The sequence below is a fragment of the Nonomuraea sp. SYSU D8015 genome, from assembly GCF_008065375.1.
GTDB lineage: Bacteria > Actinomycetota > Actinomycetes > Streptosporangiales > Streptosporangiaceae > Nonomuraea.
This window is the reverse complement of sequence record NZ_VJYI01000014.1, coordinates 114,632-170,439: the sequence shown is the minus strand read 5'-3', so window position 1 is coordinate 170,439 and position 55,808 is coordinate 114,632. Positions and strand designations below refer to the sequence as shown.

At 70.7% G+C, this 55,808-nt stretch carries 57 protein-coding genes and 1 pseudogene (2 of these 58 running past the window's edge); 28 read left to right on the top strand and 30 right to left on the bottom strand.

All coding sequences use genetic code 11. The features are described from left to right. The 6 genes from ID574_RS41455 to ID574_RS41430 form a co-directional block, all read left to right on the top strand. A protein-coding gene (locus ID574_RS41455) for a hypothetical protein (protein WP_188194499.1) crosses the window boundary here: on the top strand, positions 1-211 show its 3' end. 701 nt of this gene lie to the left of the window's left edge; 211 of the gene's 912 nt are visible here — the last part of the coding sequence; its start codon lies off the left edge, out of view; the stop codon is at positions 209-211. Positions 212-323: 112 nt separating this feature from the next. Beyond that, on the top strand, positions 324-1,112 hold the full coding sequence (locus ID574_RS41450; protein WP_188194498.1) for a S1C family serine protease: 789 nt from the start codon (positions 324-326) through the stop codon (positions 1,110-1,112). Positions 1,113-1,137: 25 nt separating this feature from the next. Continuing rightward, positions 1,138-2,127, top strand: coding sequence for an AAA family ATPase (locus ID574_RS41445; protein ID WP_188194497.1), 990 nt, complete (start codon positions 1,138-1,140; stop codon positions 2,125-2,127). A gap of 3 nt (positions 2,128-2,130) precedes the next feature. After that, on the top strand, positions 2,131-3,027 hold the full coding sequence (locus tag ID574_RS41440) for a DUF58 domain-containing protein (protein WP_188194496.1): 897 nt from the start codon (positions 2,131-2,133) through the stop codon (positions 3,025-3,027). Continuing rightward, complete coding sequence (locus ID574_RS41435) at positions 3,024-3,974, top strand: VWA domain-containing protein (protein WP_188194495.1); 951 nt, start codon at positions 3,024-3,026, stop codon at positions 3,972-3,974. The genes ID574_RS41440 and ID574_RS41435 overlap by 4 nt, the downstream gene beginning before the upstream one ends. Continuing rightward, positions 3,975-5,024, top strand: a complete 1,050-nt coding sequence (locus ID574_RS41430) for a VWA domain-containing protein (protein WP_188194494.1) — start codon at positions 3,975-3,977, stop codon at positions 5,022-5,024. It begins immediately after the preceding gene. 9 nt (positions 5,025-5,033) lie between these two features. Here ID574_RS41430 and ID574_RS41425 read toward each other — a convergent pair whose 3' ends face one another. The 6 genes from ID574_RS41425 to ID574_RS41400 form a co-directional block, all read right to left on the bottom strand. Beyond that, positions 5,034-6,506 (bottom strand): hypothetical protein, encoded by a 1,473-nt coding sequence (locus ID574_RS41425; protein ID WP_188194493.1) that lies wholly within the window; start codon positions 6,504-6,506, stop codon positions 5,034-5,036. 426 nt (positions 6,507-6,932) lie between these two features. Further along, positions 6,933-7,358 (bottom strand): hypothetical protein, encoded by a 426-nt coding sequence (locus tag ID574_RS41420; RefSeq protein WP_188194492.1) that lies wholly within the window; start codon positions 7,356-7,358, stop codon positions 6,933-6,935. Positions 7,359-7,417: 59 nt separating this feature from the next. Continuing rightward, entirely contained in the window at positions 7,418-8,647 is a 1,230-nt protein-coding gene (locus tag ID574_RS41415) for a DUF5994 family protein (RefSeq protein WP_188194491.1), read from the bottom strand. A 187-nt stretch (positions 8,648-8,834) separates the two neighbouring features. Then, positions 8,835-8,960 (bottom strand): hypothetical protein, encoded by a 126-nt coding sequence (locus tag ID574_RS61985; protein ID WP_262496109.1) that lies wholly within the window; start codon positions 8,958-8,960, stop codon positions 8,835-8,837. Positions 8,961-9,297: 337 nt separating this feature from the next. Next, the gene (locus ID574_RS41405) at positions 9,298-9,504 is read right to left on the bottom strand and encodes a cold-shock protein (RefSeq protein ID WP_188194489.1); all 207 of its coding nucleotides are present in this window, start codon (positions 9,502-9,504) and stop codon (positions 9,298-9,300) included. A gap of 528 nt (positions 9,505-10,032) precedes the next feature. Next, positions 10,033-11,112, bottom strand: coding sequence for an N-acetylglucosamine kinase (locus ID574_RS41400; protein WP_188194488.1), 1,080 nt, complete (start codon positions 11,110-11,112; stop codon positions 10,033-10,035). 79 nt (positions 11,113-11,191) lie between these two features. Between ID574_RS41400 and ID574_RS41395 the strand changes: the two genes are divergently transcribed. Genes ID574_RS41395 through ID574_RS41370 form a run of 6 tightly spaced genes read left to right on the top strand, consistent with a single transcriptional unit; the run spans position 11,192 to position 16,648 of the window. After that, complete coding sequence (locus ID574_RS41395) at positions 11,192-12,061, top strand: MurR/RpiR family transcriptional regulator (RefSeq protein ID WP_188194487.1); 870 nt, start codon at positions 11,192-11,194, stop codon at positions 12,059-12,061. Continuing rightward, positions 12,062-12,796: a sugar isomerase domain-containing protein gene (locus ID574_RS41390; protein ID WP_188194486.1), complete on the top strand. Its 735-nt coding sequence runs from the start codon at positions 12,062-12,064 to the stop codon at positions 12,794-12,796. Positions 12,797-12,815: 19 nt separating this feature from the next. After that, on the top strand, positions 12,816-14,228 hold the full coding sequence (gene ngcE / locus ID574_RS41385) for an N-acetylglucosamine/diacetylchitobiose ABC transporter substrate-binding protein (protein ID WP_188194485.1): 1,413 nt from the start codon (positions 12,816-12,818) through the stop codon (positions 14,226-14,228). Then, positions 14,228-15,139, top strand: a complete 912-nt coding sequence (locus ID574_RS41380; RefSeq protein ID WP_188194484.1) for a carbohydrate ABC transporter permease — start codon at positions 14,228-14,230, stop codon at positions 15,137-15,139. Before ngcE ends, ID574_RS41380 begins: the two co-directional genes overlap by 1 nt. After that, positions 15,139-16,056, top strand: coding sequence for a carbohydrate ABC transporter permease (locus ID574_RS41375; protein WP_188194483.1), 918 nt, complete (start codon positions 15,139-15,141; stop codon positions 16,054-16,056). Before ID574_RS41380 ends, ID574_RS41375 begins: the two co-directional genes overlap by 1 nt. Before the next feature lie 40 nt (positions 16,057-16,096). Further along, positions 16,097-16,648, top strand: coding sequence for a GNAT family N-acetyltransferase (locus ID574_RS41370; RefSeq protein WP_223167614.1), 552 nt, complete (start codon positions 16,097-16,099; stop codon positions 16,646-16,648). Here ID574_RS41370 and metE read toward each other — a convergent pair. Beyond that, complete coding sequence (metE, locus tag ID574_RS41365; protein ID WP_188194626.1) at positions 16,639-18,786, bottom strand: 5-methyltetrahydropteroyltriglutamate--homocysteine S-methyltransferase; 2,148 nt, start codon at positions 18,784-18,786, stop codon at positions 16,639-16,641. The two genes, ID574_RS41370 and metE, sit on opposite strands and share 10 nt — an antisense overlap. Positions 18,787-18,873: 87 nt before the next feature. Between metE and ID574_RS41360 the strand changes: the two genes are divergently transcribed. Next, positions 18,874-19,713 carry a LysR family transcriptional regulator gene (locus tag ID574_RS41360; protein ID WP_223167632.1) on the top strand — a complete coding sequence of 280 codons (840 nt, stop codon included), beginning with the start codon at positions 18,874-18,876 and terminating at the stop codon, positions 19,711-19,713. A 12-nt stretch (positions 19,714-19,725) separates the two neighbouring features. Here the strand turns inward: ID574_RS41360 and ID574_RS41355 are convergent, their stop codons facing one another. The 4 genes from ID574_RS41355 to ID574_RS41340 are packed head-to-tail and all read right to left on the bottom strand — an operon-like array spanning position 19,726 to position 23,602. After that, positions 19,726-20,412, bottom strand: coding sequence for a hypothetical protein (locus tag ID574_RS41355; protein WP_188194481.1), 687 nt, complete (start codon positions 20,410-20,412; stop codon positions 19,726-19,728). 10 nt (positions 20,413-20,422) lie between these two features. Further along, positions 20,423-21,319: a carbohydrate ABC transporter permease gene (locus ID574_RS41350; RefSeq protein ID WP_188194480.1), complete on the bottom strand. Its 897-nt coding sequence runs from the start codon at positions 21,317-21,319 to the stop codon at positions 20,423-20,425. Beyond that, a complete protein-coding gene (locus tag ID574_RS41345) occupies positions 21,316-22,239 on the bottom strand; it encodes a carbohydrate ABC transporter permease (RefSeq protein WP_188194479.1) in 924 nt (307 codons plus the stop codon). The genes ID574_RS41350 and ID574_RS41345 overlap by 4 nt, the downstream gene beginning before the upstream one ends. Positions 22,240-22,297: 58 nt before the next feature. After that, positions 22,298-23,602, bottom strand: a complete 1,305-nt coding sequence (locus tag ID574_RS41340) for an ABC transporter substrate-binding protein (protein WP_188194478.1) — start codon at positions 23,600-23,602, stop codon at positions 22,298-22,300. Positions 23,603-23,934: 332 nt separating this feature from the next. On the opposite strand from ID574_RS41340, the gene ID574_RS41335 reads away from it, so the two are divergent. The 4 genes from ID574_RS41335 to ID574_RS41320 all read left to right on the top strand — a co-directional run bounded on the left by ID574_RS41335 (position 23,935) and on the right by ID574_RS41320 (position 28,564). Further along, a complete protein-coding gene (locus ID574_RS41335; RefSeq protein ID WP_223167613.1) occupies positions 23,935-25,770 on the top strand; it encodes a DUF2264 domain-containing protein in 1,836 nt (611 codons plus the stop codon). Further along, positions 25,754-26,803, top strand: a complete 1,050-nt coding sequence (locus ID574_RS41330) for a LacI family DNA-binding transcriptional regulator (RefSeq protein ID WP_223167612.1) — start codon at positions 25,754-25,756, stop codon at positions 26,801-26,803. The genes ID574_RS41335 and ID574_RS41330 overlap by 17 nt, the downstream gene beginning before the upstream one ends. Continuing rightward, on the top strand, positions 26,800-27,792 hold the full coding sequence (locus ID574_RS41325) for a hydroxyacid dehydrogenase (RefSeq protein WP_223167611.1): 993 nt from the start codon (positions 26,800-26,802) through the stop codon (positions 27,790-27,792). Before ID574_RS41330 ends, ID574_RS41325 begins: the two co-directional genes overlap by 4 nt. Before the next feature lie 160 nt (positions 27,793-27,952). Then, positions 27,953-28,564: a hypothetical protein gene (locus ID574_RS41320; RefSeq protein ID WP_188194477.1), complete on the top strand. Its 612-nt coding sequence runs from the start codon at positions 27,953-27,955 to the stop codon at positions 28,562-28,564. A gap of 7 nt (positions 28,565-28,571) precedes the next feature. On the opposite strand, the gene ID574_RS41315 is transcribed toward ID574_RS41320, so the two are convergent. Together ID574_RS41315 and ID574_RS41310 are read right to left on the bottom strand one after the other, a co-directional pair. Next, the gene (locus ID574_RS41315; protein ID WP_188194476.1) at positions 28,572-29,252 is read right to left on the bottom strand and encodes a DNA alkylation repair protein; all 681 of its coding nucleotides are present in this window, start codon (positions 29,250-29,252) and stop codon (positions 28,572-28,574) included. Beyond that, complete coding sequence (locus ID574_RS41310; protein ID WP_188194475.1) at positions 29,249-29,920, bottom strand: TetR/AcrR family transcriptional regulator; 672 nt, start codon at positions 29,918-29,920, stop codon at positions 29,249-29,251. The genes ID574_RS41315 and ID574_RS41310 overlap by 4 nt, the downstream gene beginning before the upstream one ends. A gap of 174 nt (positions 29,921-30,094) precedes the next feature. Between ID574_RS41310 and ID574_RS41305 the strand changes: the two genes are divergently transcribed. The 4 genes from ID574_RS41305 to ID574_RS41290 are packed head-to-tail and all read left to right on the top strand — an operon-like array spanning position 30,095 to position 34,845. Next, positions 30,095-31,252 (top strand): acetyl-CoA C-acetyltransferase, encoded by a 1,158-nt coding sequence (locus tag ID574_RS41305; RefSeq protein WP_188194474.1) that lies wholly within the window; start codon positions 30,095-30,097, stop codon positions 31,250-31,252. Between the two features lie 4 nt (positions 31,253-31,256). Next, on the top strand, positions 31,257-32,621 hold the full coding sequence (locus ID574_RS41300; protein ID WP_188194473.1) for an alkaline phosphatase D family protein: 1,365 nt from the start codon (positions 31,257-31,259) through the stop codon (positions 32,619-32,621). 26 nt (positions 32,622-32,647) lie between these two features. Next, complete coding sequence (locus ID574_RS41295) at positions 32,648-34,129, top strand: glycoside hydrolase family 3 protein (protein WP_188194472.1); 1,482 nt, start codon at positions 32,648-32,650, stop codon at positions 34,127-34,129. Positions 34,130-34,173: 44 nt separating this feature from the next. After that, positions 34,174-34,845 carry a pentapeptide repeat-containing protein gene (locus tag ID574_RS41290; protein WP_188194471.1) on the top strand — a complete coding sequence of 224 codons (672 nt, stop codon included), beginning with the start codon at positions 34,174-34,176 and terminating at the stop codon, positions 34,843-34,845. A 179-nt stretch (positions 34,846-35,024) separates the two neighbouring features. On the opposite strand, the gene ID574_RS41285 is transcribed toward ID574_RS41290, so the two are convergent. From ID574_RS41285 to ID574_RS41270, 4 genes are read right to left on the bottom strand one after another with little or no spacing between them, the layout of a single operon-like run. After that, positions 35,025-36,056 (bottom strand): NAD(P)H-dependent flavin oxidoreductase, encoded by a 1,032-nt coding sequence (locus ID574_RS41285; RefSeq protein WP_188194470.1) that lies wholly within the window; start codon positions 36,054-36,056, stop codon positions 35,025-35,027. Continuing rightward, positions 36,053-36,775 (bottom strand): CoA-transferase subunit beta, encoded by a 723-nt coding sequence (locus ID574_RS41280; protein WP_188194469.1) that lies wholly within the window; start codon positions 36,773-36,775, stop codon positions 36,053-36,055. The genes ID574_RS41285 and ID574_RS41280 overlap by 4 nt, the downstream gene beginning before the upstream one ends. Beyond that, positions 36,759-37,526, bottom strand: a complete 768-nt coding sequence (locus ID574_RS41275; protein WP_188194622.1) for a CoA transferase subunit A — start codon at positions 37,524-37,526, stop codon at positions 36,759-36,761. The genes ID574_RS41280 and ID574_RS41275 overlap by 17 nt, the downstream gene beginning before the upstream one ends. An 8-nt stretch (positions 37,527-37,534) precedes the next feature. After that, positions 37,535-38,263, bottom strand: coding sequence for an enoyl-CoA hydratase family protein (locus ID574_RS41270; RefSeq protein WP_188194468.1), 729 nt, complete (start codon positions 38,261-38,263; stop codon positions 37,535-37,537). Positions 38,264-38,329: 66 nt separating this feature from the next. Here ID574_RS41270 and ID574_RS41265 point away from each other — a divergent pair, with 66 nt between their 5' ends. Then, complete coding sequence (locus ID574_RS41265; protein ID WP_188194467.1) at positions 38,330-39,079, top strand: SDR family oxidoreductase; 750 nt, start codon at positions 38,330-38,332, stop codon at positions 39,077-39,079. 26 nt (positions 39,080-39,105) lie between these two features. Here ID574_RS41265 and ID574_RS60635 read toward each other — a convergent pair whose 3' ends face one another. Both ID574_RS60635 and ID574_RS63070 read right to left on the bottom strand, forming a co-directional pair. Next, complete coding sequence (locus ID574_RS60635; protein ID WP_223167610.1) at positions 39,106-39,399, bottom strand: hypothetical protein; 294 nt, start codon at positions 39,397-39,399, stop codon at positions 39,106-39,108. Positions 39,400-39,547: 148 nt separating this feature from the next. Next, positions 39,548-39,727 (bottom strand): annotated as a pseudogene (locus tag ID574_RS63070) (NIPSNAP family protein); the annotation flags it as partial. Positions 39,728-39,969: 242 nt separating this feature from the next. Between ID574_RS63070 and ID574_RS41255 the strand changes: the two are divergent. Together ID574_RS41255 and ID574_RS41250 are read left to right on the top strand one after the other, a co-directional pair. Further along, positions 39,970-40,257, top strand: coding sequence for a hypothetical protein (locus ID574_RS41255; protein ID WP_188194466.1), 288 nt, complete (start codon positions 39,970-39,972; stop codon positions 40,255-40,257). 42 nt (positions 40,258-40,299) lie between these two features. After that, a complete protein-coding gene (locus ID574_RS41250; protein WP_188194465.1) occupies positions 40,300-40,560 on the top strand; it encodes a hypothetical protein in 261 nt (86 codons plus the stop codon). 234 nt (positions 40,561-40,794) lie between these two features. Here ID574_RS41250 and ID574_RS41245 read toward each other — a convergent pair whose 3' ends face one another. The 8 genes from ID574_RS41245 to ID574_RS41210 all read right to left on the bottom strand — a co-directional run bounded on the left by ID574_RS41245 (position 40,795) and on the right by ID574_RS41210 (position 48,201). Beyond that, positions 40,795-41,541 carry an SDR family oxidoreductase gene (locus ID574_RS41245; protein ID WP_188194464.1) on the bottom strand — a complete coding sequence of 249 codons (747 nt, stop codon included), beginning with the start codon at positions 41,539-41,541 and terminating at the stop codon, positions 40,795-40,797. Between the two features lie 40 nt (positions 41,542-41,581). Continuing rightward, the gene (locus ID574_RS41240; RefSeq protein WP_223167609.1) at positions 41,582-42,787 is read right to left on the bottom strand and encodes an ATP-grasp domain-containing protein; all 1,206 of its coding nucleotides are present in this window, start codon (positions 42,785-42,787) and stop codon (positions 41,582-41,584) included. A 30-nt stretch (positions 42,788-42,817) separates the two neighbouring features. Continuing rightward, positions 42,818-44,113, bottom strand: coding sequence for a DUF2252 domain-containing protein (locus ID574_RS41235; protein ID WP_188194463.1), 1,296 nt, complete (start codon positions 44,111-44,113; stop codon positions 42,818-42,820). A gap of 63 nt (positions 44,114-44,176) precedes the next feature. After that, positions 44,177-45,190, bottom strand: coding sequence for a hypothetical protein (locus ID574_RS41230; protein ID WP_188194462.1), 1,014 nt, complete (start codon positions 45,188-45,190; stop codon positions 44,177-44,179). Then, positions 45,187-45,606: a PadR family transcriptional regulator gene (locus ID574_RS41225; RefSeq protein ID WP_223167608.1), complete on the bottom strand. Its 420-nt coding sequence runs from the start codon at positions 45,604-45,606 to the stop codon at positions 45,187-45,189. Before ID574_RS41225 ends, ID574_RS41230 begins: the two co-directional genes overlap by 4 nt. A 36-nt stretch (positions 45,607-45,642) precedes the next feature. Next, the gene (locus tag ID574_RS41220; protein WP_188194461.1) at positions 45,643-46,416 is read right to left on the bottom strand and encodes an SDR family oxidoreductase; all 774 of its coding nucleotides are present in this window, start codon (positions 46,414-46,416) and stop codon (positions 45,643-45,645) included. 11 nt (positions 46,417-46,427) lie between these two features. Continuing rightward, the gene (locus ID574_RS41215) at positions 46,428-47,603 is read right to left on the bottom strand and encodes an acyl-CoA dehydrogenase family protein (protein ID WP_188194460.1); all 1,176 of its coding nucleotides are present in this window, start codon (positions 47,601-47,603) and stop codon (positions 46,428-46,430) included. Next, positions 47,590-48,201, bottom strand: a complete 612-nt coding sequence (locus ID574_RS41210; RefSeq protein WP_442939381.1) for a flavin reductase family protein — start codon at positions 48,199-48,201, stop codon at positions 47,590-47,592. Before ID574_RS41210 ends, ID574_RS41215 begins: the two co-directional genes overlap by 14 nt. Positions 48,202-48,352: 151 nt before the next feature. Here ID574_RS41210 and ID574_RS41205 point away from each other — a divergent pair, with 151 nt between their 5' ends. From ID574_RS41205 to ID574_RS41190, 4 genes are all read left to right on the top strand, one after another. Next, complete coding sequence (locus tag ID574_RS41205) at positions 48,353-49,516, top strand: thiolase C-terminal domain-containing protein (RefSeq protein WP_223167607.1); 1,164 nt, start codon at positions 48,353-48,355, stop codon at positions 49,514-49,516. Then, the gene (locus ID574_RS41200; protein WP_188194459.1) at positions 49,516-49,914 is read left to right on the top strand and encodes a Zn-ribbon domain-containing OB-fold protein; all 399 of its coding nucleotides are present in this window, start codon (positions 49,516-49,518) and stop codon (positions 49,912-49,914) included. Before ID574_RS41205 ends, ID574_RS41200 begins: the two co-directional genes overlap by 1 nt. Positions 49,915-50,844: 930 nt before the next feature. Next, positions 50,845-51,582 (top strand): GntR family transcriptional regulator, encoded by a 738-nt coding sequence (locus tag ID574_RS41195; RefSeq protein ID WP_223167606.1) that lies wholly within the window; start codon positions 50,845-50,847, stop codon positions 51,580-51,582. 200 nt (positions 51,583-51,782) lie between these two features. Then, entirely contained in the window at positions 51,783-52,385 is a 603-nt protein-coding gene (locus tag ID574_RS41190) for a GNAT family N-acetyltransferase (protein WP_188194457.1), read from the top strand. Between the two features lie 235 nt (positions 52,386-52,620). Here ID574_RS41190 and ID574_RS41185 read toward each other — a convergent pair whose 3' ends face one another. The 3 genes from ID574_RS41185 to ID574_RS41175 form a co-directional block, all read right to left on the bottom strand. Beyond that, the gene (locus ID574_RS41185) at positions 52,621-53,271 is read right to left on the bottom strand and encodes a response regulator (protein WP_188194456.1); all 651 of its coding nucleotides are present in this window, start codon (positions 53,269-53,271) and stop codon (positions 52,621-52,623) included. A gap of 4 nt (positions 53,272-53,275) precedes the next feature. Continuing rightward, positions 53,276-54,595: a sensor histidine kinase gene (locus ID574_RS41180; protein ID WP_188194455.1), complete on the bottom strand. Its 1,320-nt coding sequence runs from the start codon at positions 54,593-54,595 to the stop codon at positions 53,276-53,278. Between the two features lie 64 nt (positions 54,596-54,659). Continuing rightward, positions 54,660-55,808, bottom strand: the 3' portion of a protein-coding gene (locus ID574_RS41175) for an alpha/beta fold hydrolase (RefSeq protein ID WP_188194454.1). It continues 279 nt past the right edge of the window; the window shows 1,149 of its 1,428 coding nt (coding positions 280-1,428); the start codon falls outside the window, past its right edge — the gene reads right to left on this strand; its stop codon occupies positions 54,660-54,662.

The window sequence follows — 55,808 nt, the reverse complement described above, 5'->3', positions numbered from 1 at the left end:
CGGCCTGAAGGCCGTCTTCCAGATCGTCCTCCCGAGCCCCGGGGGCGAAGGCTACTCGCTGGAGCCGGAAGGGGCGCGGGCGGCCGAGGTCGGCGACGACTGGATCGTCTGGGACGCGCAGTCCTCACAGGCCGGCGTCGTCCGCCTGCTGGTCACCAAGGAGCGCCTGCCGAAGAACCCGATCCACTCAGGAAGGCCGCCGGTCGGGTGAACGGGCCCACGGCCGGACGACGCAGATGCGCTGAACGTATGGACCTCCGCTTCTCATGGAGTTCTTAGGTAGGCTTTATGGCACTTTTACCTGAACTTTATAAATTAGGGACATGGAGCGCGTGCCGCAGGAGGCTGGTGCGGCCGAGGCTCAGGGAGCAGTGGCCGGGAGGGCTCGGTGGTTTCTCGCCGGGGCCGGCGCGCTGGTCGTCGTTGCGGTGCTGGCGTACTGGCTGGGCAGCAGCGGTGGGAACGGCGAAGGGGCCGCGCCCAGGCCGAGCGCGACGCCGACGCCCAGCGCGACGCTCACGGTGTCCGAGGTCTTCAAGAGGGTCGGGCCGTCGGTGGCCGTCATCCAGGCCGGGAAGTCGCTCGGAACCGGGGTGATCGCGGCCGAGGACGGGACGATTCTGACGGCGCACCACGTCGTCAAAGGCACTGAGGACGTCACCGTGACGTTCGCCGACGGCACCAAGGCGAAGGCCGTCGTCTCGTCGTCGAATCCCAAGCTCGACGTCGCGACCCTCAAGCCCGCGGAGCTGCCGGAGATCGTCGTCCCGGCGACACTCGGCGGCGCCGCGGCCGTGGGCGCGCCCGTCGTGGCGATCGGCAATCCGCTGGGCCTGACCTACAGCGTCTCCACCGGCGTCGTGTCGGGCCTGAACCGGACCGCCGAAGACGGCGACCTGAGCGGGCTCATCCAGTTCGACGCCTCGGTCAACCCAGGCAGCTCCGGCGGTCCCCTCCTCGACGCTCGCGGCCTGGTCATCGGGATCGTCGTCTCGATCGCCGACCCAGGAGGCGACGAGGCGTTCGCCGGCATCGCGTTCGCGGTGCCGATCGGCGCGGCCCTCGGCGGTGACGAAGGCGACGGCCCGCCGGGCGGCGGGCCACAGATCTGACCGAAGCGTCAGGAGAAGGGACACCATGACCTCGACGAAGCCCCCCGAGTCGGCTCATCCACTCGAACATGTGCTGTTCGAGGTCAAACGCACGATCGTCGGGCAGGACGTCCTGCTGGAGCGCATGGCCGTCGCGCTGATCGCCGACGGCCACCTGCTCGTCGAGGGCGTGCCCGGCCTGGCCAAGACGCTCGCGGTGAGGTCGCTGGCCGCCGCGATCGCCGGGAGTTTCCAGCGTGTCCAGTTCACCCCCGACCTGGTGCCCGCCGACCTCGTGGGCACGCGGGTCTACCACCAGCACTCCGGGGAGTTCAAAACCGAGCTCGGCCCGGTGTTCGCGAACCTGCTGCTGGCCGACGAGATCAACCGCGCCCCCGCCAAGGTGCAGAGCGCCCTGCTGGAGGTGATGCAGGAGCATCAGGTGACGATCGGCCGTGAGACGTTCCGGGTGCCCGAGCCGTTCCTGGTCATGGCGACGGAGAACCCGATTGAGTCGGAGGGCACCTATCCGCTGCCGGAAGCGCAGGTCGACCGTTTCATGATGAAGGTGGTCGTCGACTATCCGACGCAGGCCGAAGAGCAGGCGATCGTCGGCCGGGCGCTGCTTCCGCCGGAGCCGCCGCAGCCGATGGTGACGGCCGAGGACCTGATCGCGATGCGGGCCCGCGCGCAGAAGGTGTACGTCGATCCGGCGATCGTCGACTACGCGGTACGGCTGGTCGCCGTGACGCGCTCCCCCGCGACGGCCGGGCTCGGCGAGCTGGAACGGTACGTCACGTACGGGGCGAGCCCGCGGGCGTCCATCGCGCTCGTCACGGGCGCCCGGGCGCTGGCGTTCCTGCGCGGCCGCGACTACGTCCTGCCGCACGACCTGTCCGAGCTCGCCCTCGACGTGATGCGCCACCGCCTCGTGCTGTCCTACGAGGCCCTCGCGGACGACGTCGACGCCGATACGATCATCACCAGGGTGCTCGGCGCCGTCCGGACGCCCGACGTCGTCCTGCAGAACCGCTGAGCCATGGCCACCGCCCCAGAAAGGCTCCTGCTCCGCCTGGAGTGGAAGGTCGTCCGCAGGCTCGACGGCCGGCTCCAGGGCGCCCACCGCACCACGCACCGCGGCTCCGGGATCGACTTCACCGGGCTGCGCGCCTACAGCGAGGGCGACGACGCCCGGCACATCGACTGGAACGTGACCGCACGGCTGGACGAGCCGCACCTGCGCGTGTTCACCGAGGACCGCGAGCTGACGGTGTGGCTCGTGCTCGACCGGTCGGCGTCGATGCTGGCGGGCCGGCCGGGGCGCGGCAAGCACGACGTGCTCGCCGAGCTCGCGCTCGTCCTCGCCCGGCTGTTCGGCCGGGGCGGCAACCGCGTCGGCGCCCTGCTGTTCGACACCGGGATGCTGCAAGTCGTGCCGCCCGGCACCTCCCGGCGGCACGCGCTGCGGATCGGCGCCGAGCTGGAACGCACCGCGGAACCCACCTCGGGGGCGCGTAGCGGCACCACCACCGACCTGGCAGAGATGCTCGACGCGGCCGGACGGCTCGCGCGCCGCCGCGCACTCATCGTCGTGCTGTCGGACTTCATCGGCGACGGCGACTGGGAGCGCTCGCTCCAGCGCCTGGCCCGGCGGCACGAGGTGGTCGCGCTGCGGATCGTGGACACGGCCGACGACGTACTGCCTGAGGCCGGGCTGATCGTGGTCGAGGACGCCGAGACCGGCGAGCAGCTCGTCGTCGACTCCGCCGACCCGCTGTTGCGGGTCCGCTTCCGCGAAGCCGTCGACGCCCGCGACGCCCGGCTCACGGCGGGCATGCGCCGGGCCGGGGTGCCCGTCCACCGCGTCGACACCGACCGCGATCTGGCCGAGGCGCTCGTCGAGGTGGTCGCCCGGACCCGGGACCGGTCGGCATGACACTGTCGTCTCCGCTGCTGCTGGCCGTCGGACTGCTCGTCACGGCGGCGCTCGCCTGGGCGGCCGTCGTCTCGGCGCGTCGCCGGACGGCCGCGCTCGCCGCGGCCGGCGTCGCCGTGCCGGGCGGCCGCCGGGCGTACCTCGGCACCGGCCTGACGATCGCCGGCGTCGGGGTGCTGGCGATCGCCACCGCCGGACCGGCGGCCATGGTGCCGGTCCCGCGGACCGCGGGCACCGTCATCCTCGCCATCGACGTCTCCAACAGCATGGGCGCCGACGACGTCGCGCCCACCCGGCTGGCGGCCGCGCAACGGGCGGCCCGCGCCTTCGTGGCGGCGCAGCCCGCCAGCGTCGACATCGGGGTCGTGGCGTTCGAGCGGGGCGGGCTCACCGCCGCACGGCCCGACGCCGATCACACCATCGCACTCGCGGCCATCGACAGGCTGAAGATCACTGGGGGCACCTCACTGGGGGCGGCCATCATGGCCTCGCTGACGGCGATCACCGGCAAGCCGGTGGCCGTCGGTCGCGACGGCGCCGCGCCCGACATCGGCTACTGGCCGTCGGCGACGATCGTGATCTTCTCCGACGGCCAGAACACGAGCGGGGACGTCGAACGGGCCGCCGCCGTGGCCCAGCGGGCGGGCGTCCACATCCACACCGTCGGGGTCGGCACCGCGGCCGGGGCGACGGTGAAGGTCGACGGCTACCACCTGCAGACCTCGCTCGAGGAGGACACCCTCACCTTGATCGCGGAGACCACCGGCGGCGCCTACCGCCCCGCCTCCGACGCCGCGGGCCTCGACGGGATCGCCGACACGATCGACCTGCGGCTCACCGTCTCCGACGAGCCGCTGCCCCTCGCCGGCGGGCTGATCGGGCTCGCCCTCGCGCTGCTCACCGCAGGAGCGGCGCTCACCGTGCTCCGGTCTGGACGGGTGATCTGAATGTCGTTCTCATGGCCGTGGGCGCTGCTGTCCGTCCTGATCATCCCGCTGATCTTCATCATCCGCGAGTGGGCGCGGCGCCGCCGCAGGCGGGCCGCCGTGCGCGTCACCTCGATCGCGCTCGTACGCAGCGCCCTGCCCGGCCGTACGCGCTGGACGCGGAGGATCCCCGCTGCACTGTTCGTCGCCGGGCTCGCGCTGCTCGCGGTCGGGGCCGCGCGGCCGCAGGCGTCGGTGCCGGTGCCGCAGACGTCGGCGACGATCCTGCTCGCGCTCGACACCTCCGGCTCCATGTGCTCCACGGACGTCGACCCCAACCGCATCACCGCCGCGAGGAAGGCCGCCGCGGAGTTCATCGAGTCGCAGCGGGGCGGGCCGCGCATCGGCCTGGTCACCTTCGCGGGCACGGCGGCTCTGCTCGTCCCTCCCACCGACGACACCGACTCGCTGCTCGATGCGCTGGACGGCCTCACCGTGGCCCGGGGCACCGCGATCGGGCAGGCCATGCTCACCTCGATCGACGCGATCGCGGAGGTCGACCCGTCGGTCGCCCCCACCGGCGCGAACCCCGGCAACGGCGGGGACGGCTACGCCGGCGCCGCGATCATCGTGCTCACCGACGGCGCCAACACCCAGGGCGTCGACCCCCAGACCGCCGCCCAGGAAGCAGCCCTGCGCCGCGTCCGCGTCTTCACCATCGGTTTCGGCACCACGAACCCGGCCCCGATGGTCTGCGACAACTCACAGTTCGACGGCCGCGGCTGGGGCGGCGGCTTCGGCGGCCGCGGCAGATTCGACAGCGGCCGCAACATCCGCATGATCGACGAGCCCGCACTCAAGCGCATAGCCCAGACCACCGGCGGCTCCTACCACCGTGCCGAGAACGCCGACCAGCTCCAAAGCGCCCTCGACGCCCTCCCGGGCAGCTTCACCGTCATCAACCGCCGGGTCGACACGGCCGCCGCCTTCGCCGCCGGCGGCGCCATCCTCATTGCCGCGGCCCTGTCCCTCTCCCTCTGGTGGAACCGCCCCCGGACCCCGACCCGCTGAGGGCACCGATCATCCCGCTGATGTCTCACGCCCGCCGAGAGTGATCAACCCATCCCTCTGAGGTCCGCGGGTCCGCCGTGGACCGCGCTGATGCGCAGCCCCGCCGCCGTCATCTGCCGACGACGTCTGCGGCGCTCCGGGCGGTAGCGGCCGGGTGGCCGCCAGGCCGAGGGCCAGGCAGGTCAGCGGGATGGCCGGTGCCACGTACCGGATGTCGTAGCTGTGCAGGAACGCCGGTGCCAGCACGAAGGCCGCGGCGGCCAGGCCGGGCAGGAGCGCGTCCACGCGCCGCCGCACCGCCGCGAGGACCAGGGCGGCGGCGAGCACCACCATGAGCAACGGGAACGGCAGGTAGCCGAAGCGCTGGTAGGCACGCAGCCAGCCCGCGTACGGCTCGATGATCCTGGTGGCGGCCGGGCCGCCCTCGTACGCCTCCGCGACGGCCCGGACCGACTTCTGCAGGGGCCGCTCCTCCAAGGGGAACCAGTAAGGGTTCCGCTTGGTCGCCACGTCCGGGCCCGTGGTACGTTCCCAGCGCAGCAGCCACCGCAGGTCATACCCGGCGGCGGTCACGTAGTCGACCGGCTGCGCCCGGATGGCGGCCCAGGCGAACTGGCCGGCGAGCGCGTTGCGTTCGCCGCCGCGCACCTCATTGATCGGTGACCACGGGGCCCACAGCCAGAACGGCGGCGCCGGCCTGGAGGCCACGGGCGTACGGGGGCACAGCCGGGCGAGCCGGGGCTCCGGGCGGATCACGGAGCAGTCGGCGAACGTCGCGGTCCGCGCCCACAGGAACAGGCCGTCGGCCCTGGTCAGCCCGAAGGTGCCGCTCGTGGCCGACATCCAGGTCGCGTACGCCAGCAGCGGCACCGCGCCCGCCACGGCGAAACCGCACCAAACCCGCCATCCGCAGCGGCGAAGGAGGAGGTAGCCGGCCGTGAGGCCGAGCGCCACCAGGCCGATCGTCCTGGTGAGGGTCGCCAGCGCCAGCAGGATCCCGCCGGTCGCCGCGACCGCCGGCGTGATCCGCCGTCGCAGCAGCGCCAGGATTCCGCCGGTGGCCAGCACGGCGAAGAGCGCGTCCGCCATGATCATGTGTTCGAGCAGGATCAGGAACTCGTCGAACAGCAGCGGAGCCGCCACGATTGTCGCGCTCCACCCGGGCAGGCCCCGTCGCCGCAGCAGCGCGTACACCGCGACGGCCAGCGCCAGGCCCAGCAGGTGCTGCACCGCGGTCACCAGCTCCAGGCCCGGACCGGGCGACAACACGGCGAGGAACAGCGAGTATCCCAGCGGCCGGAACTCCCCCGGCACGGGCCGGGCGGCCGACGTCAGGTAGGCGAAGGAGTCGGCCCAGAACCACAGCGCCGGCCGGTAGCCGAGCATCGCCAGTCCTCGCAGGGCCAGTGCGAGCAGCAGTGCGACGACGAACACCCGGTGCCGCTTTACGGGCAGCACGAAATCAACGGCCGGTGCCGTCATGAGCAGGCTCCTGTGGCGGGGTCAGCCGAGCCCTCTCACGCGAGGGCCCGCCGACGGGACGGGGTCATGGGGGGGTGGGATGTCCCTCACGCATGCGGGGAGGGGGCGGCGTCATACCTCTTATCGGGGGTGTCGCCCACGAAGGCCTGCTGGAGCGATCCAGGTCGGTGATGACGAGGTTCGAGCAGGTGTAATCGACCTGGTGTGTTCACGTTTCACCTCGATCTGTGCGACGAAAGGCGAGATGATCTTTCCATTTCGTTCGTCTCGAACACAAGATCGATTCCGGTAATGCCCAATTCCCGATCTCGCGGCGTGCAGGGGCTTCGCGTCGGCCTCCGGGAGCAGGTCGCGGGCCGCGAGGGTGCTCACCGGCGTCTGCGTGCCGCGCATGAACCCAGTCATGGAGCGGTGGGTGGGAGCGCGTCAGAAGTGGACGGCCCGGACCTCCGTCACGGTGAAGTCATCGACGGTGTGCCGGTTCTGCACAAGGAACCCCACCAGTCCCGCCACCGCCTCCACTCCGTAGGCGGCTCGGGCCTGGCCGGTCAGGAGAAAGACCAGGGGAGTCGACGGTTGGTCGAGCGCGAAGTTACGGCCGTGGCGATGCACGTCGTGCAGGACTTTGATCGGAATCGGCCGGGGTGAGGTGAACCATACCGCGACCTCCCACAGCGGCAGGGCCGGATCGGCTTCGCCCGCGGATTGGTAGCACGTCACGCAGCCCTCGGCGACATGCTGCCCATGGAGACATGTCCACCGGGCGATCTCGGCCTGGGGTTGACTGCGCGCACCGAGGACTGCTGTCTCGACAACGCGACGGCGCACCGGATGTGTTCTGGATCGGGTCATGGGCTCGCTGATGATGAATCCTCCAGGTCGTCGCAGAATTCGCCTGGCGATGAGGCTGGTCAGCCGGTGGGGACGGGGCGCCGGGCGTAGGAGACGAGGTGGTCGATCTCGATGAAGCCCGCCGCGTCGAAGAGGGCCCAGGCAGACTCCGGGCCGCCGGCGGCGTACAGGACGGCGTCCGACGCTCCGCGATCGTGCAGGATGGTGTCGGCCTCCCGCAGCAGCGCGCGTTCCAGCATCACGTCGGCGTGTCCGGTGTCCGCGCCGAACCACCACAGGACGCCATGCCCGTCCATGGGCTCCTCGACGACGAGCTCGGCGGAGCGGTCGTCGTCGTGGGCCTTGAGCCACCATCCCTGCGGTGCCGTGCTGCTGACCACCTCGACCAGCGGACTCGTGGCGGTATCGATCTCGTGTGGTCCCGCACGGCGCAGATATCGCCAGGAATCGCGGCCGGAGAATCCGGCGTGCTCGAGGACCTTGCTGGTGACGGGCCGGCGACCTGTCGGCAGGGCTCCCAGGCCGAGGCCCGGCGCGGCGGTGAAGGCATTGATGAGGTCCCTGTCGCCGAGAGCGTGCAGGGCATGGGAAACGAGCGCTTGGATCACGTCCAGGACCTCGCGCCCGTGCAGCCACAGGATCTGACCGGTGTCGTGGTGCCGATGCACGGCGTAAGACACCACTCCGACGACCTGGCCGTCCGGGTCCACCAGAACGTCAGTTTTCGGGCGTTCGAGCTCCGCCCAGGGAGCGGGGTCGCGATGAGATGTCCCGGCTACTGCACAGTCGAGCGTGTCTGGCGTACACACCGGTTGGCCGGGCAAGCGGTCGGCATCGGCCAGTGCGAGCACGGCCTCCCGATCGGAGCCGCGGTAGCGGCGCATCTTCGTGCCCTCGCCCGGTCCGCGTGCGGGTGACTGGCAGCGGGTGAGGATCTCGCTCGCCGTCAACGTGTTGCCCGTGCGTGCGGCGGTTGTCATCGCGGCCGCCGCGATGGGCGCGGAGGTGTCTGGCGGGATCACCAGAAGCATGAAGCCGTCCTGGTTACTGCGGATCACGCGGATCGTGTTGGGCGCTGCGGAGTAGCCGCTGACGCGCAGGAAACGGCCGCCGATGAGGAGGTGTGCCGGGACGTCGTCCCATGCGGTCAGGTCGAGCCGGACCCGCAGGACGGGGCCGAGCCGGTCCTGCAGAATGCTGACGAGGGCGGGCAACTCGCGGTTGAGGTCGGTGGAGTAGGGCCACCAAGCGCCGTCGAGCGTTCCGTCCCTGGTCAGCGTCGGCTCCAAGAACACCCGGGCCGGACGGAGACGGATGGGCGCTATGAGGTGATGATGGTTCGGCATCTGGCGTGCCGCCTGTCTCCGGTGCCAAGGACCGGTTACGCCCGAGGCGATGCCGACGCGGTTGCCGACATGCGAAAGTCTCAGGTGAATTCAGCATACGCCGCCTCTGCGCCTCACCCGGCTGCGGCCGTCACAGCTTCTCAAGCTTGGTGTACGGCGCGGCTATGCGGTACGTCTCCGCGCCGAAATCGACGAGAACGGCGACGTTCTGCTCAACTGCGATGACCCGGCCGAGGCCGTATTTGTCATGGCTCACCCGGTCTCCCGCCACAAATTGCTCGACGGGGGGTGGCGGGACTTCGGGAACGTTGAAGGGGCTTCCAGGCAGGCGTCGCCGGACCGCGGCTTGAGTAGGCCTCATTGGTACAAGTATGCGGCCAGCCAGCCTGATAAATCGACCTTTAGCGGGAAATGCCGGTGGATTTCCTTCTGTCGCGGTCTGGGCTGGGGTGCTGCTGAACGCTGCTCGACAGGACAATCCGCCTGTTCCGCCGACGGATGTCGTGAAGCTCCAGGGCCCAGTGACCCGGGGTGAAACGAGATCCGGGCCCGCCCCCTAGGGGAGCGGACCCGGACTCATGACGCGCGGCAGATCAGGCGGCGACGATGTTCTCCGCCTGCGGGCCCTTCTGGCCCTGGACGACGTCGAAGGACACCTTCTGCCCCTCGCTCAGCTCGCGGTAGCCACCGTTGGCGACGATGTTGGAGTAGTGCGCGAAGACGTCGGCGCCGCCGCCGTCCTGCGCGATGAAGCCGAAGCCCTTTTCAGAGTTGAACCACTTGACGGTTCCGGTAGCCATGTCGATCTCCTTCAGAGATGTGCAGGAAACTAGAGAATTCGCACCGCGCGAATCTCCTGTCGCCGCGATGAGCCCATCCGGAGATGACCGGTAAACGAAAAACGCGCCTGAAGAGTGAGCTCTGTCAGGCGCGCAAAAGTCTTTATGGGTGCCATAACTGCAACGCTCATCAGCGTATCACAGGTTTCTGGTGCTCTCCACGTATGCGGGGCTACGTGGTGCTGACCCTGCTCGGGCCGGTCCGGCCGTCCCATACCCGGCGGGCAGGAAGCGGCGTACGGGGGCGGGGCCACTCCGCCGCGCGACCTGGGTCGCATGAGGTCATTCCGCATGCCGAGCGACTCGGTCGGTTGGAAGCCGTCGCCCCGCCCACCGGACCAACGCCCAGCTCCAGCCACAGCGATGAGGCTGCCTGACGCGCCGATTCCAATGCGACGCCGGCCTGGTCGCGCTGCCGCTCTCCCTTGTTCCGCAGCGGCGCGTGGGCACGAGCATGACGGCCAGGGCGGTCAAGGGGTGATGCGCTGGTCAGGGGCCGGCTGTGAACGCGGCGTGCCGGGCCCTCGCGTCGGCCTCCGGGAGCAGGTCGCGGGCCGCCAGCCAGGCCGCCGCGCCCGCCGCGTCCCGCGCCGTCGTCACCGTCTTGCCGGCCAGCAACTCCGTCACTGCCCGGCGCACCGGCCCTTCGCTGGTGAGCACGCTCCCGGCGAGCACCACCGGCCCGGACACGTGCACCCGTCGCAATGTGGCGACCAGATGGTCGGCGGCCTCGTGCACGATCGTGACCGCCATCGGGTCACCTGCCTCGGCGGCCCGGCTGACGAGCGAGGACAGGGCGGCCAGGCGCATGTGGTGGGCCTGCGCCAGCCGGACGATGCGGTCGGCGACGTCACGCGGCGTGGCCGGCCGCTCGTCGCCGAGGAAGTCCTTCGCCACGAGCGAGACCAGCAGCCCGGAGCCGGAACTCGGCGCCACCTCGGACGGCCCAGCGGCACCGATCTCCGCCTCGGACGGCCCCCTGGCACCGATCTCCGCCTCCGGCCCAGGCGCGCCGATCTCCGCCTGCGGCCCACCCGCGTCGATGGTCTCGACCGGCAGGCCGCGGTCGAAGGCGTCGACCACCGCCATCGCGGCCGCCCGCCCGATCCAGAAACCGGACCCCGCGTCGCCCAGCAACCACCCCAGCCCGTCGGCGATCCGGTCGAGCCGGTGGTTCACGATCCTGGCCGCCGCCGCGCCCGTGCCGGACAACAGCAGCGCCCCATCGGGCTCAGGGGTGCCGGCCGCGTACGCGATGGGCAGGTCCCCGGAATAGCGCGGCCCCGGCGCGATCCCGTGATCGGCCCAGACCTTGGCGAGCTCCGGCGCCATCTCGGCCACGTGGCCGGCGACGCCGGCCAGCGACGCCACCACGCGCCCGCCGTCGTGCGGCCCGAGCGCCGCGCCCAGCGCCTCCCGGACGGCCGCCACCGCCTTGGCCAGCCCGTGGGCGCTGGGATTGCCCGCGCCGGCCCGCGCGTAGCCCACCCGGGTGCCGTCGAGCGCGTGGACGGCGACGCGCGTCGACGTGGCTCCGGCATCGACACCGACGACTAGCGATTCAGTCACGGAACGAGTCTGGGGGTTGACGCGACAGGGAAGCAAGAATAATTTTCGCCAGAAGACCGGGTATTCGGAAGGAATATTCGTGACTTCAGGAGCGCTCGGGCGCGTCGAAACAGAACTACCCGGTTTGCCGGAGGCGTTGCGCCGGGTCGGCGAGGTGATCCTCGGTGATCCGGCCGAGGCCGCGCGCTCGACCATCATCGCGCTGGCCGAGCGGGCCGGCAGCTCGCCCGCGACTGTGACCAGGTTCTGCCGGGCCTTCGGCTTCTCCGGCTACGCCGAGCTGCGCGTCGCGCTCGCCACCGAGACCGGCCGGGCCGCGCAGGCGGGCTGGGGCGCGGGCGTCGGTCACGAGATCGGCCCCGACGACCCGCTCGACACGGCCATCGAGGTGATGGCCGCCGCCGACACCAGGCTCATCCAGGACACCGCCGCACAGCTCGACCTGGACGTGGTCGCCAAGATCGCCGACGCCGTCGTGGCGGCCCCGCGGGTGCTCCTCGTCGGCGTCTCGACCAGCGGAAACGTCGCCACCATGTTCGAGGGCAGGCTGCGCCGCATCGGCATCCCCGGCTGGAGCGCGGGCGACGCCCACGTGGCCCTGTCGGAGGCGGCGCTGCTCAAGCAGGGCGACGTGGCCATCGGCATCAGCCACCGGGGCCGCACCCGCGAGGTCATGGAGGCGCTGGCCGAGGCGGGCAGCCACGGCGCCACGACGGTCGCGGTCACCTCCTTCGCCCGCTCCCCGCTGGCGGAGCTGGCCGACTTGGTGCTGACCACCGCCAGCAGGGAGACCACGTTCCGGCTCGGGGGGCTGGCCGCCGTCCACTCGCAGCTCTTCGTGCTGGACGCCGTCTACGTGGCGGTCGCCCAACGCACCTACGAACGCACGAACGAGGCGTTCGAGCGCACGATCAGCGCCGTGGAGAGCCACCGGGTGGAGAGAGGCTGAATGACGTACGCAACCAAGGTCCTCGACCTGGCACGACAGGTCGCCGAGAGCCAGGCGGAGCCGGTGAGGAAGGCGGCCGGGTTGGTGGTGGCCGCGATCCGGGCGGAGGGCGTGGTCAACGCCTTCGGCTCGGGGCATTCCGAGGCCATCGCCATGGAGATCGCCGGACGGGCCGGCGGCCTCGTCCCCAGCAACCGCCTCTCGCCCAGAGACCTCGTCCTGTACGGCGGGCAGCCGCCCAGCGTGCTGACCCCCGAGCTGGAGCGCGATCCGGCCATCGCGCACCAGATCTATGACCTGGCGCCGGTCGAGCCGCAGGACGTGTTCGTGCTGATCTCCAGCTCGGGCGTGAACGGCGCCGTCGTCGAGCTTGCCGGGATCGTCAAGGACCGCGGACATCCGCTGATCGCGATCACCTCGGTCCAGCACAGCACGCGGATGACCTCCCGCCACCCGTCCGGCGCCAAGCTGCTCGACCTGGCCGACGTCGTGCTGGACAACGGCTCGCCGTACGGGGACGCCATCCTCGACCTGCCCGGCGGCGGCAGCTACGGTGCGGTGTCCACGATCACCTCGGCGTTGCTCGCGCAGATGGTGGTCACGGAGGCGGTCGAAGAGCTCGTGGCGCTGGGTGAGACGCCGCCCGTCTACCTGTCGGTAAACGTTACCGGCGGCGACGAGCACAACAAGGCCCTGGAGAGCCGGTACGCAGGGCGCATCCGACGCGGAACATGAAATGTCAGGAGTACTAATAATGTCCGACACCCCCCAGATCAGCAGACGTGGATTCCTGCGCGCCGCGGCGCTCGTGCCGGCGGCAGGGGCGCTGGCCGCATGTGCCACACCCGCCGCCCCGCCCGCCGCCTCGAGCTCGTCCGCGCCGGTCGCCACCAGCGCGGCCAACCCGTTCGGCGTGGACGCCAAGAAGCCGCTGGAGGTGTGGATCTTCGACGGCGGCTTCGGCCAGGACTACGCCAAGAACATCCACCAGCCCCTGTTCAAGACCAAATACCCCGACGTCGAGATCAAGCACAACGCGACCAAGGAGATCACCAAGGTCCTCCAGCCGCGCTTCGCCGGCGGCAACCCGCCAGAGGTGATCGACAACTCCGGCGCCAACTTCATCGACTTCGGCGCCCTCTCCCAGGATGGCCAGCTCCAGGACCTGACCCCGCTGCTCGACGCGCCCTCGTGGGACGACCCGAACACCAAGGTGAGGGACACCATCGACCCGTCGGTCATCGAGATCGGCACCTACGACGGCAAGTTCAGCGTGCTGGGCTACGTCAACTACATCCACGGCATCTGGTACTCGCAGAAGGTGTTCAGGGACAACGGCTGGCAGATCCCGAAGACCTGGGACGAGTTCATCGCGCTCTGCGAGACGATCAAGAAGTCCGGCAAGATGGCGCCCTTCACCTACGCCGGCAAGTTCCCGCAATACCTGTACGAGCCACTGCTCACCATGGCCGCCAAGATCGGCGGCAACGAGGTGCTGGTCAACATCGACAACCTCGAGGACGGCGCCTGGACCACCGAGGCCATGAAGTCCGCGGCCACCGCCTGGGCCGAGGTCGGCGCCAAATACCTCATGGAGGGCACCACCGGCCTCGACCACGTCCAGACGCAGACCGCGCAGAACAAGTACAAGGTCGCCATGCTGCCCTCCGGCTCCTGGCTGGAGAACGAGCAGAAGACCACCACACCGCCCGACTTCGAGTACGGCATGTTCCCGATCCCCGACGTCACCGGGTCCGACAAGATGCCCTATGGCACCCTGCACACCCAGCCGGGCGAGAACTTCATCGTCTCCGCCAAGAGCCCCCACCCCCAGGCGGGCATGGAGTACCTGCGGGGCATGCTGTCGAAGAAGGCCGCCGGGGACTTCAGCGCGTTGGTGCGCACCCTGACCGTGGTCAAGGGCGCCACCGAGGGCAAGGACATCTCTCCGGGCGTGACCAGCGCCTCCAAGGCCGTCACCGACGCAGGCGCCAACACCGTTTACTACCGCTGGTTCAACTGGTACGGCCCGCTCAAGGACGAGGCCATCGCCGCCACCGGCCAGCTCATGTCCGGCGGCCTGACGCCCGACAAGTACCTGGAGCGCATCCAGAAGAAGGCCGACGAGATCAAGAACGACTCCTCGATCAAGAAGTACAAGCGCTAATGATCTTCAACAGGTATCGCCGCGGGCTGTTCATCACCTCGTTCCTGGCAGCCCCGGTGATTCTCTACCTGGTTTACGTCATCTCGCCGTACATCCAGGCGTTCTACATCGCGATGACGGACTGGCGCGGCGTGACGGCCACGCCGCGCTTCATCGGCCTGGACAACTTCGAGCGACTGCTCGGCGACGGGACGTTCTGGAAGGCCGTCAGCCACAACGGCGCCCTGCTCCTCCTGTTGCCGCTGATCACGATCGTCATCGCCCTGTTCTTCGCCTTCCTGCTCAACGTGGGCGGCCCGCAGGGCGTGACGGGGATCCGCGGGTCGAAGTTCTACCGTGTGGTGTTCTTCTTCCCGCAGGTCCTGGCGGTCGCGGTGGTGGCGGTGCTGTTCCAGCAGGTGTTCCGGCCGGACGGCAGCGGCATGCTGAACGGCCCGCTGATGGCGCTGGGCCTCCCGCCGATCGGCTTCCTGTCCGACCCCGACGTGGCGTTCTGGTCGGTGCTGGGGGTCATGGTGTGGCAGGCGGTCGGCTTCTACGTCGTGCTCTTCTCCGCCGGCCTGGCCTCCATCCCCAGAGACATGTTCGAGGCCGCGCAGATCGACGGAGCGGGTCGCCTCAGCCTCTTCTTCCGCATCACGCTTCCCCTGCTCTGGGACACTGTGCAAGTGGCCTGGGTCTACCTGGGCATCCTCGCCCTGGACGTGTTCGCGATCGTCTGGGTGATGACCGACCAGCACGGCGGCCCCGACTTCTCGACCACGGTCATGGCGGCCGAGATCTACCGCAACGCGTTCCAGTACTTCCGGTTCGGCTACGCCTCGGCGCTGGGCGTCGTGATGTTCTTCTTCACCGTCGGCTTCGCGATCCTCTCGCTGCGCCTGTCCCGACGCGAACGAATCGAGTACTGATGACAACGATGATCTCGTGGACAGCGGCGAACTCCCGCAAGCTCGCCCGCCAAGAGCGCAGGCGGCGCCTCGGGCCGCTGGGCGTGCTCACGCACCTGGCGTTGCTGCTGTGGACGCTGCTGACGGTGGTGCCGATCCTGTGGACGTTCCTGGCCTCGGTCAAGAGCGAGGACGAGATCTTCGGCGACGCCTGGTCGATGCCCGCCGCGCTGCGCTGGGACAACTTCGCCCGGGCGTGGGAGCAGGCGCACATCGGGCAGTACATGCTCAACAGCGTCATCGTGGTGTCGTTCAGTACGTTCGGCACGATGCTCATCGGCTCGATGGCCGCGTACGTCCTGGCCCGCTACCCCTTCCGCGGCAACCGCGCGATCTACCTGCTCTTCGTCTCGGGGCTGGCGTTCCCGGTCTATCTCGCACTGACGCCGCTGTTCTTCGTCGTCCAGAACATGGGCAACGTGCCGGTCGTCGGCCCGTTCATCGGCCTGAACACGCACGCCGGGCTCGTCCTGGTCTACATCGCGTACTCGATGCCGTTCACCGTCTTCTTCCTGTCGGCCTTCTTCCGCACGCTCCCGAGGGCGGTGGGAGAGGCCGCCATGGTGGACGGCGCCTCCCACACCCGCGTCTTCTTCCAGATCATGCTGCCGATGGCCCGGCCCGGCATCATCAGCATCACCATCTTCAACATCCTGGGGCAGTGGAACCAGTACCAGCTCCCGCTGGTGTTGCTGCAGGAACGGGACAAGTGGGTGCTGACCCAGGGCATCGCCGACATCTCCACCGCCGCCGGATACGACCAGGACTGGTCGGCCCTGTTCGCCGCCCTTACCCTGGCCATCCTCCCGATGCTGGTCGTCTACACGGTGTTCCAACGCCAGATCCAGTCCGGCCTGACGTCGGGAGCGCTGAAATAATCGGGTGACCGGGCAGGCACGATCTGGTTGGCTGCCTGCCATGAAGTCGGCATGGGTGGGGGAGCGCGTGCGCCTGCGCGCGATGGAGCCCGAGGACTGGGAGACGTTCCACGCTTTCGAGGAGGATTCCGAAGCCACCAGGAACAGCTGGCGCCTCCACCCGCCCACCTCGGCCGCGTCCGCCAGGAAGTGGGCCGTCGAACAGTCCGAGCAGAAGGCCGACCTCGACGAGTTCCGCCTCGTGATCGCCACCACGGACGACGACGCCCCCGTCGGGGGCCTCAACACCCACACGGTGGACCGCGTCAACGGCACCTTCGCGTACGGGATCGCCATCGGCGAGCCCCACCGGCGCAGGGGCTACGCCGCCGACGCCATCGTGATCCTGCTGCGCTACATGTTCTTCGACCGCCGCTTCCAGAAGGCCGAGGCCGGGGTCTTCTCCTCCAACGAGGCGTCGCTGGCCCTGCACCGGCGGCTCGGCTTCGTCGAGGAGGGCCGCCGGCGCAGGAGCCACTACGCGGGCGGCCGCTTCGAGGACGAGGTCCTCTTCGGGATGACGATCGAGGAGTTCACCGAGCGTTACGCCTGAAGCTCGGCCCGCAGCTTCCGCGTGGCGGCGGCCACGTTCGCCAGGGCCGCCTCCACCTGCTCGTACGTCCGCGTCTTCAGCCCGCAGTCCGGGTTCACCCAGACCCGCTCCACAGGTAGTGCCCGCAACGTCCTCCGCAGCAGCTCCTCGACCTCCTCTGCCGACGGCACGCGCGGCGAGTGGATGTCGTAGACCCCCGGCCCGAGCCCGCGCCCGAAGGAACCCACCGCCCCCAGGATCCGCGCCCCCGACCGGGCGGACTCGATCGTGGTCACGTCCGCGTCCAGCCCGTCGATGGCGGCCAGGATCTGGTCGGCGTCGGAGTAGCACAGGTGCGTGTGGATCTGCGTGCGATCACTCGCCCCCGAGGTGGCCCGCCGGTACGCCGCCACAGCCCACTCCAGGTACTCCTCCTGCGCCGCCCGCCGGAGCGGCAGCAGCTCGCGCAGCGCCGGCTCGTCCACCTGGATGATCGACACCCCGGCCGCTTCCAGGTCGCGCACCTCGTCCCCGATGGCCTCCGCCACCTGGAACACCACGTCCCGCAGCGGCAGGTCGTCACGGACGAACGACCAGGCCACGATCGTGACGGGCCCGGTGAGCATGCCTTTGACCGGCTTGTCCGTGAGCGACTGCGCGTACGTGGCCCACCGCACGGTGATCGGCTCAGGCCTGCGGACGTCGCCGTGCAGGATCGGGGGGCGGGTGCAGCGCGAGCCGTACGACTGGACCCAGCCGTTCCTGGTGACCGCGAAGCCGTGGAGGTGCTCGGCGAAGTACTGCACCATGTCGTTGCGCTCGGGCTCCCCGTGGACGAGGACGTCGAGGCCGAGCCGCTCCTGCACCCGGATGACGCGTTCGATCTCGGCCTCGACCCGCCGCTCGTACTCCTCTTGCGTCAGCGTCCCCGCCGCCACCGCGGCGCGCGCCGCGCGCAGCTCGCCGGTCTGCGGGAACGAGCCGATCGTGGTGATCGGCAGCGGCGGCAGCCGCAGGTGCCCGGCCTGCGCCGCCGCCCGCACCGCGTACGGGCCGCGCCCCTCCACGACCACCGGCCCCGCCAGCGGCGCCGACGGCTCGTCGAGCGGCGCCTCCAGGAAGCCGGCGGCCGCGAGCGCCACCACCTCGGCCACCTTCTGCTCCGCGAAGGCCAGCCGCGACCGCAGCGCCGGATCCAGGTCCGGCTCGGCCTCGACGTCGTAGGGCACGTGCAGCAGCGAGCACGACGTGCTCACGGTCACCCGGTCCGCCTCGATCGCCCCCAGCTTGGCCAGCGCCCGCTCGGGCGAGGTCCGCCACACGTCCCGCCCGGACACCACACCCGCGACCACCGTCTTCCCGGTCAGATCGGCAACGGGCACGCCGCCGCGCACCAGGTCGACCCCGATCGCCTCCACCGGCGTGGCCGCCAGCACCGGGAGGGCCTCCCCGAGCTCGCCGAAGTAGGACGCGACGAACAGCCCCGGCCGCGAGCCCACCGACCCCAGCCGCTCATAGGCGGTCCGCACGGCCGCCAACTCCTCCGCCGTCCTGTCCTGCACCAGCGCCGGCTCGTCCAGCTGCACCCACTCGACGCCCTCGGCGGCCAGCAGGGCGAGCAGCTCCTCGTAGCAGGGCAGCACGTCGTCCAGCCGGTCCAGCGCCGACGCCAGCAGCAGGAACGTCACGGGACCGACCACGACGGGCCGCGTCTCGTACCCCAGCGCCCGCGCCTGCCGCACCTCGCCCAGCGGCTTGCCCGCGTCCAGCTTGAACGCGCTGTCCAGGCCGATCTCCGGCACGATGTAGTGGTAGTTCGTGTCGAACCACTTCGTCATCCGCAGCGGCGCGAGCCCCTCGGTGCCCCTGGCCATCGCGAAGTAGGGGTCCTCGGCCGCGCGATACCGCTCCGGCACCGCGCCGAGCAGCACCGCCGTGTCGAGCACCTGGTCGTACAGCGAGAACGTGTTCGACGGCAGCCCCTCCAGCCCGAGCTCGGCCAGCCTGCGCCAGGTCCGCTCCCGGATCCCGGCGCCGACCCGGTCCAGCTCCGCCCGGCTCGACCGCCCGTCCCAGTACGACTCCAGCGCCCGCTTCAGCTCCCTCCGCGGCCCGATCCGCGGGTACCCCAGCACGGTCGACTTGGGGAACGGCGACATCTCCATCAACTCCTCGTCACTCCCGATTGATCGGGTGCGATCGTGCCGAGAATTCGCCGCATCGTGCACCATGTATTGGTGCTGCTTATGCTCAAGGAGCTCCACTGCTTCACCAGGGTCGCCGGCCGGCTCAGCTTCTCGGCTGCCGCCGCCGACCTGGGCATGTCGCAGCCGGCCATGAGCCAGGCCATCACCAGGCTCGAGCGCGCCGCGGGCCTCCGGCTCTTCGAGCGCACCGCCCGCGAGGTGCGGCTCACCGCCGAGGGCAAGGCGTTGCTGCCGTACGCGGAGCAGGTGCTCGAGTCGGCTCGGGCGTTCACCGCCGAGGCAGCCAGACTCGCACGCCCGACCATTCACCTTGCTTATCCACCGTTGGTCGGCACGCTGGCGGCCCGCATCGTCCGGCGCCTGGCGAGCCGCAGCCCGTCGATCGGCGTGGAGCTACGGGTGGCCGGCCGGGCGGCGGCGGCCCAGGCCCTGGCGGCCGGCGAGGTCTCGGCCGCGATCCTGTCCACCCCGGCCCCCGCCCAGTTCGTCACGGCGGCCCGATTCCACGTGACCGTCGACCACGTGGCCGTCCCCGCCGGCCACCGCCTGGCGTCGAGCCCGAGAGTGGCCGCGGACGAGCTGAACGGCCACGTCCTGCTCACCCCGGGCACCCGCGCGTGGCCCGGCCTGCCCGGCCGCTCCCGCCTGGTGCCCGACGACGACTTCGCCGCCGCCCTCGACCTGGTGGCCGCCGGCGCCGGCCTGCTGCCGATCCCGCAGCTGCTGGCGAGGACCATCAGGCGGGACGACGTCCGCTTCGTGCCCCTGGAGGCGGGCGACCTGCGCATCACGTACGCGCTGGCCTGGTCGAGGGAGCGCGTCACACCCGAGCTGATGGCCCTGGTCCAGGCGGTGCAGGACGCGCTGTGGACGAGGTGACGGCGCCCCGGCTCACTCCGCCGTGCGGGACGGCAGGACCGGCGCGAGGATGAACCGGGTCGTGGCCCACACGAGATAGAGCAGGGGCGAGCACACGATCAACACCCCGATCACCGGGTTGACCAGAATGACCCCCACGGCGAGCCCGAGGACGACGACGTTGGCCGCGGCCAGGTACCAGCGCCTCGCCACCAGGTAGAGGCACGGCCGGACGAGGTCCCGCAGCCGTACGGAACCGTCCCGCCGCTCCGCGAGCAGCGTCATGACCGCGACCACCACCGCCACGACCAGCACCGCCGCGGCCGCGAAGAACGGCGCGAGCGCGGGACCCCACCCGGTGCGCGAGACGGCGGCCAGGTCCACGGCCAGCACGCTCACGGCGGCGGCGCCGGCCGCCCAGACGACCATCGAGCGGCCCGCGGCCCCGCGGTAGCCGTCCCAGAACGGGCGGAGCACGGCCCCCGACCCCTCGCCCAGCTCGGCGAAGCATCTGAACGCCCCGGTCAGGGCGGGCGCGCAGAGGGTCGACAGCGCGGCGAAGAACGGCCACGACGCCAGGGGATTCCTGACGACGCCGAGCGCCGCGAGGAACGGCGCGCACGCGACGGCCAGCAGGACGTTCGTCACGAGCCCGGTGTGGACGATGCGGAAGACCTTCTCGTAGGTCTCCTGCCTGGCGGGCCTGAGCAGTGCCTTCATCCTTGGGCTCTCATCCCTTGAGCCCGCTCGTCGCGATGCCGCGGATGAAGTACCGCTGCCCGAACAGGAAGATGACCAGGATCGGCAGGACCGACACGACCGCGCCCGTCATCATCATGGCGTACTCGGCGTCGTACTGGCCGACGAACGAGCGCAGGCCGAGCTGCACGGTCCACAGCTCGTTGCTGGTCAGGTAGATGAACGGCCCCATGTAGTCGTTCCACGTGTTGACGAAGGTCAGCAGGGCCAGGCTGGCCAGCGCCGGCTTCGACAGGGGCAGCATGATCCGCCGGTAGATGCCGTACTCGCTCAGCCCGTCGATCCGCGCGGCCTCGCAGAGCTCGTCCGGGATCGACATGTAGTACTGGCGCATGAGGAACACGCCGAAGGCGCCGAACGCCTGCAGCAGGATGATCGACCAGTAGGTGTTCGTCAGCTCGGCCTGCTGCATCATGATGTACTGCGGCACCATGTAGGCCTGCCACGGCACGGCGATGGTGGCGATGTAGGCGAGGAAGAGCGCGTCCCGCCCGGGGAAGCGCACCTTGGAGAACCCGTAGGCCGCGAAGCTCCCGGTGAGCACCTGCAGCAGCGTGATGGTGACCGCCAGGAACGCCGAGTTGCCCAGGTAGGTCAGCATCGGGATGCGGTCCCAGATCTCGGCGAAGTTCGACCAGCGGAACTCGCGCGGGATCCACTCGATGGGGATGGTGAAGACCTGGTTGTTCTGCTTCAGCGAGGCGGAGACCATCCACGCGAACGGCACCAGCACCAGCGCCGCCACGACGACGAGCACGGCGTAGGCCAGCACCTTGCGGACCAGGCCGCGCCCCCGGCGGGCCGCGCCCGCCGGCGCCCGCCCGGGCGAGCCGGTGGTCGCGGGGGGAGCGTCGTGCAGCGCGGTCATCGGGCGTTCCTCCGTTCGTTGAGGCGGAACTGGGCGACGGTCACGGTGAGCACGATGACGAAGAGCACCAGGGCGATGGCCGAGGAGTAGCCGAAGTTGCCCTCGGTGATGCCCTCCCGGTAGACGAGCTGGGCCAGGACCAGCGTGCTGCGGCCGGGGCCGCCGTCGGTCATGACGACGATGAGGTCGAGGACCTTGAAGCTCTGGATCGTCAGCATGACGAGGACGAAGAACGTCGTCGGCCGCAGGCACGGCACGGTGACGCTCCAGAAGCGCTGCCAGGCGTTGGCCCCGTCCACCCGGGCGGCCTCGTAGTACTCGTTCGGGATCGTCTGCAGGCCGGCCAGGTAGAGCACCATGTAGTACCCCATGTCCCGCCACACGCTGGTGAGGATCACGGCGGGCATCGCCCAGTCCGTGCTGGCCACCCACCGGGGCGGATCGGCGATGCCGATCGCTTCGAGGGCCTGGTTGACCGGTCCCGCCGTCGGGTTGAACAGCATGTTCCACACAATGGCGACGGCGACCAGCGAGGTGATGTACGGGAAGAACGCCGCGGTGCGGAAGAACTGCACGCCGCGGATCTTCCTGTTGAGCGCCATCGCCAGGCCGAGCGCGGCGACCAGCGTCAGCGGGATGTGGCCGGCGGCGTAGTACAGGGTGTTGCCCAGCGCGACGTGGAAGTTCTCGTCGTCGAGCAGGCGCTGGAAGTTCTTCAGCCCCACCCACTCGGGCGTGCTGTAGGAGTCCCAGTCCAGGAACGCCAGCGCGAACGCCGCGAGCATCGGCAGGAGCGTGAACAGCGCGAAGCCGACGAAGTTCGGCAGGATGAAGCTCCAGCCCACGAGGATGGTGCGCCAGGCGCGTTTGGGGCGGGGCCCTGCTGATGATGGGGCCGGTTGCGTGATGACCTGAGTCATGTAGTTCCTCCAGGGAAACGGCGGGCGCCGGATGCGCTCCGGTGCCCGCCGCCGCTCCCTAGTTCAGGACTTCGCTCTTGACGCGCTCGTTCATCGACTTGATGCCGTCGGCGACCGACTTGTCACCGACCATGATCAGCTCGTGCTCCTCCTTGAGGATCGTGTCCACGTCGGAGGTACGCTCACTGACCGGCATCTCCAGCACGACCTTGTCCGGCTGGAACGCCTTCTTCGACAGCTCGTCGGTCGGCATGCCCTTGAGCCCGAAGTAGGCGGTGGTGATCTCCGGGGTCTGCAGCGCGGGGACCACGCCGATCTTGGCGATCGCCTCGGCGCCCGCCTTGCCGGCGGCGAACTGCACGAACTTCTTGGCCGCGTCGGCGTTCTTGGCGCGCTTGTTGACGGCGAAGGCGGTCGGCGAGCCGAACGTCGTCACGCCCGTGCCGCCGGGACGCTGCGGCATGGGGGCCAGCGCCCACTCGACGTCGGTGGCGCCCTTCTCCTTGGCCGCCAGGAGGGCGGAGATGTACCACGTGCCCATGGGCAGCATGGCCGTCGCCCCGGTCTCGAACTGCGTCTTGTAGTCCGACTTCTGCGACATCGCGGTGGCGAAGTCGAGGGTGGCGCCGGCCTTCTGCAGCCCGAGCGCCATGTCGTACTGCTCGGTGAAGAAGTTGTAGTCGCCGCCGAGCTGGTCGCCGCCGGTCTGGGCCGCCGAGATGGCCTGCACCACCGACCGCCACGTGTGGTGGTAGGTGCCGTAGACCTTCTTGCCGCCCTCCTCCTTCGTGAGCTGCTGCGCGAGCTTGGCGTACTGGTCCCAGGTGGCGCTCTCGGGGAACTTGACGCCGGCCTTGTCGAAGTACGTCTTGTTGTAGTAGACGAGCCAGAAGTCCTGCCGGTAGGGCAGCGCGAAGTACGTGTTGTTGACGTTGAAGGAGTCGAGCCCGGCCAGCTTCGAGGCGTCGCTCGACTTGGCCAGGTCGGTGATGTCGAGGAGCTGGCCGCGGCTGGAGTAGCGCGAGTAGTCCGTGACGTTCTTCATCGTGATCACGTCGGTCGTGTCACCGCCGGCGAGCATGGTGGTGACCTTCTCGGCGTAGTCGTCGGCGAGGATGTCCACCGGCTTGATCTTGATGCCCGGGTTCGCCTTCTCGAAGGCGTCGAACAGCGCCTGGAACTCGGGCGTCTTGGCCATGTTCCAGACCGAGACGGTCAGCGTGTTTCCCCCGTCACCGCCGCCGCTCGCCTGGCCGCCGGAGCCGCAGGCGGTCACCGCGAGCGCGAGCGCGGCCGCGGCCCCGATGCTCTTGATCAGATGGCGGCGCACTCGGGCCCGTGCTGATGGGTGCGAAAGGATCATTGATCCGGTCTCCTTTCCATCATTCGCTGAGTCTTCGATCCCAAAGCTCCGGCGACGTGGGGGGTGATCGTGACGTTGGGCAGGTCGAGGGCGGCAGGGAAGCGGGGCGGCTAGTAACCGGTTACCCGACGAGTACGCTGAACGTTAAGAGCGGGTTACGTGGCCGTCAACCCCCGTCGCGGGGCGCGCAGAGCCGGAATGCCGGTCTGACCTGGGGCTTTGCCACCCTCTCGTTATTGTTTTGTTGCGTGGGGATTTGTGCGCTCTTGACGGTCGGTGAAGGACTTCCCTATCTTCGGCGTGGCCCAAGTAACCGCTTTCTAGGAGGTGCCGTGCGCGCTGACCACTCTCACGAGCACTGGGTGAAGACGGCGGACGGGCTGCTGGACGCCGTGACGCCGTACGCCACCCCCGGCTTCGCGCAGTACCGCCTGCCGGGCCGCACCAGCTGGGCAGGGGTCGCGTCCGACGGGCTCGAAGGGTTCGCGCGCACCTTCCTGCTCGCCGCCTTCCGCCTCGCCGGAGACCCGGCCGGCGCACCCTCCGCCCTGCTCGAACGCTACGCGGAGGGGCTGGCGCACGGCACCGACCCCGGCCACGAACACGCCTGGCAGCCCATCGCCGACGGGCACCAGACGATCGTGGAGGCCGCCTCGATCGCGATCGCCCTCCACGAGACCCGGCCCCTGCTGTTCGACCGGCTCGACTCCGCCGTCCAGAAGCGGGTGGTGTCCTGGCTGGGCGGGATCGTGGGCAAGCGCGCCTGGCCGTGCAACTGGGTGCTGTTCAAGGTGATCGTCGAGCAGTTCCTCGCCGGCGTCGGCGGGCCGTACGACCAGGAGGAGATCGACCGGCACCTGGCGGACGTGGAGCGCTGGTACGTCGGCGACGGCTGGTACACCGACGGAGCCGGGCAGAACTACGACTACTACTGCGGCTGGGCGATCCACCTCTACACGCTGTGGTGGACCAGGATGTCGGGCGCCGACGCCACCGTCTACAAGGAGCGGCTCCGTACGTTCCTCGACGGCTACCGGCACTTTTTCGCCCCCGACGGCGCGCCCATGCACCAGGGGCGTTCGCTGACGTACCGGATGGCGAGCCTGGCCCCGCTCTGGCTCGGCGCGTTCTTCGACGCCACCCCGCTGGACCCGGGGACCACACGCCTGATGGCGGGCCGCACGCTGGACCACTTCGCCGCCCACGGCGTGCCCGACGAGCGCGGCCTGCTCACGCTGGGATGGCACCGGACCCATCTGCCGATGACCCAGCCGTACTCCGGGCCCGCGTCACCGTACTGGGCCAGCAAGGGATTCCTGGGGTTGTTGCTCGGCCCCGACCACCCGGTGTGGACCGCGCCCGCCGTGGAGCCCGACGACGGCGACCTCACCGTGACCCTGCCCGCGCCGGGCTGGCTGCTGCACCGCACCGGAGGGGTCACGCGGCTGGTCAACCACGGCAGCGACGGCAACGACCCGGACAGCGCCAAGGACGACCCGCACTACGTCAAGCTCGGCTACTCCACGCACACCGCGCCCGAGACCGGCCCCGGCGGCCGGGCCGACAACATCGACAACCACCTCACCGTGATCCTCCCGGACGGGCGGCCCACCCGGCGCCGCCGCATCGAGCGCATCGGCATCGCCCGCGACTTCGCGGCCTCCCGCTACGCCGACGGCGAGGCCGTCGTGGAGACCGCCTCCGTACTCGACGGCCTCTGGGAGGTGCGGGTGCACCGCGTCACCGCTCCCGCAGGGAGCGTGGTGCGCGACGGCGGGTACGCCCTGGCCTCCGCCGATCCCTGCGCCGTCACGCTGGACGGCTCCGCCGCCTCGGTGCGGACCGGGTCGAACGAGATCGTGAGCGAGATCGTGGGGTTGCACGGCTGGCGCACCGCCCAGGCCGCGCTCCGCCAGGACGAGAACGCGATCGGCGCCCACTCCGCCACGCCGTACCTCGTGGGCGTCCATCCGGGCGGCCACGCGGTCTTCGTCACGGCGGTGCGCCTCAGCCGGGACTCCGCGGCGCAGGCCCCGGATGTCCACGTGAACGAAGATCAAGTCTCGTGGAATGATGCCGCTGGATCGCGGGTCGAGGTCGCGCTCGGTCGCGAGCCCGCGTACGTCCGACACGAACCCGGGGGAGAGCGCGTTGTCTGGACCGGCTAGACGCGTCACCATCCGCGACGTCGCCAAACACGCCGGGGTCTCGGTGGCGACCGTCTCGCGCACGCTGGCCGGCGACTACCCGGTGCAGCCGGCCACCAGGCACAAGGTGCTCCGCGCCGTGCGCGAGCTGGACTACGTACGCAACGCCCAGGCCAGAGCCCTGTCCGTGGCTTCGCCCGGCGCCGTGGCCATCGTCATCGACAACGTGTCCTCGGCGTACTACGCCTACATCGCCCAGGGTGTCGAGGAGCAGGCCGCGGCGGAGGGACGCCTGTCCCTCATCTGCACCACCGGCGGCGACGCGGAGCGCGAGCTGACCATCGTCCAGATGATGCGCGAGCAGCGGGCCGAGGCGGTGATCCTGGTGGGCAGCGTGGTCCAGGACGAGGACTACCGGGAGCGCATGACCCGGTACGCGCACTGGCTGGCCGCCTCGGGCTCACGGCTGGTGCTGGCCGGCCGGCCGCCGCTCGGCGAGGGGGTGCCGGCGCTCACGGTGGGGTTCGACAACACCGGCGGAGCGCACGCGGTCACGTCCCATCTGCTGTCCGCCGGCCACCGGCGCATTCTCTACCTGGGACTTCGCCCCGGCCACAGCACGTCGGACAGCCGGGTGGCCGGCTATCGCGCGGCCCTCGCGGACTACCGGGTCGGCCACGACCCGGCGCTCGAGGTGCGGTGCCGTTTCGACCGGGCGGACGGCTACGCGGCGATGAAGCAGCGGCTCACCGACGGGCCCCGCGACTTCACCGCGGTCTTCGCCGCCACGGACGTGGTCGCGGCCGGGGCCGTCCAGGCGATCCACGATCACGGGCTGCGCGTTCCCGACGACATCTCCATCGTCGGCTACGACGACACGCCGCCGGCCGAGGACATCCGGCTGACCACCGTGCACCTCCCGGTCGCCGAGCTGGGCCGCACCGCGGTGCGCCTGGCCCTGTCCGGCAAGAATCCGCTGACCGAGCCGCCGCTCATGCTCGGCACCCACATCGTCGTCAGGAACTCGGTGAAACGCTTGGAGAATCCGCGGTGAGAGCCGCTTTCGCGATGTCCGGCGCGTTGTTCGGCGAGATCTTCCCCGATGACCTCCGGGTACGGCTGGCCAAGTTCGTCGATGCCCCCGACGCCGTGCTCGGCGGCCTCAGCGGGACGCTCGCCGACGTGGAGGTGCTCATCACCGGGTGGGGGTGCCGCCGGATCGACGCCGCCGTGCTGGACGGCGCGCCTGGGCTGCGGGCGATCGTGCATGCCGCGGGCAGCGTCAAGGGGCACGTGACCCCGGAGGTGTTCGAGCGCGGAATCGTCGTGTCGTCGGCCGCCGCGGCCAACGCGGTCCCCGTGGCGGACTACACGATGTCGATGCTGGTGCTGGCCGCCAAGTCGGTGCCGCACCGGATCCGCGCCTACGCCGCCGGCGGCTGGCCTGACGGCCCACATCCCGGGGTGCCTCCTGCCGGTGAACGCGCCGGGCTCGGCGGCGCCACCGTCGGCGTCATCGGCGCCTCGCGCATCGGCCGCCTGGTGATTGAGCGGCTCCGCGCGTACGACGCGACCCTGTTGCTCAACGACCCCCACCTGGACGCCCGCCAGGCCCGTGAGCTCGGCTGCGAGCTGGTCGAGCTCGACGAGCTGTGCCGGCGCGCGAGCCTGGTGACCGTCCACGCGCCCGCCCTTCCCGAGACGTACCGGCTGCTGGACAGACGCCGCCTCGGCCTGCTGCCCGACGGCGCCACACTGATCAACACCGCGCGCGGCACCCTCGTGGACACCGAGGCGCTCACCCACGAGTGCGTCTCCGGCAGGCTCAACGCGATCCTCGACGTCACCGACCCCGAGCCCCTGCCCGCGGGGCATCCCCTGCTGAGCGCGCCCGGCGTGTGGGTGACCCCGCACATCAGCGGCGCCCGCGGCGGGGAGCTCCGCACGCTCGGAGAGTACGCGGTCGGCGAGGTCGAGCGCTTCGTCACCGGCCGCCCGCTCCGCGGGCAGGTGCGTCTGGCCGATCTGATGCGGATCGCGTGACTTGTCACACCGGAGCTGATGGCTGGGCCAGGTTCAAGTGGCTGTCGTGGGCGGCCGGAGGCCACTCCGACCCGCTGACTCGGAGTGGCGAACAAATCAGCCAGAGCCGCATCTAACCTCACGTACGCACTCCATCCAGAAGCGAACAGAGGAGCCGGCGTTGCTCAGGAAGCTGATAGTGCTGGGGATTGCCGCCACGGTGCTGGCAACCGGCGCGGGCGAGGCCGCGGCGTCGTCCTCGACCGCCTCCCTGCCCAAGGGATTCCTGCTGTACGAGGCCAAGGCCGCTGGGCCGGCGAAGTCGTGGGAGAAGTGGACGGTGAGCAACCGGCTGAGCCGGCGCCTGGAGGTCAATCCGTGCGAGCGCAATCCCGGCGCCAAGAACCGGGTCGCCGCGCGCACCATCACGTACGTCGCCGAGACCGATCACCTGAGCGAACAGGTCGTGATCTATCGCAGCAAGAGCGCCGCCCGCCAGGCGTTCAACGACGTACGGGCCGACCTCGAGCGGTGCGCCACCGGCGGCACCAAGCCCTACACCTACACCCTCCGATGGAAGAAGACCGACATCGGCGACGAGGCGCTGCGCATCGGCGGCTTCTTCTTCGAGAGCAGGGCACGCTACGTCATCGTGCGGAAGGGCAAGGCTCTGGCCGTCTACATCGAGGACGGCCTTGTGACCAAGAGCCTGAAGTCCGCCCACTTCCGCACGGTGCTGAAGGACGCCCGCACGATGACCGGCAAGCTCTGCAGCCTCCCGGGCGTCTGCTAGCCAGGAGTCAGGCGACCGGCAGGTTTTTCAGCGCCTCGCGGCGGCTGAGGCCCGAGATGCCCTTGGCCTTCACGTACCGGATCACCTCGGCGGGATTGGTCTTGGCGTATTCGCGTAACGCCCAGCCGATCGCCTTGCGGGCGAAGAAGTCGTTGTCGGACAGGCTCGGCTCGATGCACGCGTACAGCAGGGCCGTGTCCGTGCGCTCCTTGAACCGGTTTTGGCACAGGATCGCCGTGCGCCGTTTCCACAGGTCCTCATCGTGCGCCCACTCCAGCATGAGCGACCGCATCGAGTCGGGGTAGGCGGTCAGCAGACCGCCGACGCGGTGGGTGGCCAGCTCGTCGACCAGGTCCCACCAGGCGCCCGTGACGATCATCTCCTCGTACATCGGCACCGTGTAGAGGGTCTGGAAGCGCCGGTAGAAATGGTGTCCGGACAGCTCGATGGCGGCGTAGCGCTCCTCGCGGTATTCGGCCTCGCGCCACAGCGACAGCACGGCACGGCGCCAATCCGGTGCCGTCTCGAGGCGGTGCTCGGCGAAGACCTTCCGGAGCGCGGCCCGCCGGGGCACCGCCTGGACGCCGAGGAACGGCATCGCGGACTTCATGTAGACCCGCATCGCCTCCGCCTTGTCCGGCTCGGCCGCCTCCTGCAGGGCCAGCCGGACCGCCTTGCCCAGGCTCATCCGTTGCGCTGGGTCGTCCGCTCGCCGGTGGCGAGACCGTCGAACAGCACGGTGATGTAGTGCTCGGCCAGGCCGCCGGTGTTGAGCCTGCCGCCCGGGCGGAACCAGCGGACCGCCACCCAGATCGTGTCGCGGATCATCCGGTAGGTCAGCTTGGGGTCGACGTCGGACCGGAACTGCCCGGCCGCCTGCCCCGCCTTGATCTGCGACACCCAGATCTGCTCGACCTCGTCCTCGGCCTTGACGAGGTAGTTGAACCGCTCGAACTGCCGCAGGTAGTTCCAGTCGTTCTGCATGACCGTGATCGCGGCCCGGTGGGGCTCCAGGGTGCTGAAGCCGATGCGGACCATCTCCGACAGCACGGTGCGCGGGTCGGCGCTGGTGTCGACGGCGGCGCGGTAGCGGGAGATGAGGTCGTCGAGGAAGGTGGACAGCACCTCGTCGACGATCGTCTCCTTGGAGTCGAAGTGGTGGTAAAGGCTTCCCGAGAGGATGCCCGCCTCGTTGGCGATTTCGCGTACTGTCGTGGCCTGGAAGCCCTTGCGCGCGAAGATCTCCGCGGCGAGCTTGACGAGGTGGTCACGACGCTCGGACGCCGACCCCGATGAGGTCGCGCGCTGGCGCTTCGCCGGTGGGGTGGTGGTGCCGGAGTTCTTTCGCGTGGTCACGTCACCATTATGGGCCTACGGACAATCGCTTGTTCACCTAACCAGCCCAGCTCATCGGGCATTCCGGCTGTGTTGAATGGTCGCGCTCACTCGGCCCTCGCTGGTCACGCAAGCTACCCTTCGCGGGCCTAAACGTTCGCCGCTCCGGGACCAAGCGCTTGCTACCATGCGGGAATGAGCGAGGCGTACATCGTCGGCGCCGTCCGCACCCCCGTGGGGCGCAGGAACGGCGGCCTGGCCCGCACCCATCCCGCCGACCTCGGCGCCCACGTGCTCAGGGAGCTGATGGATCGCGCGGACGCCGACCCGTCGGCCGTGGAGGACGTCATCTTCGGCTGCGTGGACACGATCGGACCGCAGGCCGGCGACATCGCCCGCACCTGCTGGCTCGCCGCCGGGCTGCCCGAGGAGGTGCCCGGCGTCACGATCGACCGCCAGTGCGGCTCCTCCCAGCAGGCGCTGCACTTCGCCGCCCAGGCCGTGCTGTCGGGCACGAGCGACCTGGTGGTGGCGGGCGGTGTGCAGAACATGAGCATGATCCCCATCTCGGCCGCGATGCTGGCCGGGCGTCCGTTCGGGCACGAGACCCCGTTCGCGGGCTCGAAGGGCTGGGTGGAGCGGTACGGCCGGCAGGAGGTCTCCCAGTTCACCGGGGCCGAGCGCATCGCCGCGCAGTGGGACGTCTCCCGGGAGGAGATGGAGCGGTACGCGTACGAGTCGCACCGGCGGGCCCTGCACGCCATCGACGCCGGATATTTCCGGCGGGAGATCGTCCCGTGCGAGGGCGTGGCCGACGACCAGGGCCCGCGCAGGGACACCACGCTCGCCAAGATGGCCGCGCTCAAGCCCCTGGTCGAGGGCGGCAGGCTGACCGCCGCGCTGGCCTCGCAGATCTCCGACGGCGCCGCCGCCCTGCTCATCGCCTCGCCCCGGGCCGTACGCGAGCACGGCCTGACCCCGCGCGCCCGCGTCCACCACCTCTCGGCCCGCGGCGCCGACCCGATCACGATGCTCGACGCCCCGATCCCGGCCACCGTCCACGCGCTCGGCATGACCGGCATGTCGATCGACGACTTCGACGTCGTCGAGATCAACGAGGCGTTCGCGTCGGTCGTGCTGGCCTGGCTCAAGGAGACCGGAGCCGACCCGGCCAGGGTCAACCCGAACGGGGGCGCCATCGCGCTGGGCCACCCGCTCGGCGCGACCGGGGCCGTGCTGGCCGTCAAGCTGCTGCACGAGCTGGAGCGGACCGGCGGCAGGTGGGGCCTGCAGACGATGTGCGAAGGCGGCGGGCAGGCGAACGTCACCATCGTCGAGCGCCTGTCACCATGAGACTATGGCCAACCCCTTCACACTGGGCGTCGCCTCAGGGGAGCCGATGCCCGACGGCGTGGTCCTCTGGACCCGCTTAGCGGTCAACCCCCTCAGCTCCGATCCCGCGCGGCCGGGCGGCATGCCCGACCGGGCGGTCGAGGTGCGCTGGCAGCTCGCCGAGGACGAACGGTTCACCCAGGGCCTGCGCCAGGGGACGGTCCAGGCGCAGCAGTCCTCGGCGCACAGCGTGCACGTCAGGGTGGCAGGGCTCAAGCCCGGCACCGACTACTTCTACCGGTTCCGGGCGAGCGGCGAGCTGAGCCCGGTGGGGCGTACGCGGACGGCGGACGACCCGGCCTCGGCGCGGCCCGTGCGGTTCGCGGTCGCCAACTGCCAGCGGTTCGAGCACGGCTTCTACACCGCCTACCGGCACCTGGCCGCCGAGCGGCCCGACGTCGTCTTCCACGTCGGCGACTACATCTACGAGTCGCGCCAGGCCGCCACCGTCGTGCGGCCGCTCGGGCCGGTGCCCGGCGAGATCACCAAGCTGCACGAATACCGCCTGCGCTACGCCCGCTACAAGACCGACGCCGACCTGCAGGCCGCGCACGCCGCCGCGCCGTGGGTGACGACCTGGGACGACCACGAGGTGGCCGACAACTACCGGGGCCGGGGCGACGGGTCGGCGGCGTTCCTGAGGCGGCGGGCGGTCGCGTACCAGGCCTATTACGAGCACCAGCCGCTCCGCGTGCGGCCGCAGGGCGGCAACCTGCAGATGTACCGGCGGCGGACGTACGGGCTGGTCGCCGACTTCATGGTGCTCGACGTGCGGCAGCACCGCGACGCCACCACCATGCTCGGGGCCGCGCAGGAGGAGTGGCTGCTGTCCCGGCTGCGCACCAGCCCGGTCAGGTGGCGGGTGCTGGTGCAGCCGCTGTTCTTCGCCCGCCGCTTCGTCCCCGGGCCGGCCCCCAACCTCCGCCCGGACTCCTGGGACGGCCACCAGGCCGAGCGCGCCCGCATCCTGGCCGCGAACGGGCCGGGTCTGGTCGTCTTCAGCGGTGACGTGCACAACTTCTGGGCGGGCGACCTCAAGGCCGACTTCCTCGACCCGGCCTCGGCCGCGGTGGGTGCGGAGTTCGTGGGCAGCTCGATCAGCAGCAGGCCGCCGCAGACCGACGGCCCGGCCGTGCTGGCCGCGAACCCGCACCTGAAGTTCTTCGACGGCCGCCGGGGCTACATGTCCTGCGTGGCGAGCCCCGAGGAACTGCGCGTCGCCTTCCGCGCGGTGGACTTCGTGGACAGGAGGGGAGCGCCGGTCCGGACGGTGGCGGAGTTCCTCACCAAAGGGAACGGGTTGACGTCAGAAAATGGCTCTAGCAAATAGGAAACTTTCCTATTAGATTTCGGGTCATGCCCCAGAGCGGTGACCTGCTTCGCCTTGCCGACGCCGTCCTCTTCCCCGGCTTCGCCGGACGGACGCCACCCGACTGGCTCCGCCGCAGGCTCGGCGACGGGCTGGCGGGCGTGGTGCTGTTCTCGCGCAACATCGCCGATCCCGTCCAGGTGGCCCGGCTGACCGCCGCGCTGCGGGCCGAGAACCCCTCGGTACTGGTCGGCACCGACGAGGAGTCCGGCGAGGTCACCAGGCTGGAGGTGGCCACCGGAAGCAGCCGCCCCGGCGCGTACGCACTCGGCGTCGTCGACGACGTGGCCCTGACGGAGGCCGTGGCCAGGGACCTCGGTGGCGACCTCGCCAGGGCGGGCATCACGATCGACTTCGCCCCGTCGGCCGACGTGAACTCCAACCCGGACAACCCGGTCATCGGCCTGCGGGCGTTCGGCGCCGACCCGGCGCTGGTGGGCCGGCACACCAGGGCGTTCGTCCGCGGCCTGCAGTCGGCCGGCGTGGCCGCCGCCGCCAAACACTTCCCGGGACACGGGGACACCTCGATCGACTCGCATCACGGTGTGCCCGTGGTGGCCGACGAGGGGGTCGAGGACGCGTTGTTCCCTTTCCGCGAGGCGATCAAGGAGGGGGTCAAGGCCGTCATGACCGGTCATCTCCTCGTTCCCTCGTACGACGCCGAGCTGCCCGCCACGCTCAGCCCGAAGGTCCTCACCGGGCTGCTCCGCGAGGAGCTGGGCTTCGACGGAATGATCGTCACGGACGGCATCGAGATGGCCGCGGTGTCGGGCGCGTACGGGATCGGGGGCGCCTCCGCCCGCGCCATCGCCGCCGGGGCCGACGCGATCTGCGTCGGCGGCGAGCGGGCCGACGAGGCGACCGCCGTGGAGATCCGCGACGCCATCGCCGCCGCGGTGACCGATGGACTGCTGCCCGAGGAGCGGCTGGCCGACGCCGCTCGCCGGGTCCGCGAGCTGGCCGCCTGGGCCACCTCCTCGGGCAGCCCGGTCGCCGGGGACGGCGGTCTCGGCCTCGCGGCGGCCCGCCGGGCGGTCCGCGTCACCCGCCGGTCCACGGCCCCGGTCCTGCCGCTGACCTCGGCCGCGTACGTGGTGGAGCTGGCCCCCGAGATGAACCTGGCCATCGACAGGAGCACCCCGTGGGGCGTCGGCGAGCCGCTCGCCCGCCTGCTGCCGGGCACCGCGGTCACCCGGCTCGCCGCCGGCCAGGCGACCGGGGCAGTGCTGGAACGCCTGCTCGTCGAGGCCGCGGGCCGGCCACTCGTCATCGTCGCCCGCGACGCGCACCGCCACGCCTGGCAGGGCGAGGCCCTGAGACACCTCCTCAGCGCCCGCCCGAACGCCGTGGTGGTGGAGATGGGCCTGCCCGCGCGGTCGGACCTGGGCGCCGTGCACATCGCCACGCACGGCTCCGCGCGGGTCTGCGGGCAGGCGGCGGCGGAGGTGCTGACGGGCCGCGGTCTTTGATCCCCGCCGGTTTCTGTCGGCGCGGACGTCTAGTCTCCGGCACCATGTACTTCGACGGCGAGGACCTCTCACACAAGGCGCTGACCGACCGGCTCCCGGCCGACGAGCCGCACGTCTTCCGCGGCTGCGACCTCACCGAGGCCGATCTGTGGGGCGCCTCGCTGGCCGGAGCCCGCTTCGAGTCGTGCGTCCTCGACCAGACCGACTTCCGCAAGGCCGACCTCGACGGGGCCGTGTTCGCGGGCGGGGGCGGGATGCGCACCAGGTTCAACGACGCCGACCTGATCGACGTGTCCTTCACGGACGTCGACCTGTCGTCGGCCCAGTTCGGCGGGGCGCTGCTGACCGACGTCTCATTCACCGGATGCCGCATGATCGGCGCCTCCCTCACCGCCTCCCGCGGCACCGGCTTCACGGTGACCCGGTCCAATCTGACGCTGGCCAATCTCGGCGGGTGCTCGCTGCGGGGCGAGCTGATCGAGGGCGTCCGCTTCGACGACGCCGACCTGTCGGGCTGCGACTTCACCGAGGCGACCTTCAGCGACTGCCGGCTCAGAGGCACGCGGCTGCTGAACACGAAGTTCGCGAAGGCCGACCTGCGCGGCGCCGACCTGGGCGAGCCGGACGACGCCAAGCTGCGGGCCTTCGCGGGCGCCGTCATCAACCAGGCTCAGGCCAACGCCATCCTCGCCGCCCGAGGCATCACCGTCCTCTGACGCCGGAAACTGTCTGCGGGGCGGAGGTGATGGGATGGGTGCCGGCCCTTCGCCTCGGGAAGGCGGGCACCGCAGGTGGAGCCCGAGCTACGTGGCTCTGGCGCCCACAGCACTGCTCGCCGACGTGGTGGCGCGGCTTCCCGGCGAGGACGCCTCGGCCGTCACCCACGATCGGGTGACTATTCGCGCTCGGCCAGGCGCGTCAACGTGGCGGTGGCCTCGGCCATGACGCGGTCGATCAGCTCCCGGCACGACGGCAGGTCGTCGATGACCCCCACCACCTGGCCCGACGCCATCACCCCGAGATCCACCCGCCCCTCCACCATGGCCGCCCGCAGCAGCACCGGCGTGTTCGCCGCCTGGAGCACCTGGGCCCAAGTCAGGTCGCGGGCTCGGCGCATGCGGCGGCCCTCGCGGATCATCGCCGCCCACGACAGCCCCGACAGCCGCTTGAACCTGGCCCCGTTCAGCACGGCCCTGGCCAGTCGCGAGCGTTCGAGCGAGGCCACGAACGGTGTGGTGAGCACCCGGTGCGGCACCCCGTCCACCTTGGTGGTCACCACGGTCTCCCGCGCCGCGAGGTAGAACTTCTTCACCTCGTCGGGCACCGGCGAGTCGCTGGTCAGCAGGAACCTGGTGCCCATGGCGATCCCGCTGGCCCCGTACGCCAGCGCCGCCACCAGCCCGCGCCCGTCGAAGAAGCCCCCGGCCGCGATCACCGGGATGTCGACCGCGTCCACGACCTGGGGGAGCAGCAGAGTCGTGGCGACCGGGCCGGTGTGCCCGCCGCCCTCGCCGCCCTGCACGATGACGGCGTCCACGCCCCACTCCGCCACCTTCTCGGCGTGCCGCCGCGCCCCCACCGACGGGATCGTCACCACCCCCGCGTCCTTGAGCCGGGCGATCAGGTCCCTCCTGGGTGCCTGGGCGAACGACGCCACCCGCACGCCCTCCCGCGCCATCACCTCGATCCGCTCGGCCGCGTCGTCGGCGTCGGAGCGGATGTTCACCCCGAACGGCGCGTCCGTGCGCTCCTTCACCCGGCGGATCGCCTCGGTCATCTCCGCCACCGACATGGTGGCGGCGCCGATCACGCCGAGCCCGCCCGCCTGTGAGGTCGCCGCCGCCAGCCGCGCGCCCGCGACGTAGCCCATCCCGGTCTGCACGATCGGATACCGGCAGCCGACGAGCGACGTCAGCGCGGTCTTCACGCCGCCACCTCGCGGTCGCGCGCCCGCTCCGGGTCGAGCCGGTCCAGCACGCGCAGCTCCTCGCCGGTCGGCTCGCGGGTCACCGCGACGTCACCGTCGATGTGGAGGTCGAAGCCCGTCACCGCCACCACCTCGTCCACCTTCACCCCCGGATGCACCGAGACCAGCCGCATCGACCCGTCGGGGGTGCGGAAGTCCAGCACGGCCAGGTTCGTCACCACGCGGCGCAGCTCGAACGCGCCCCGGTCGGTCCCGACCCCGCTGACCATGTCCACTTCGGGCACGAAGACGCGCGGGGTGTGCCGGGGGATCCAATAGCTGGTCGGGTCGCACCGGGTGTTCCCAGGGGCGCCGCGCACGCCCAGGAGCTGCGCCTTGGGCCGCGCCCAGTCGCCGATGCAGGAGATGTTCGTGTTGCCGTACCGGTCGATCTGGCTCGCTCCGAGCATGACGTGCCGCCGCCCGTTCAGCACCAGCCACAGGTGGTCCCGGAACGGCAGCCACCCCTCGACCACCTCGGGCGCCCGCCCCAGCGCGGGCACGTCCCCGGTGAGCAGGCAGACGCCGTCGTGCGTGAGCAGCTCCGGCTCGAACGTCAGCCGCGCCAGCCGCGCCGCCAGCACCGTGACGGCCCCGCCGATGCCGGCCGCCAGGATCTCCCCGTCGCCCCTGAACGCCTCCGCGCACGCCACCACGCAGACATCAGCCCTGCTGCTCATCGACACCCGTCTCCACGTAACGCCGCTGCCTGTCCTCGTCGCGCCCGTAGTCCGGCTCGCACGAGGTGAACCCGGCGCCGCCGGGCGCCTCCACCACGCCGGTCACCATCGACCGGCTGATCAGCAGCGACTGCACCGGCCCTTCCTTCAGCAGGTCGGCGGTGTCCACGATGCGCTCGCACGAGACGTAGCAGCGTGCCGCCGCCTTCGCGTACAGGTCGTCGAAGTAGGGGTCGGGCCCCAGGTACTGCGCGTTCCCGCGGGCGTCGGCCCGGTTCATGTGGACGAGCGCCACGTCCATGGTCAGTGCGGGCACGGCGACGAGTTCCTCCCCGTCCCCGTACGGCGACCGCACGGTCCTCAGCTCCGGATTGACCCGCATGACGTCCGACCCCAGCCCCGCCCGCGTCGGCAGGAACGGCAGCCGGTGCGCCGCCGCGAGCAGCCCGAACATGAACATGCCCTCGTCGTACTCGGCGAACTCGATCTCCCCGGCCTGCCTGGCCCGCCGGAAGCAGGGCTCCAGGGGGATGGAGTCGAGCGTGACGAACGGGGCCACGACCTTGCGCACCTTCCCGGCCGCGCACAGCATGCCCACGTCCGGGCCGCCGTACGAGACGACCGTCAGGTCGCTGACGGGGGAGCGGAGGATGGCCGACACCAGGGCCATGGGCTTGCGCCGCGAGCCCCAGCCGCCGATCCCGACCGTCATCCCGCTCTCGATCGCGCCCGCGACCTCCTCGGCGGACATCACCTTGCTCACGAGAATCGCTCCCTGTGCCGGTCGCCGGCGCCCATGAGGTTCAGCTCGAAGGTGAAGCCCTGCTCGAACCGGTAGCTGCGGTTGACGTCCACCGGGTCGATGCCGTTGAGCGACTCCTTGGCGCGGCGGATCACGTACGGGTCCTTGGCGGCGATCTCCCCGGCGACCTCCATGGCCGCGTCCCGCAGCTTGTCCCCGGGCACCACCTTCAGCACCGACCCGAACGCGTGCAGCTCGGCGGCCGTGACGTTCCTGCACGTGTAGACCATGGCCCGCATGAGGTGCTGCGGCACCAGCCGGGCCAGGTGCGTGGCCGCGCCCAGCGCGCCCCTGTCGACCTCGGGCAGCCCGAAGTAGGCGTCCTCGGCGGCCACGACGATGTCGGCGTTCCCTGCCAGCCCGACGCCGCCGCCCAGACAGTGCCCGTGCACCGCCGCCACGACGGGCACCGCGCACTCGTAGACCGCCGCGAACGCCGCATAGCAGGCCCGGTTGACCGCGACCAGCGTCTCGTAGCCTTCGGCGGCGTTCAGCTCCTTGATGTCGACGCCGGCGTTGAACCCGCGCCCCTCGGCCCGCAGCACGACCACCCGTGTCCCGGGGTCGTCCCCGGCCGCCCGCACGGCCCCGGCCAGCTCCTCCCAGGCCCGCACGGTCAGCGCGTTCACCGGCGGCACGTCGACGACGACCTCCGCGACCGGCCCGTCCCGCAGCGTGATCCCCATAGCCCCACCCACCTCCCCTACCCGCAGCCTGTTCGCACCTAACGCTTGCTTGGTACGGTAGCACCCGTGACCGTGACTTACGACTACACGGGCAAGTCCGTCCTGGTGACAGGCGGAACCAGGGGCATAGGCGCGGGCATCGCGCGTGCCTTCCACGAGGCGGGCGCCCATGTGGCCGTCTGCGCCCGCAACCCCGCCCCGGGCGGCGAGTTCCGCTTCGTCCAGGCCGACGTCCGCGTGCCGGAGGACGTCGAGCGGCTCGTCGCCGGGTTCGACCGGCTCGACGTGGTGGTCAACAACGCGGGCGGCTCGCCGTACGCGCCGCTGGAGGGCACCTCGCCGCGCCTGCACGCCCGCGTCATCGAACTCAACCTGACGGCCCCGCTGCTGGTCGCGCAGCACGCCTACCCGCTGCTCGCCGCCGCGCGCGGGGCGATCGTGATGATCGGCAGCGCCAGCGGCACCCGGCCCTCGCCCGGCACCTCCGCGTACGGCGCCGCCAAGGCCGGCCTGCACCACCTGGCCCGCTGCCTGGCCGCCGAGTGGGCGCCCGACGTGCGGGTCAACACGGTCGTGGTCGGCCTCGCCGCCACGGAGAGCGCCGCCGGGCACTACGGCGAGCACGGGGACGGGCGGCTGGGGGCGGCGATCCCCGCCGGGCGGCTGGCGACGCCGGCGGACGTGGCGCAGGCGTGCCTGTGGCTGGCGGCACCCGGTTACGTGACGGGCGCGGAGGTGCGGGTGGACGGCGGGGGCGAGATCCCGTACTGGCGTCACCTGGCCGCGGAGGTCGGCAGGGCGCCCGGGTCGTCGTGACCGGTGCGGCCGGTCCTCGGGTGCGGTCAGCGCATGGCGGAGCGGGCGGTGGGACGCAGCCGGAGGCGCTTCGGGGCGGCGGTCAGGCGGTCCTTCACCATGGGCAGGTTCACCTCCCGCTCGTCCTCCGGCGTGTCGAACCGGGTGAACCAGACGAACACGTTCTCCCCGGTCCGGACCGGGAGACGTGGATAGGTGTTCTCGGCGTGCTCGCTCTCGAACCGGGCGACCACCGGCACCCCCTCCTCGGCCAGCACCGGCGCGACCTCCTCGGCGAAGAACGCGGCGAAGCCGTCCTCGACGTGGCAGATGGTGGCCACGTACAGCGCCGGCGGGAGCGGCCGCCCCGACGGGCGGCCGCTCCCGCGTCGGCGGCTCCACGAGGGCGCGCAGGAGCAGCACGTCGTCGGAGTCGTCCATCGTGGCGTTGGCGGCGTCGCGGTTGGCCTGCCACACGGGCCCGCCGTAGAAGGCCTCCAATGCCGCCTTCCGGGAGGGCATGTCGGGAAAGGCCCGCAGCCAGGGGAAGGTGTCGGGCGCGTCCGGGTCGCGGAAGGAGCCGACGACCCGCATGCCCGTCGCCTCCTGTGTCTCGACGAACTCCCGCTCGAACAGCTCGATGAGCGTGTCGCGGCGCCCGGGCCGCATCGTGTACTGCCGCAGCTCGTAGATCATGCGGCAACGGTAGGGCGGAGTCACTGACACCCCGCGTCAGCGTATGCGTCGAACAATATTCTGATTACTTTGAGCTACCGAATGATAGCGGAGCGTTATAGGCTCGCATCGACCTTGATCCCTTGAGGTCAAGGAAGGTCAAGGGGCGGTGGTGTGCCTTGGGCCCGTGGTGCCCGCCGCTCCGGAGGGCTTCCCCTGACGGCGAAGGAGCAGAAGTGATCCGAAGAGTGTGCGCCGCCGCGGCCGTGGTGGCAGCGGTCGCCGGTGGCGCACTCCTTGCTGTCCCCGCGCACGCTGACGCCTGGTCCGACGGTTGGAGCAGCCAGGTCTGGTCCCACAACCGGAGCGGCAACAGCGGCTCGTCCCAGTCCGGAAACAACTTCGGCGACGTCATCGCGGCCAATCGCTGCGGCGAGGGCGCCTCGACGAACGTCAACAACGTCAACGGCATCGCCTCGACCGCCACGGACGGCGGCATCGCGGTGACGTACATCTTCCACTGACCGGCTTACGCCCACGAATCAGCAATCGGAAAGGACATCCCCATGGTGAAGAAGCTCTGCGTGACCGGTCTCATCGCCGCCGCCGCGGCCGGTGCGACACTCCTTGCGGCCCCCGCCCACGCCGACACGAACGCGGGCAACTCCAGCTCCAACAGGAGCTCCGTGCAGTCCGGCAACAATTTCGGCAACGTCGTCAACGTCAACCGCAGCGGCTATGACGTGACCAGCGTCAACAACGTCAACGGCAACGCCGTCACCGCCACCGACGGCGCCGGCGTGAGCATCGACGACATCCTCGACTGATCCCCACCCCACCCCGACGTGCGAGCCAGGCCGTCCCCCCGGCCTGGCTCGCCGCTTCTCCGTGACAGCCACCCCTCCCACGCGCGATCGTGCCGGCCGTTCGACTACCACCCCCGGGCGTGGGGGGCGCCGGCGGCAGGGCCCGCGCTCACGAGCGGGGCGCAGCGCCGCACCGGCGACGGGGGCCTCAGCCGCTCGGCGCCCACGGACGTCAGCTGCTGCACACCCGGGGCGTCAGCAGGAGATCCCGCCGTCCACCGGGATGACGGTCCCCGTCAGGTACGCCCCCGCCCGGGAGGACAGGTAGATCGCCGCGCCCGCCATGTCGTCGGGACGGCCGATGCGCCCCAGGGGCACGCTCGCGGCGATGGCCTCGCGCGTGTCGGGATCGTCCAGCGCGAAGGCCATCATCTTCGACTCGAACGGCCCGGGCGCGATGGCGTTGACCGTGATGTGCTCTTTCGCCAGCTCCTTGGCCAAGTGCCTGGTGAGCATGTGCACGGCGGACTTCGTCGAGGAGTACGCGTACGTCGGCAAGGCCGGCACCCTGATGCCGTCGATCGACCCCACGTTGATCACGCGGGCGGGGTCGTCCGCGGTGGCCGCCTCCCGCAGCCGCGGCAGGAGACGCTGGGTCAGGAAGAAGACGCCCTTGACGTTGATGTTCCAGAGCTTGTCGAAGGCGTGCCCGGGATAGTCCTCCAGCGGCGCCCCCCAGGTGGCCCCCGCGTTGTTGACCAGCACGTGCAGCGGCCCGTCCACCGCCGACACCAGCGTCTCCAGCCCTTCGGGGGTGGACAGGTCGGCGGGCACGGCCGTGCAGCCCAGCTCGGCGGCCGTCTTCTCGACCTCGGCCGTCTTGCGGGCCGAGATGTAGACGGACGCCCCGGCGTCTGCGAAGCCGGCCGCGATCATGCGCCCGATGCCCCGCGACCCGCCCGTGACCACGACCGTCTTGCCTTCAACGGAGAACAGAGTCATGTTCTGGGAGCATGCCATACCGACTGGTCGGTCGCCACGGTTACCCGCCCTGATCCTTCACCCACAGCCGCAGCAACCCCCTGAAGTGCTCGACGAACGCCTCGCGCTCGTGCGGCGGGTACGTGGCGGTCACCGTGTCCACGAGCAGCCGATCGAACTCCGCCCCCGCCACCCACTCCAGCACGACCTCGTCGATGTGCCCGAGCCGGGTCTCGCAGAACTCCTGATAGCGCTCGGTCTCGAAATAGCGGTCCGCCAGCCGCCGGTACTCCGCCAGCCGCTCCCCGTAGGTCCCCGTGACGGCGAAGTAGTCATGCGTCTCCAGGTCGATGCGCGGCCTGCGCCGGGTGGCCACGCAGAACACGCACCACTTCACCAGCGTCTTGATCGCCCAGGGGAAGTAGTAGTGCAGGCTCGTCAGCGCCACGTCGGGGCAGGCGTTGGCGTAGTCGATGGGGTGCACGTCCGAGCCCTTGACCAGGGTCTCGCAGGAGTTGAACTCCCATCGGAAGAACGCGTTCACCAGCCGCCCGATCGTCACCACCTCCTCGCCCGCGGCCGGCGACAGGAACTCGTGGTCGACGGCGTACCTGGCGTGCATGGGCTCGTCGGGCCGGAAGCGCATCACCATCGTCTCGGCGCCGATCGACAGTGACCTGGCGAACGCGTCGTACCCCTGGATGGCCTGCTGGAGGTGCATGAGCATCTCGCCGCTGGCGTCGTAGGCCCGGTGCAGCTCCTCCCGGTCGCGCACCAGGGACACCCCGCGCCAGGCCCCGCCGTCGTACGGCTTCATGAAGAGCGGATAGCCGATGCGCTCCGCCACCTCGTCCAGGTCGAAGGGCTGGTTGTAGCGGGCGGCGGTGTAGGCGTACCTGGCGTTGTCGGGCGGGTTCTTGTACGGGACCAGCACGGTCTCCGGGACCTTGAGCCCGAGCCGCATCATCGCGCAGTACGCGGCGTGCTTCTCCATCGACTGGAACGTGAACGGGCTGTTGAGGAGGTAGACGTCGTCCATCATGGCGATCTTCTTGAGCCACTCGCGCGGGTGGTAGTACCAGTACGCCAGCCGATCGATCACCAGCGAGTGCCGCGGCTTGGCCCGCAGGTCGAAGGGCTCGATCGTGACGCGCTCCACGTCTAATTCGCCCACGCCCTCGATCGGCCCGAGCCGCCGCAGCACGGTCTCGAACGCCGACGGCCAGTCCTCCTCGGTTCCCAGCAGCAGCCCGATCAGATGTCGCACGAGGCCCTCCTCCCGCCGGCCGCCCGGGGGTCAGACGCCGGGGAGGCGGCCGTTGCGGAACAGATCGACGAACCTTTGGTGGTCTTCCCGGGCCTGTGCCCCGTAACGGTGGGCGAAATCCACCAGCATCCCGACGAATCCGGCCCGGTCGCCGCCGATCACCGCCACGATGGCCTCCTCCGTCGAGAAGTCGACGAGGTCGTGGCTGGACTCGTCGTCGGCCACCGAGTGCATGCGCGCCACCGCCCGGCCCAGGTCCCGCATGATCGAGCGCAGCTCGTCCGGCTCGTTGACGTCGTCCCAGTCCAGGTCGGCCGAGTACGGCGACACCTCCGCCACCAGCTGCCCCACCTCGCCCAGCGTGGTGTACCCGAGCCAGGGATCGGCGTACGCCTGCAGCGCCCGCTGCGACTCGGCCGTGCGATGCCCCTGGTGCCGGAAATAGGAGACGACCTTGTCGTCGGTCACGTACCGCGCCACGGCCGGCACCGCCGCCTGCTTCATGTACAGGATGACGTCGTTCTCCAGAGCCTGCGAGCGCCCCTCCAGCAGCAGGTTGTACGACGGCAGCCCGGCCGACCCGATGCCCACGCCCTTGCGCAGCGCCACGTCCTTGATCACGTGCTCCACCGGGTTGCCCTGCACCGGCAGCGTGGTCAGATAGTCCTCGAAGGCGGCCAGCACGGCGTCCCTGGTCGTCGCGTCCACGGCCTCCCGCCCCTCCATGAGCGCGAAGCGGCGGTCGTAGTCGTCGATCACGGTCTCGACGTCGAGCAGTGCCACGCGGGTGCTCAGCCGCGCCGTCTGCAGCACCCGGTGCAGCACGCCGGTGGTGGTGTCCAGGGTGAGCGAGCCGATCGCGTCGTCCCCGCCGCCCGCGATGCCGCCCAGCTCGTCCAGGTACGCCCCGGCGAAGTCGGTCACCAGCACGCCGATCCCGTCGTCCGACAGCGCCTTGGCGTACCCGAGCAGCGCCACGCTGGCCGCGAAGCGCTCGAGGTCCCAGACGTACGGGCCCACGTACGCCTCGTCGAAGTCGTTGACGTTGAAGACCAGCACGCCGGAGGCGTTCATGTACGTGCCGAAGTTCTCGGCGTGCAGGTCGCCGTGGATCCAGACGCGGCTGGTCGGGCCGTCGAGGTAGGCGTCGTCGGCGTACGCGTCCGTCACGTCCGCGTAGAAGAGGCACGCGCTGCCCCGGTAGAAGGCGAAGGGAGAGGCCGCCATCTTCCGAAATTTCCGCCGAAAAGCAGCGGGGTCTCGCTTGATCGATTCGCCGAACTCCGTCATGAGGACATCGAGCAGGAAGGAGGAGCGTGTGCCCATGTTCCGGACAGTAGATGCGAAACTTCCTACCGCCTAGCCTGATCTTTCCCTGACAGGGTGGAGTCAGGGGCGCGCCGTGAAGGAGCGGGACTCGGGCAGCGATCTCAGCCCTGCCCGCGCCAGCGTGACGATCAGCACCGCGAGCAGCACGCACTGCACGCAGACCGTCGCCCACGCGATCGTGCTCGGCTCGTCCGTGCGCGGGTAGGCCAGCAACGGCAGCCGCGTCAGCAGCAGGAGCACGCCGGCCGTCGACAGCGCCAGCAGCCATGACGGCGAGCGGCGGACGAGCGGGAGAGCCGACGCCGCGGCAAGCGCCACGCTCGCCATCGCGGGCAACTCCAGCCAGAAGAACAACCAGGGCGACTCGCCCAGCCCGAGCCGGAACACCACCTCAAGAGCACCTGCCAGGGCCAGCCCGGCGGCGACCGGAGCCAGCGCGAGCCGCCACGGCCGGCGAAGGGGTGACACGTCGCTGTGGAAGCCGGCCAGCAGGGCGATCAGCGGCACCGCCGTGATCAGCACGCCGCCCGCCGCCGACAGCGAGGAGATCCCGAGCCAGGGCGTGGTCCCCCGGGTGACGGCGAACACCAGCGTGGGAAGCGCCCCCGCCACGGCGGCGACCTTGGCCAGGCGAACCCGCCCTCGCATGATCGCCGCGAACGCGACGCCCGAGCCGGCGGCCAGAGCAGCCTCGCCGATGTGGAGCAGCCGTTCGAGGGATCCGGGCGCGCCGACAATGATGGGCGAGTCCTCGAACGTGATCCCGCGGATCAGGTCGGCCACCACGAAGACGGCCCACACCGTCTGCCAGGCCAGCCCGAGCAGTGCGACGAGCCGCACGGTCTCGCCCCACGCGAAGAAGCGGGGCGCGCTCCGCGTGCCGCCCAGCCGGACCCGCAGGGACAACGCCAGCACGCTGGCGATCTCGCCCCAGCGGGGCCGCGGGTTCACCTCGTCGGGCACGTCGCCGGACATCTCCATGAACTCGGCCACCATCTCCTCCTCGCGCTCGGCGCGGTAGGAGGCGGGAAGGAGGCGCAGGATGGCGCGGTAACGCCGCTCCAGCAGGCTCATGCGGCACCTCCGGCGTGCGGCGCCGTCCTGGCGAACAGAGCACCTCCGGCGAGCGGTGCCCGCCCGGCGAAGAGAGCACCACCGGGGAGCGGGGCGCCTCCGGCTGCTCTGGCGCGCAGGCGGGCGGTGGCGGTGCGGGCGTTGGCGGCCATCCTGGCGGCCTCCTCCTGCAGCGCGCGGGCGCCCTCGTCGGTCAGCCTGTAGTAGCGCCGCAGCCGGCCCTGCTGCACCTCCTCGCGGTCGAGGGCGACCAGCCCCTCGGCCGCGAGCCGGTCCAGCACCCCGTACAACGTCCCGATCTTGAGCTGCACCCGTCCCTCGGACAACCGATCGACCTCCTGGACGATCCCGTAGCCGTGGCGCGGCTCGTCCACCAGCGCGGTCAGCGCCAGGAACATGGGTTCCGTGATATGCACAACCCCACTATATCTTGCCGCTCAGGATATCGTGGGTCACGGGTGTTGAGAGGAGACCGAGACCACCTCGCCCGTCATGTACGACGAGTAGTCGCTGGCCAGGAAGACGATCACGTTCGCCACCTCCCACGGCTCCGCCGACCGCCCGAACGCCTCCTTGGCCGCCAGCTCCGCCAGCAGCTCCTCACTGGTCACCTTCGCCAGGAACGGATGCACGGCCAGCGACGGCGCCACCGCGTTGACCCGCACCCCGTGCTCGGCCGCCTCCAGCGCCACGCACCGGGTCAGCGCCATCACCCCGGCCTTGGCCGCGGCGTAGTGGGACTGCCCGCGCTGGGCCCGCCAGCCGACGACCGAGGCGTTGTTGACGATGACGCCGGACCCCTGGCCGATCATGTACCGGAGCGCGGCCCTGGTGCAGCGCATCGTGCCGTTCAGGGTGACGTCGATGACCGCGTGCCACTGCTCATCGGTCATCTCGGCCAGCGAAGCCGTGCCGCCGAGTCCGGCGTTGTTGACCACCACGTCGAGCCGGCCGTGCGCCTCGACCACCGCGTCGAACAGCGCCAGCACCTGTGACTCGGATGTCACGTCGCACGGGACGGCGAGGGGCTTGACGCCGGTGAGCTCGGTCAACGCGTCGGCGGCGGCGGCCAGGCGGCGCTCGTGCCTGTCCGAGACCACGATCGTGGCGCCCTCCTCGGCGCAGCGCCGAGCCGTCGCGTACCCGATGCCCGCGCCGGCGGCCGCCGTCACCAGGGTCACCTTGCCGTCGAGGAGTCCGTGTGACTTGGGGTAGGGCGGGGTCATCGGCTCTCCATTCAGCGGGGTAGTCCCAGGGTGCGCTCGGCGATGATGTTCCGCTGGATCTCGCTGGAACCTGCATAGATCGTGTCGGCCCGGCTGAACAGGTAGAGCCGCTGGAGGTCGTTCAGCCCCACCGTCCCCTCGTCGTCCGGCTCGCCGACGAGCCCGGCCTTGCCCTGCACGGCCTGTGCCAGCTCGCCCAGCCGGCGATGCCACTCCGACCAGTAGAGCTTGGCGATCGAGACCTCCGGGCCCGGGTCCGGGCGCAGCATGCGGAGCGCGTTGAGCCGCATGATCTCCAGTTCCAGCCACGACCGGACGAGACGGTCGCGCAGCACGGGGTCGTCGGCCGCGCCGGTCCGCTTCGCGGTCTCGATCACCTTGGCGAGCTCGCGCCGGAAGCCGATCTGCTGCCCGAGCGTGGAGGCGCCGCGCTCGTAGCCGAGCGTGGCCATCGAGACCCGCCAGCCGTCGCCGGGCGCGCCCAGCACGTTGTCCGCCGCCGTGCGGGCGCCGTCGAAGAACACCTCGTTGAACTCCGAGGTCCCGGTCAGCTGCACGATCGGCCGTACGGTGACGCCCGGCTGCCGCATGGGGACGAGCAGGTACGACAGGCCGCGGTGCCGCCGCGAGCCCGGCTCGGTGCGGCAGAGCACGAAGCACCAGTCCGCGACGTGGGCCAGCGACGTCCACACCTTCTGACCTGTGACCACCCAGCAGCCGTCGTCCAGGTGGGCCTTGGTCTGGACGTTGGCCAGGTCGGAGCCGGCCTCGGGCTCGGAGTAGCCCTGGCACCACAGCTCCTCGCCCCGTTGGATCGGCGGGAGGAAGCGGGCCTTCTGCTCGTCGGTGCCGAATTCGAGGATGGTGGGGCCGATCAGGCCCTCGCCGATGTGGCCGACCCTGGCGGGGGCGCCGGCTCGGGCGTACTCCTCGTGGAAGGCGACCTGGTCCTCCAGGGAGGCGGCGCGGCCGCCGTACCGCTCCGGCCAGCCGAGGCAGGTCCAGCCGTTCTTGCCGAGGTGGCGCTCCCACGCCAGCCGCAGTTCGTGCCCCTCGTGCTCGCGCCCGGGCCCGCCCAGGCCCGAGCTCCGTCGGGCGGCCGCGAACTCGCCGCTGAGCGCCTCCTCCAGCCAGGCCCGCGCCTCCTCGCGGAAGCCGGGGGTTTCGCCCAGCTCAGGAACCGTCAACGAACCCCCCGTAGCCGCCGCGGAAGAACACCAGCGGGCCGCCGTCGGCGTGCGTGTCGAGCTGGAGCACCCGCGCCACCACGATCATGTGGTCGCCGGCCGGATGCTCGGCCTCGACCGCGCAGTCGAGCCAGGCCAGCGCGCCCTCGAGCACCGGGTTGCCGCCGGGGGAGCCGGTCCACTTCAGTCCGGCGAACTTGTCGCCGCCCTTGGTCGCCATCTGGGCGCACACCGCCTGCTGGTGCTCGGCCAGCACGTTCACGGTGACGACCTCGGCGCCGCGCACCCGGGGCCAGCTCGTGCTGGTGTGCGCCACGCAGAACGCCACCAGCGGCGGGTCGAGCGAGACGGAGGTGAAGGAGTTGGCGGCGAGGCCGCATGGTTGTCCGTTCGCCGGGTCGAGCGCCGTGATCGCCACCACGCCGGTCGCGAACCTGCCGAGCACCTGCCGGAAGCGCCGGCTGTCGAGGTGGCCGTTCGCGCTCTGGTAGGAAGGGCCCGTCGGCATGGCGGCTCCGTTGCGAATCCTGCGCTGATGAGGCGTCGGAAGGCCGCGGCAGCCGTCCGGCGCGATGAGCCGGGCTGCGTGTGTGCTCATGGGTCCGCCTCCTAGTCCACCGGCTGCGCCTATCTTACCAAGCGCTTGCTTGGACGGTAGGTGGTACCCGGAAAAAGTGTCAAGTCAAGTGTGGGGGCGGGTGCGGCGTGTGCGTTGACATGGGTGAAATGTCCGGCCTACGGTGAGATGTGTGGCCAAGCGCTTGCTTGATTTTCGGGACGCGACCGCGATCGCCGGCGTCGGATACACCCCCTTCACCAGGGACTCCGGGGTCAGCACCCTGACGCTGGCCTGCCGCGCCGTGCTGGCGGCACTGGACGACGCCGGCCTGACGGCCGATGACGTGGACGGCCTGGCCACGCACCGCGTCGGCGACTCGGCCCCGCCCACGCTCGTCGGCCCCGCGCTGGGCCTGACGGACCTGTCCTGGCACCTGGACCAGTTCGGCGGCGGCAGCGTCTCGCACGCCGTGGTCGGCCAGGCCGCACTCGCGGTGGCGGCCGGCCTCGCCGAGACCGTCGTCTGCTACCGGGCGATCAACGCCCGCTCCGAGTTCCGCATGGGCGGCACCGGCCGGGGCGTGCCGGCGAGCCCGGAGGTGCAGTACCAGGCGCCGTACGGGTATGTCGCCCCGCCGCAGCAGTACGCCATGTACGCCCGCGCCCACATGCTGAAATACGGCACCAAGGCCGAACACTTCGGGCAGCTGGCGGTCACCCAGCGCGCCAACGCCGCCAAGAACCCGCGAGCGCTCATGCGCACTCCCATCACGCTGGACGACTACCTGGCGAGCAGGTGGATCGCCGAGCCGTTCCGGCTGCTGGACTGTTGCCTGGAGACGGACGGCGCCTGCGCCGTGGTCGTCACCACGGCCGAACGCGCCCGCTCGCTGCACCGCCCGCCGGTGCTGATCTCGGCGGCGGCCTGGGGCGGCGGCACGTCGCACCTGTCCTGCGAGGATCCCGCGGTGACGGCGGCCGCCGAGCTGGCCCCGCGCCTGTACGCGCAGGCCGGGCTCGGCCCCGGCGACGTCGACGTGGCCGAGATCTACGACTGCTTCACGTACTCGGTGATCGTCCAGCTGGAGGACTACGGGTTCTGCGCCAAGGGCGAGGGCGGGCCGTACGTGGCCTCGGGCGCCACCGCCCTGGACGGCCCGCTGCCGGTCAACACCCACGGGGGCTTCCTGTCGGAAGGGTACGTCCACGGCGTCAACCACATAGCGGAGGCGGTGTCCCAGCTCCGGGGCGACGCGGGCGACCGCCAGGTGCCGGGCGCGGAGGTGGCGCTCTCCACGGCCCAGCCCGGCTACATCCTCCCCGCCACCTCCGCCCTGATCCTGAGGAGGGCGTGATGGTGGTCTACCGGCCCGAGCCCGACCGGGACTCCAGGGAGTGGTGGGAGCGGATCGCCAGGCACGAGTTCGCCGTGCAGTGCTGCGACGCCTGCGGGACGACGCGCTTCCCGGCCAGGGCGTTCTGCCCGGCCTGCCGTACGGAGGCGTGGCACTGGCAGGAGGTGGACCCCGAGGGCCGGGTCGAGAGCTGGATCGTCAACCACCAGCCGTTCATGCCGGGGGCGCGGGAGCCGTACGTGGTCGTGATGGTGCGGCTGGCGGCGGTGCCGGGGTGTGTGGTGTACGGGAACTGGCACGGCAGGCGGCCTCCCGAGCCCGGCGAGCGCGTGCGGGCGTCCTACAGCCGGATCGACGAGAGCCTGTCACTGGTGAACTGGGAGCCGGTCGACGGGTGAGGAGAATGCCGGGAAGAATGAATCCTTATCCACTCCGGCGTAAATCCTCCCACTAGTTGACCTTGATCCGTAGATTGGATTCGTACCCAGAAACCCCACCAGTCCCACGATCCCGAAGCTGCCCCCAGGCTGGGCTCGACGGGGCGATGATGAGGCAGTAGACGTCAACGTGGACGGCTCGATCTTGGCGGCGGACGTGAGCGGAACGGACTTGGTGGCGATGGTGGCCGTGCGGCCACCGGTTGCGGTCATGCCTGCCGTCCGGCCGTACCGACCGGCCCGGGGGCCGCCGGCGCGGCGTAAACCCCAGTGGGAGTGAGAACCCTGTCGGGAGGAAGAGCTCCATCGGTCGGTCCCCAAATGAGGAAAACGCGCCCTGGCGGGCGTGGGGGACCCGCCAGGACGCGCTTCCTGCCCCGTGAGCGGCGGCGCCAGGACTCCGGCGAGGGATGGAGTCCTAGGCCGTGTGATCGCACACGGAGTCGATGGGGGAGCGTGGAGGCTCCTGCTGCCGGTAACGTGCGGCGATGCGTTGAGCTGCACCAACCGGGTCATCAATGGGGTGCGTGACGGGGGCGCCACCCTCCTCGTTCCAGACAAAGGATCCGTCATCGCACCACACGGTCAGCTCAGTCAACACCGATTGCACGGACTCGCCATGCCGATTGCTCTGGTAGGTGTGGGTGAAACCCTGGCGGGGCAACGCGTCACGCAGTAAACGTGTTGCGTCACCAGGGTCATGCCAGGGCAGGTACGGCGTACCCGTGCGGACCGGCAACACTGGCCTTCACCCCCTCACCGGCCTTTAGATGGATTTGTACCAACGAATGGATGATGGGCCGCTCAAGGGGGTTCGGTCAAGGGGTTGTGGCCTGCTAGAACCAGATCGTCTAAATTGTTGGAACAAAAGGGGTGAAAGTGGCAAGGTCGGTGCTGTATCAGCAGGTGGCTGCGGAGTTGCGTCGAGCCATCTACTCGGGTGTCCTCGGCCCCGGGGCACAGCTGCCGACCGAGGCACAACTCATGGAAGACCATGGGGTGAGCAGGAACACCGTAAGGCTGGCCCTCGGGGAGCTCGTCAATGAAGGGCTCGTTACGCGCACGCCGCGGCGCGGAACCGTGGTCAGAGACCGGCGACCGTTGCTCATCTACCCGCAGCGGGAGCTGGAGCCGCAACCCACTGGGGAACTGCGGGAGGCCTTCGCCTACGCCGTGGCGCAGGAAGGCCGCGAGCCAAGCCAGTACATCGAGGTGCTGACGGTGTCTCCGGTGGAGGAGATCGCCAGCAGGCTGGAGTTGGCTGATGGGGAATTGGCGGTGGTGAGACGCCGTCTGCGTTTCGTGGACGGCCAGCCGTACAACACCAACGATTCCTACTTTCCCCGTGATCTGGTTGCCGACTCCGAGATCGCCAGGCCCGGAGACATCGCGCGAGGGGCGAACCGGGTGCTGGAGGAGCTGGGTCATGCGCAGGTGCGCGTCGTCGACGACATCTGGGCCCGCATGCCCAACCAGGAGGAGGCCGAGCGCCTCCAACTCGAGCTCGGCACGCCAGTCATGGTGTACGTCCGAGTTGGGTACGACGGGGCCGACATGCCAGTGCGTGTCGCTGTGTCGGTGCTTCCCGCCGACAAACATTTGATCAGATACGAGCTCGACCGCCGCTGAAGGGCTCGGGTGAAGGGGTGATCCCGCCGGCCGGGCGCAGCGAGAAATAGCCGCCTCGCTGGCCTGGGGGAGTCGTGCATACTCCCCTAAATCGCCATTTATCCATATATATCGGGTTGAGGCCCCAATTCACCCTTACGCGACATTGCGTCATCACGCTATGCGCTCGCGTAGAAACCCAACGCAACGGGAGTTGGACTATGCACACAAACACCCTGCTTCACCCGCTCGCACTCCGCCGCGCGGAACCATCGGACCTTCCCGGCGTACTCACGCTGCTCGCGGACACCGCCGAGTGGCTCTACACGCAGGGCGTGCGGCAGTGGCCCCGCAACGGGTTCGGCCCCGAGCGGATCGAGCCGCTCATAGAGGAGCGGGTGCTGTTCCTGCTGGACGACGAGCTTCGCTATCTCGACCCCGACGAGTCAGCACCGCCGGTCGCCACCATAGCCCTCGACGACCACGCCGACCCGGAATTCTGGACACCGGCCGACGATCCGGGCGCGGCGCTCTACATCCACAAGCTCGCCGTGGCCCGGCCGTGGTCCGGAAGCGGCCTCGGTGACGCCCTGCTGGACTGGGCCAGCGCCGCGGCCTTCGCCTCCGGCCTGCCCTGGGTCCGGCTGGACTGCGCCAAGGCGAACCCGCGCCTCCAGGCGTACTACCGCAGCCGCGGCTTCCGCCACATCCGCACGGTGGACCTTCCCCACCGCGCCTCGGGCGCCCTCTTCCAGCGCGCCTCCGAAGACCTCCCGACCACGGTCTTCCGCGACCTGACGGCCGCCGAACTGATCACCGCCTGAAGCCCGCACCATCCCCTGGTGTGAGCCCCTCGGCCGACCGGCGTGAGCCCACCCGCTCCGGGTGGGCTCATGCGTTCCTGGGGGCGCCTGACCCGCACGGACTGCCCTTCACCACCTACCGCAGGCACCTGACCCCGGCATCGCGCGCGTCCGCGAAGTCCTGTGGCACCGTGAGATCCAGGGAAGGGCCGCATGAACGGGCGGAAGAACGTACGGGCCGGGAGAGGTCGTGGACTCATCGGGTGATGCCGTGCTGATGGGCGTAGAGGGCGGCGTGCACGCGGGTGCGGAGACCGAGCTTGGTGAGGATGCGGTTGACGTGGGTCTTCACCGTGCCCTCCTCGATCCACAGGGTCCGGGCGATCTCGGCGTTGGTCAGGCCCTCGCCGACGAGGGCGAGGACTTCGCGTTCGCGGGGAGTGAGGCGGCCCAGGGCGGCTGGTGGCGGGCCCGGGCTGAGGGCGGCGAAGCGGCGGATCAGGCGCTTCGTGACCTGTGGGTCGATGAGGGCGTGACCGCGGTGGGCCACGCGGACGGCCTCGATCAGCACGCGGGGCTCATTGTCCTTGAGCAGGAAACCCGCCGCGCCCGCTTGCAGGCTGCCGAAGACATACTCGTCCAGGTCGAACGTCGTGAGCGCGATGACGGTGGGAGCCTGCTCGGGGGCGGGGGCGGTGAGTGCGCGGATGGCGGACAGACCGTCCATGCGCGGCATGCGGAGATCCATGATGACGATGTCCGGTCTGGCGGCGCGGGCGCAGCGGATCGCCTGGGCGCCGTCGGCCGCCTCGGCGATCACCTCGATGTCGGGTTCGGCGTCGAGCACCAGCCGCAGGGCCGAGCGGACCTCGCCCTGGTCGTCGGCGATCAGCACGCGGATCGTCACGGCGTCATCCTCCTGCCGCGGTCCTGTGGGCGTCCTCCCAGGCAGAGGGACTTCTGTCGGGCAGGACCGCGTGGATCCGCCAGCCGTGCGGAACGCGGGGCGCGATGCTGAGCGCGCCGCCGAGGAGGCGGGCGCGTTCCCGCATGCCGTGCAGGCCTGTTCCAGGGCCGGGAAGGCTGCTGTGGGGTGGCGGGGTGGTGGGCCCGTCGTCCTCGACGACGAGGGTGACGCAGTCGCGCTCGCGGTGGACGCGTACGTCGGCCCGCGTGGCTCCGGCGTGCCGTACCGCGTTGGTCAGGGCCTCCTGGACCAGGCGGTAGCCGCAGTGGTCCACGAGTGCGGCGAGTGGCGCGTCCTGGCCGGTCCGGGTCACCTCGATGCGGCACGCGGGCGTGGACAGGCGGGCGGCGAGTGCCGGCAGGTCGTCCAGCCCCAAGGTGGCGCCCATGGACGTGGTCGTGTGGCCGTCGTCGCGAAGCGCGTCCAGAAGCAGGCGGATGTCGCGCAATGCCGTCGCGGCCAGGTCGATGATCGTCCTGAACGTGCTGGTGGCCAGGGGTGAGGTGCCGGCCTGGACGTGGGCGGCGGCGCCGGCCTGCATGCGGATCGCGGTCAGATGGTGGCCCACAGCGTCGTGGATCTCACGTGCGATCCAGGCCCGCTCCTCGGCCACCGCCCGCGCCGCCTGCTCCTGGTACAGCAGGGCCAGCTGCTCGGCCCGCTCGCGGCGCAGGCGGAGGGCGTAGCCGGTGGCGACCGGTGCGACGCCGATGAGAGCCGCCTGGGCCAGAAGCGACGGGCCGATGCCCGGCGGCCCCGCCGCGCCCACCCAACCGCTGAACGGCGTGGCCAGGAACATGGGCATGATGGCAGAGGTGAGCGAGACGGCCAGCAGCACGGCGAAGCGCCGCGGACGGTGATAGGCCGCTGAGCAGAACGCGAGCGCCGCGGCGAGCCGTACGGGCCACATGGTCGGCAGCAGCCCGAGCAGCCCTGGCCCGAGCAGCGCTGCCGCGAGGGAGCCGAGCGCCGCCGTGACGGGAAGCCTGCGGCGGACGACGAGCGGCCCCGCCACCGTGACACACAGCACCGCCAGGAGCACTGGCAGATCTGGCGCCTGCCGCGTGCCGACGCTCTGGAGCGGCGTGGACGCCTCCCACACCGCGCCGCCCCACGCCGTGGCGGCGACCGCGAGAGCCAGCAGGACGTCCTGCCATGCCGGAGTCAGCCGCCGCCAGAGCATGACGGGCAGTCGCGCTTGGTTGTCGTCCATCACGCCAATCACCGCTCCTGAGAGCCCGCCGTCGCGAAGGGAGAGCGCCATGAGAGCCAGCCTGGCCCCCGCCCGCCGTGGACGCGCAAGCCGGAGCCGGCGCGGGCGCATCCTCTCAGCATCTGGTCCCGGACTCGGGCAGAGCGCGTGAGAGGAAATAGGTGTTCACGTGGCGGGTGACGCAGGCGTTGCCGGAGATGTAGAGCTCGTGGCCCGGCCCGTCGTGATAGATCGAGACACTGCCCCTGACCTGCTCGATCACCCGATTCGTGGCCGGGAAGTCGCCCCAGGTGCCGACGCCCAGGAGGGGCGGGACGTCCTGCGGAAGAGGCCCGCCGGGGAAGGTGACGGGCGTCGGATAGCCGAGGCATCCGAGTCTGCCCGCCGTCGTCCCCCCGGTGCCCGTGTTGGGAACGAGGCGCCTCAGCGTGGCCAAAGTGGCGGCCAGAGCGGCGTAGTTCTTGTGCCGGGGCATGTCCTGGCAGGCGACGATGTCCGGTGCCGGGCCCGCGAGCCCGGGGACGGCGGCGAATCCGGAGCCGTCGCCCCGGTCGGCGTCGGCGATGGCCTCGGCGATGCGGGGCCAGTCTGTCAGCCATCCCGCGGGGCCCGGCGTCGGCTGAGGGCCCGCCCACAGGAGCGCCGCGGCGAGACGCTCCTGAAGGGTGTAGCCGTCCAGCGGCCCGCGGGACGTCTCGAGCGGTGTGCGGTTGGCGCGGGCCACCACCGCCTGCCAGAGCCGGGGAATGTCGCGCCCGCGCAGGACACAGGAGGACTCGCTCGCGCACCAGGTGACGAAGCGGCGCATCCGCTGCTCGCTGTCACGGGCGCGGGCGAGGTGCTCGCGTTCCGGATGGGTCATGTTGCCGGTGCCGTCCAGCACCATCGTGCGGATTCCGTGGGGGAACAACCGCGCGTACGCCTGCCCGAACGCTCCTCCGTACGAGCCCATGTAGAAGTTGAGCCGGGAGCCGCCGAGCGCCTTCCTGATCGCCTCCATGTCCCGGGCGTGCGTCGCCGAGCCGATGCTGTCGAACAGCGCCGGGTCCGGATCGCGACACTCGTCGGCCACGGCCCGGTTCCGGGCCGCGATCTCGTCGAACCCGGCCTGATCGCGAGGCAGTGGTGGGTCCGGCCTGCTCCTGATCTGACAGGGCAGCGGAGTGCTCAATCCGTTGGTGTAACCGCGCGGATCCCAGGTGACGATGTCCATGTCGTGACGCAGGTCGGTGAACGACCCGGAGAAGTGGTCACGCAGCGCCAT

What these genes read in the sequence shown, in the direction of transcription:
- ID574_RS41450 (WP_188194498.1), top strand. Translation starts at nt 324, where the DNA reads ATGGAGCGCGTGCCGCAGGAGGCTGGTGCGGCCGAGGCTCAGGGAGCA.
- ID574_RS41445 (WP_188194497.1), top strand. Translation starts at nt 1,138, where the DNA reads ATGACCTCGACGAAGCCCCCCGAGTCGGCTCATCCACTCGAACATGTG.
- ID574_RS41440 (WP_188194496.1), top strand. Translation starts at nt 2,131, where the DNA reads ATGGCCACCGCCCCAGAAAGGCTCCTGCTCCGCCTGGAGTGGAAGGTC.
- ID574_RS41435 (WP_188194495.1), top strand. Translation starts at nt 3,024, where the DNA reads ATGACACTGTCGTCTCCGCTGCTGCTGGCCGTCGGACTGCTCGTCACG.
- ID574_RS41430 (WP_188194494.1), top strand. Translation starts at nt 3,975, where the DNA reads ATGTCGTTCTCATGGCCGTGGGCGCTGCTGTCCGTCCTGATCATCCCG.
- ID574_RS41425 (WP_188194493.1), bottom strand. Translation starts at nt 6,506, where the DNA reads ATGACGGCACCGGCCGTTGATTTCGTGCTGCCCGTAAAGCGGCACCGG.
- ID574_RS41420 (WP_188194492.1), bottom strand. Translation starts at nt 7,358, where the DNA reads ATGACCCGATCCAGAACACATCCGGTGCGCCGTCGCGTTGTCGAGACA.
- ID574_RS41405 (WP_188194489.1), bottom strand. Translation starts at nt 9,504, where the DNA reads ATGGCTACCGGAACCGTCAAGTGGTTCAACTCTGAAAAGGGCTTCGGC.
- ID574_RS41390 (WP_188194486.1), top strand. Translation starts at nt 12,062, where the DNA reads ATGACGTACGCAACCAAGGTCCTCGACCTGGCACGACAGGTCGCCGAG.
- ngcE (WP_188194485.1), top strand. Translation starts at nt 12,816, where the DNA reads ATGTCCGACACCCCCCAGATCAGCAGACGTGGATTCCTGCGCGCCGCG.
- ID574_RS41380 (WP_188194484.1), top strand. Translation starts at nt 14,228, where the DNA reads ATGATCTTCAACAGGTATCGCCGCGGGCTGTTCATCACCTCGTTCCTG.
- ID574_RS41375 (WP_188194483.1), top strand. Translation starts at nt 15,139, where the DNA reads ATGACAACGATGATCTCGTGGACAGCGGCGAACTCCCGCAAGCTCGCC.
- ID574_RS41370 (WP_223167614.1), top strand. Translation starts at nt 16,097, where the DNA reads ATGAAGTCGGCATGGGTGGGGGAGCGCGTGCGCCTGCGCGCGATGGAG.
- metE (WP_188194626.1), bottom strand. Translation starts at nt 18,786, where the DNA reads ATGTCGCCGTTCCCCAAGTCGACCGTGCTGGGGTACCCGCGGATCGGG.
- ID574_RS41360 (WP_223167632.1), top strand. Translation starts at nt 18,874, where the DNA reads ATGCTCAAGGAGCTCCACTGCTTCACCAGGGTCGCCGGCCGGCTCAGC.
- ID574_RS41355 (WP_188194481.1), bottom strand. Translation starts at nt 20,412, where the DNA reads ATGAAGGCACTGCTCAGGCCCGCCAGGCAGGAGACCTACGAGAAGGTC.
- ID574_RS41350 (WP_188194480.1), bottom strand. Translation starts at nt 21,319, where the DNA reads ATGACCGCGCTGCACGACGCTCCCCCCGCGACCACCGGCTCGCCCGGG.
- ID574_RS41345 (WP_188194479.1), bottom strand. Translation starts at nt 22,239, where the DNA reads ATGACTCAGGTCATCACGCAACCGGCCCCATCATCAGCAGGGCCCCGC.
- ID574_RS41340 (WP_188194478.1), bottom strand. Translation starts at nt 23,602, where the DNA reads ATGATCCTTTCGCACCCATCAGCACGGGCCCGAGTGCGCCGCCATCTG.
- ID574_RS41315 (WP_188194476.1), bottom strand. Translation starts at nt 29,252, where the DNA reads ATGAGCCTGGGCAAGGCGGTCCGGCTGGCCCTGCAGGAGGCGGCCGAG.
- ID574_RS41305 (WP_188194474.1), top strand. Translation starts at nt 30,095, where the DNA reads ATGAGCGAGGCGTACATCGTCGGCGCCGTCCGCACCCCCGTGGGGCGC.
- ID574_RS41300 (WP_188194473.1), top strand. Translation starts at nt 31,257, where the DNA reads ATGGCCAACCCCTTCACACTGGGCGTCGCCTCAGGGGAGCCGATGCCC.
- ID574_RS41295 (WP_188194472.1), top strand. Translation starts at nt 32,648, where the DNA reads ATGCCCCAGAGCGGTGACCTGCTTCGCCTTGCCGACGCCGTCCTCTTC.
- ID574_RS41290 (WP_188194471.1), top strand. Translation starts at nt 34,174, where the DNA reads ATGTACTTCGACGGCGAGGACCTCTCACACAAGGCGCTGACCGACCGG.
- ID574_RS41280 (WP_188194469.1), bottom strand. Translation starts at nt 36,775, where the DNA reads ATGAGCAGCAGGGCTGATGTCTGCGTGGTGGCGTGCGCGGAGGCGTTC.
- ID574_RS41275 (WP_188194622.1), bottom strand. Translation starts at nt 37,526, where the DNA reads ATGTCCGCCGAGGAGGTCGCGGGCGCGATCGAGAGCGGGATGACGGTC.
- ID574_RS41270 (WP_188194468.1), bottom strand. Translation starts at nt 38,263, where the DNA reads ATGGGGATCACGCTGCGGGACGGGCCGGTCGCGGAGGTCGTCGTCGAC.
- ID574_RS41250 (WP_188194465.1), top strand. Translation starts at nt 40,300, where the DNA reads ATGGTGAAGAAGCTCTGCGTGACCGGTCTCATCGCCGCCGCCGCGGCC.
- ID574_RS41245 (WP_188194464.1), bottom strand. Translation starts at nt 41,541, where the DNA reads ATGACTCTGTTCTCCGTTGAAGGCAAGACGGTCGTGGTCACGGGCGGG.
- ID574_RS41235 (WP_188194463.1), bottom strand. Translation starts at nt 44,113, where the DNA reads ATGGGCACACGCTCCTCCTTCCTGCTCGATGTCCTCATGACGGAGTTC.
- ID574_RS41230 (WP_188194462.1), bottom strand. Translation starts at nt 45,190, where the DNA reads ATGAGCCTGCTGGAGCGGCGTTACCGCGCCATCCTGCGCCTCCTTCCC.
- ID574_RS41220 (WP_188194461.1), bottom strand. Translation starts at nt 46,416, where the DNA reads ATGACCCCGCCCTACCCCAAGTCACACGGACTCCTCGACGGCAAGGTG.
- ID574_RS41210 (WP_442939381.1), bottom strand. Translation starts at nt 48,201, where the DNA reads ATGAGCACACACGCAGCCCGGCTCATCGCGCCGGACGGCTGCCGCGGC.
- ID574_RS41200 (WP_188194459.1), top strand. Translation starts at nt 49,516, where the DNA reads ATGGTGGTCTACCGGCCCGAGCCCGACCGGGACTCCAGGGAGTGGTGG.
- ID574_RS41190 (WP_188194457.1), top strand. Translation starts at nt 51,783, where the DNA reads ATGCACACAAACACCCTGCTTCACCCGCTCGCACTCCGCCGCGCGGAA.
- ID574_RS41180 (WP_188194455.1), bottom strand. Translation starts at nt 54,595, where the DNA reads ATGGCGCTCTCCCTTCGCGACGGCGGGCTCTCAGGAGCGGTGATTGGC.